This window comes from Tildeniella sp. (assembly GCF_059505325.1).
In genome coordinates this window covers 1-57,671 of the sequence record NZ_JCACKI010000050.1, presented here as the reverse complement: position 1 = coordinate 57,671, position 57,671 = coordinate 1, and the positions used below count along the sequence as shown (strand labels likewise).

General features: G+C 52.0%; 43 protein-coding genes and 1 riboswitch (1 of these 44 running past the window's edge). Of the genes, 15 read left to right on the top strand and 28 right to left on the bottom strand.

What is annotated here, in order from left to right; all coding sequences use genetic code 11:
• On the bottom strand, nucleotides 1-1,114 hold the 5' portion of the coding sequence (locus AC5JO6_RS16695) for a hypothetical protein (RefSeq protein ID WP_496082194.1). 773 nt of this gene lie to the left of the window's left edge; only the first 1,114 of its 1,887 coding nucleotides appear in the window; it begins with the start codon at nucleotides 1,112-1,114; the stop codon falls past the left edge of the window.
• An 864-nt stretch (nucleotides 1,115-1,978) separates the two neighbouring features.
• Between AC5JO6_RS16695 and folP the strand changes: the two genes are divergently transcribed.
• Both folP and obgE read left to right on the top strand, forming a co-directional pair.
• Complete coding sequence (folP, locus tag AC5JO6_RS16690; RefSeq protein WP_496082193.1) at nucleotides 1,979-2,836, top strand: dihydropteroate synthase; 858 nt, start codon at nucleotides 1,979-1,981, stop codon at nucleotides 2,834-2,836.
• Between the two features lie 204 nt (nucleotides 2,837-3,040).
• Complete coding sequence (gene obgE, locus AC5JO6_RS16685; protein WP_496082192.1) at nucleotides 3,041-4,144, top strand: GTPase ObgE; 1,104 nt, start codon at nucleotides 3,041-3,043, stop codon at nucleotides 4,142-4,144.
• A 311-nt stretch (nucleotides 4,145-4,455) separates the two neighbouring features.
• On the opposite strand, the gene AC5JO6_RS16680 is transcribed toward obgE, so the two are convergent.
• The 3 genes from AC5JO6_RS16680 to AC5JO6_RS16670 all read right to left on the bottom strand — a co-directional run bounded on the left by AC5JO6_RS16680 (nucleotide 4,456) and on the right by AC5JO6_RS16670 (nucleotide 7,767).
• A complete protein-coding gene (locus tag AC5JO6_RS16680; RefSeq protein WP_496082191.1) occupies nucleotides 4,456-6,369 on the bottom strand; it encodes a serine hydrolase in 1,914 nt (637 codons plus the stop codon).
• A 216-nt stretch (nucleotides 6,370-6,585) separates the two neighbouring features.
• Nucleotides 6,586-7,479, bottom strand: coding sequence for an RNA methyltransferase (locus AC5JO6_RS16675; RefSeq protein ID WP_496082190.1), 894 nt, complete (start codon nucleotides 7,477-7,479; stop codon nucleotides 6,586-6,588).
• Between the two features lie 75 nt (nucleotides 7,480-7,554).
• Nucleotides 7,555-7,767: a hypothetical protein gene (locus AC5JO6_RS16670; protein ID WP_496082189.1), complete on the bottom strand. Its 213-nt coding sequence runs from the start codon at nucleotides 7,765-7,767 to the stop codon at nucleotides 7,555-7,557.
• Between the two features lie 19 nt (nucleotides 7,768-7,786).
• On the opposite strand from AC5JO6_RS16670, the gene AC5JO6_RS16665 reads away from it, so the two are divergent.
• Both AC5JO6_RS16665 and AC5JO6_RS16660 read left to right on the top strand, forming a co-directional pair.
• Complete coding sequence (locus AC5JO6_RS16665) at nucleotides 7,787-7,939, top strand: DUF2256 domain-containing protein (protein ID WP_496082188.1); 153 nt, start codon at nucleotides 7,787-7,789, stop codon at nucleotides 7,937-7,939.
• Nucleotides 7,940-8,206: 267 nt separating this feature from the next.
• Nucleotides 8,207-9,160: an isoaspartyl peptidase/L-asparaginase gene (locus AC5JO6_RS16660; RefSeq protein ID WP_496082187.1), complete on the top strand. Its 954-nt coding sequence runs from the start codon at nucleotides 8,207-8,209 to the stop codon at nucleotides 9,158-9,160.
• On the opposite strand, the gene AC5JO6_RS16655 is transcribed toward AC5JO6_RS16660, so the two are convergent.
• The 6 genes from AC5JO6_RS16655 to AC5JO6_RS16630 all read right to left on the bottom strand — a co-directional run bounded on the left by AC5JO6_RS16655 (nucleotide 9,157) and on the right by AC5JO6_RS16630 (nucleotide 14,612).
• Complete coding sequence (locus AC5JO6_RS16655; protein ID WP_496082186.1) at nucleotides 9,157-10,077, bottom strand: NAD(+) kinase; 921 nt, start codon at nucleotides 10,075-10,077, stop codon at nucleotides 9,157-9,159. The two genes, AC5JO6_RS16660 and AC5JO6_RS16655, sit on opposite strands and share 4 nt — an antisense overlap.
• A gap of 67 nt (nucleotides 10,078-10,144) precedes the next feature.
• Nucleotides 10,145-10,450 carry an NADH-quinone oxidoreductase subunit NuoK gene (gene nuoK / locus AC5JO6_RS16650; RefSeq protein WP_106258930.1) on the bottom strand — a complete coding sequence of 102 codons (306 nt, stop codon included), beginning with the start codon at nucleotides 10,448-10,450 and terminating at the stop codon, nucleotides 10,145-10,147.
• Between the two features lie 15 nt (nucleotides 10,451-10,465).
• Entirely contained in the window at nucleotides 10,466-11,110 is a 645-nt protein-coding gene (locus AC5JO6_RS16645) for an NADH-quinone oxidoreductase subunit J (protein WP_496082185.1), read from the bottom strand.
• Between the two features lie 85 nt (nucleotides 11,111-11,195).
• Nucleotides 11,196-11,774: an NAD(P)H-quinone oxidoreductase subunit I gene (gene ndhI / locus AC5JO6_RS16640; protein WP_496082439.1), complete on the bottom strand. Its 579-nt coding sequence runs from the start codon at nucleotides 11,772-11,774 to the stop codon at nucleotides 11,196-11,198.
• 85 nt (nucleotides 11,775-11,859) lie between these two features.
• Entirely contained in the window at nucleotides 11,860-12,978 is a 1,119-nt protein-coding gene (gene nuoH, locus AC5JO6_RS16635) for an NADH-quinone oxidoreductase subunit NuoH (protein ID WP_496082184.1), read from the bottom strand.
• A 497-nt stretch (nucleotides 12,979-13,475) separates the two neighbouring features.
• Nucleotides 13,476-14,612: a citrate synthase gene (locus AC5JO6_RS16630; RefSeq protein WP_496082183.1), complete on the bottom strand. Its 1,137-nt coding sequence runs from the start codon at nucleotides 14,610-14,612 to the stop codon at nucleotides 13,476-13,478.
• A 445-nt stretch (nucleotides 14,613-15,057) separates the two neighbouring features.
• Here AC5JO6_RS16630 and AC5JO6_RS16625 point away from each other — a divergent pair, with 445 nt between their 5' ends.
• The 4 genes from AC5JO6_RS16625 to AC5JO6_RS16610 all read left to right on the top strand — a co-directional run bounded on the left by AC5JO6_RS16625 (nucleotide 15,058) and on the right by AC5JO6_RS16610 (nucleotide 20,345).
• Nucleotides 15,058-15,474, top strand: a complete 417-nt coding sequence (locus AC5JO6_RS16625) for a hypothetical protein (RefSeq protein WP_496082182.1) — start codon at nucleotides 15,058-15,060, stop codon at nucleotides 15,472-15,474.
• A gap of 171 nt (nucleotides 15,475-15,645) precedes the next feature.
• A complete protein-coding gene (locus tag AC5JO6_RS16620; protein ID WP_496082181.1) occupies nucleotides 15,646-18,210 on the top strand; it encodes a tetratricopeptide repeat protein in 2,565 nt (854 codons plus the stop codon).
• Between the two features lie 460 nt (nucleotides 18,211-18,670).
• On the top strand, nucleotides 18,671-19,261 hold the full coding sequence (locus AC5JO6_RS16615; RefSeq protein WP_496082180.1) for an NUDIX domain-containing protein: 591 nt from the start codon (nucleotides 18,671-18,673) through the stop codon (nucleotides 19,259-19,261).
• Nucleotides 19,248-20,345 (top strand): macro domain-containing protein, encoded by a 1,098-nt coding sequence (locus AC5JO6_RS16610; protein ID WP_496082179.1) that lies wholly within the window; start codon nucleotides 19,248-19,250, stop codon nucleotides 20,343-20,345. Before AC5JO6_RS16615 ends, AC5JO6_RS16610 begins: the two co-directional genes overlap by 14 nt.
• Before the next feature lie 136 nt (nucleotides 20,346-20,481).
• Here the strand turns inward: AC5JO6_RS16610 and AC5JO6_RS16605 are convergent, their stop codons facing one another.
• From AC5JO6_RS16605 to AC5JO6_RS16575, 7 genes are all read right to left on the bottom strand, one after another.
• Entirely contained in the window at nucleotides 20,482-22,074 is a 1,593-nt protein-coding gene (locus AC5JO6_RS16605; RefSeq protein ID WP_496082178.1) for an NAD(P)H-hydrate dehydratase, read from the bottom strand.
• A gap of 253 nt (nucleotides 22,075-22,327) precedes the next feature.
• On the bottom strand, nucleotides 22,328-23,122 hold the full coding sequence (locus tag AC5JO6_RS16600) for a hypothetical protein (protein WP_496082177.1): 795 nt from the start codon (nucleotides 23,120-23,122) through the stop codon (nucleotides 22,328-22,330).
• A 244-nt stretch (nucleotides 23,123-23,366) separates the two neighbouring features.
• A complete protein-coding gene (gene pirA / locus AC5JO6_RS16595) occupies nucleotides 23,367-23,792 on the bottom strand; it encodes an arginine synthesis PII-interacting regulator PirA (RefSeq protein WP_496082176.1) in 426 nt (141 codons plus the stop codon).
• 43 nt (nucleotides 23,793-23,835) lie between these two features.
• A riboswitch (Glutamine riboswitch) is annotated at nucleotides 23,836-23,902 on the bottom strand.
• A 151-nt stretch (nucleotides 23,903-24,053) separates the two neighbouring features.
• Nucleotides 24,054-25,028: a cysteine synthase A gene (locus tag AC5JO6_RS16590; protein ID WP_496082175.1), complete on the bottom strand. Its 975-nt coding sequence runs from the start codon at nucleotides 25,026-25,028 to the stop codon at nucleotides 24,054-24,056.
• Between the two features lie 246 nt (nucleotides 25,029-25,274).
• Nucleotides 25,275-33,488: a cadherin-like domain-containing protein gene (locus tag AC5JO6_RS16585; RefSeq protein WP_496082174.1), complete on the bottom strand. Its 8,214-nt coding sequence runs from the start codon at nucleotides 33,486-33,488 to the stop codon at nucleotides 25,275-25,277.
• Nucleotides 33,489-33,689: 201 nt separating this feature from the next.
• Nucleotides 33,690-36,296: a type I secretion system permease/ATPase gene (locus AC5JO6_RS16580; protein WP_496082173.1), complete on the bottom strand. Its 2,607-nt coding sequence runs from the start codon at nucleotides 36,294-36,296 to the stop codon at nucleotides 33,690-33,692.
• Nucleotides 36,293-37,069, bottom strand: coding sequence for a peptidylprolyl isomerase (locus AC5JO6_RS16575; RefSeq protein ID WP_496082172.1), 777 nt, complete (start codon nucleotides 37,067-37,069; stop codon nucleotides 36,293-36,295). The genes AC5JO6_RS16580 and AC5JO6_RS16575 overlap by 4 nt, the downstream gene beginning before the upstream one ends.
• A gap of 395 nt (nucleotides 37,070-37,464) precedes the next feature.
• On the opposite strand from AC5JO6_RS16575, the gene AC5JO6_RS16570 reads away from it, so the two are divergent.
• Entirely contained in the window at nucleotides 37,465-38,100 is a 636-nt protein-coding gene (locus tag AC5JO6_RS16570; RefSeq protein ID WP_496082171.1) for a peroxiredoxin, read from the top strand.
• 128 nt (nucleotides 38,101-38,228) lie between these two features.
• Here the strand turns inward: AC5JO6_RS16570 and AC5JO6_RS16565 are convergent, their stop codons facing one another.
• Complete coding sequence (locus AC5JO6_RS16565) at nucleotides 38,229-38,639, bottom strand: hypothetical protein (protein ID WP_496082170.1); 411 nt, start codon at nucleotides 38,637-38,639, stop codon at nucleotides 38,229-38,231.
• A gap of 303 nt (nucleotides 38,640-38,942) precedes the next feature.
• On the opposite strand from AC5JO6_RS16565, the gene AC5JO6_RS16560 reads away from it, so the two are divergent.
• Nucleotides 38,943-39,479: a CAP domain-containing protein gene (locus AC5JO6_RS16560; protein WP_496082169.1), complete on the top strand. Its 537-nt coding sequence runs from the start codon at nucleotides 38,943-38,945 to the stop codon at nucleotides 39,477-39,479.
• A 36-nt stretch (nucleotides 39,480-39,515) separates the two neighbouring features.
• On the opposite strand, the gene gyrB is transcribed toward AC5JO6_RS16560, so the two are convergent.
• Entirely contained in the window at nucleotides 39,516-41,453 is a 1,938-nt protein-coding gene (gyrB, locus tag AC5JO6_RS16555) for a DNA topoisomerase (ATP-hydrolyzing) subunit B (protein WP_496082168.1), read from the bottom strand.
• 127 nt (nucleotides 41,454-41,580) lie between these two features.
• Here gyrB and miaA point away from each other — a divergent pair, with 127 nt between their 5' ends.
• From miaA to glcD, 3 genes are all read left to right on the top strand, one after another.
• Nucleotides 41,581-42,750: a tRNA (adenosine(37)-N6)-dimethylallyltransferase MiaA gene (miaA, locus tag AC5JO6_RS16550; protein ID WP_496082167.1), complete on the top strand. Its 1,170-nt coding sequence runs from the start codon at nucleotides 41,581-41,583 to the stop codon at nucleotides 42,748-42,750.
• A gap of 59 nt (nucleotides 42,751-42,809) precedes the next feature.
• Nucleotides 42,810-43,505 carry a Uma2 family endonuclease gene (locus AC5JO6_RS16545; protein WP_496082166.1) on the top strand — a complete coding sequence of 232 codons (696 nt, stop codon included), beginning with the start codon at nucleotides 42,810-42,812 and terminating at the stop codon, nucleotides 43,503-43,505.
• 135 nt (nucleotides 43,506-43,640) lie between these two features.
• A complete protein-coding gene (glcD, locus tag AC5JO6_RS16540; protein WP_496082165.1) occupies nucleotides 43,641-45,122 on the top strand; it encodes a glycolate oxidase subunit GlcD in 1,482 nt (493 codons plus the stop codon).
• Between the two features lie 10 nt (nucleotides 45,123-45,132).
• Here the strand turns inward: glcD and AC5JO6_RS16535 are convergent, their stop codons facing one another.
• From AC5JO6_RS16535 to AC5JO6_RS16500, 8 genes are all read right to left on the bottom strand, one after another.
• Nucleotides 45,133-45,348, bottom strand: a complete 216-nt coding sequence (locus AC5JO6_RS16535) for a DUF6887 family protein (RefSeq protein ID WP_496082164.1) — start codon at nucleotides 45,346-45,348, stop codon at nucleotides 45,133-45,135.
• A gap of 6 nt (nucleotides 45,349-45,354) precedes the next feature.
• Complete coding sequence (moaA, locus tag AC5JO6_RS16530; RefSeq protein WP_496082163.1) at nucleotides 45,355-46,341, bottom strand: GTP 3',8-cyclase MoaA; 987 nt, start codon at nucleotides 46,339-46,341, stop codon at nucleotides 45,355-45,357.
• A gap of 62 nt (nucleotides 46,342-46,403) precedes the next feature.
• On the bottom strand, nucleotides 46,404-48,035 hold the full coding sequence (locus tag AC5JO6_RS16525; protein WP_496082162.1) for an MFS transporter: 1,632 nt from the start codon (nucleotides 48,033-48,035) through the stop codon (nucleotides 46,404-46,406).
• A 115-nt stretch (nucleotides 48,036-48,150) separates the two neighbouring features.
• Nucleotides 48,151-48,888 (bottom strand): PP2C family protein-serine/threonine phosphatase, encoded by a 738-nt coding sequence (locus AC5JO6_RS16520; protein WP_496082161.1) that lies wholly within the window; start codon nucleotides 48,886-48,888, stop codon nucleotides 48,151-48,153.
• A gap of 47 nt (nucleotides 48,889-48,935) precedes the next feature.
• Nucleotides 48,936-50,648 (bottom strand): ABC1 kinase family protein, encoded by a 1,713-nt coding sequence (locus AC5JO6_RS16515; RefSeq protein WP_496082438.1) that lies wholly within the window; start codon nucleotides 50,646-50,648, stop codon nucleotides 48,936-48,938.
• Nucleotides 50,649-51,088: 440 nt separating this feature from the next.
• The gene (locus tag AC5JO6_RS16510; RefSeq protein WP_496082160.1) at nucleotides 51,089-51,415 is read right to left on the bottom strand and encodes a DUF6825 family protein; all 327 of its coding nucleotides are present in this window, start codon (nucleotides 51,413-51,415) and stop codon (nucleotides 51,089-51,091) included.
• 196 nt (nucleotides 51,416-51,611) lie between these two features.
• On the bottom strand, nucleotides 51,612-53,081 hold the full coding sequence (locus AC5JO6_RS16505) for a serine/threonine protein kinase (RefSeq protein WP_496082159.1): 1,470 nt from the start codon (nucleotides 53,079-53,081) through the stop codon (nucleotides 51,612-51,614).
• Between the two features lie 140 nt (nucleotides 53,082-53,221).
• Nucleotides 53,222-56,188, bottom strand: a complete 2,967-nt coding sequence (locus AC5JO6_RS16500; protein ID WP_496082158.1) for a CBS domain-containing protein — start codon at nucleotides 56,186-56,188, stop codon at nucleotides 53,222-53,224.
• A gap of 316 nt (nucleotides 56,189-56,504) precedes the next feature.
• On the opposite strand from AC5JO6_RS16500, the gene psbZ reads away from it, so the two are divergent.
• Nucleotides 56,505-56,693 carry a photosystem II reaction center protein PsbZ gene (psbZ, locus tag AC5JO6_RS16495; RefSeq protein ID WP_496082157.1) on the top strand — a complete coding sequence of 63 codons (189 nt, stop codon included), beginning with the start codon at nucleotides 56,505-56,507 and terminating at the stop codon, nucleotides 56,691-56,693.
• Nucleotides 56,694-56,821: 128 nt separating this feature from the next.
• On the top strand, nucleotides 56,822-57,397 hold the full coding sequence (gene ribH, locus AC5JO6_RS16490; RefSeq protein WP_496082156.1) for a 6,7-dimethyl-8-ribityllumazine synthase: 576 nt from the start codon (nucleotides 56,822-56,824) through the stop codon (nucleotides 57,395-57,397).
• 65 nt (nucleotides 57,398-57,462) lie between these two features.
• Here ribH and AC5JO6_RS16485 read toward each other — a convergent pair.
• Nucleotides 57,463-57,671 (bottom strand): hypothetical protein (locus tag AC5JO6_RS16485; protein ID WP_496082155.1); only part of this gene is annotated, 209 nt, incomplete at its 5' end.

Here is a 57,671-nt window from a genome sequence, read left to right as displayed (position 1 = left end):
GGCACTGCTTGATTAAGGGAAACCGACGAGGAAACAACCACAAGAACGGCAACAGCAACCCCACACTCACAATCACCGGGTTTAACGATATGCCGAGTCCGCTGTGAATGCCATCAAACCAAAAGCCCAGCGGATCGCGATCGTCGAAAAAAGAAATCCGTCCATTCGGCGCGAGAAATTCGGGCATGGCTCTTGCCTGTGCGAGGCTCACCAGCGGACCAAATGCAGCCTGACTCAGCAAGCCATAAGGGATCAGCACAACCCCAGCGACTACCACTCCAGCCGCCAGCAACCGATAATCGCGCCGCTGTTGCGACAGCCGCAGATGCCCTTTCGACCATCCCACCAGCCGCACCGCTAACACTCCCACCGCCACAAACATCATCGTCGGGTAAAACAACCCAATCAGCCCGATCGCCACGATCGCCAACACATCATCAAGCCACGGGTTTGTAACCTTGGTAATGGCTTGCTGTCCCTTCTCCCCAGCCCTTCTCCCCAGGGAGAAGGGAGCCAGACTCAAAGTCCCTCTCCTTGGGGAGAGGGATTTAGGGTGAGGGCTGAGAGACTTAGCTGCAAAAGTTAGATGCTCTATCCCTACATTTGCGCCGCGATTCAAATAATAGAGAAACGCAAAAAAGAACGGATAGACGAACGATCGTGGCGTTGCCGAATTCACGTCATCCGTCAGCCACAAATGCTGGTTAAACAGCAGCGTCGAAACAAACGCCACCGCTGGTAACGGCAACAGTTGCAGACAAAAGCCAAAACAGTAAACCGTTGTCGCTAGAGTCAACGCCACAGGCAACAGCTTGTTGAACAACAGCGGCGACACACCCAAGCTGGCGATGCTTTTAAAGAGAGCCGTGTAGCCAACGGGCGAGATCGACTCGTGATACGCCACATTTAAATCATTGGGCAGCAACGTTGGATCAACAAACCGCTGCATCCAAAACACATACATGCTGGCATCCGTTTGCACAATATAGTTGCCAGCAAAAGCGACCTTTAGCCAGATTACGCTGTAGCCAAAAGCAAAAACCAGGCTAAGTGCAAGCCAAAAGCGTGAGGAGATGCATTTCATGCCAGTCGTTTTAACCCCGTCCTGTTTCAACTCCCGTCCCTTCAATGCCCCTACTGCATGAATCGGGCTGGCTTCTTACCGCTCAACGCTTTAGGCTCAACGCCCAATAGACATCTTCGTTAAGATACACCATCAACCAGGGCGACCGCATGAGCGCACACTTAAAACTCCCAATGCGATCGTCCGCATTCTGCCATCAACACGTCACCCAAAAACTCCAAATTTGCAACTTGGCTGGTGGAGAAAGCTTTCATCGATCGGCTTGCTCCACGTGCGACTAAAGCGTAGGTTTACCCGGTCTAGCTTCTACTGAGTCAGCTTGATTACGGCTCAACCGACTTTTCAAGCAGCCTCTAAAGGTCATATCAGAAAGCGCTACCAAACCTCTTCAAGATCAAACCGCTTGCTATAGGTTTTTCTGATCAGTAAATGGATAGACAAAGCACCCACAGTCAGCTATATTCTATTTGTGTGAGGAGCGAACCAGCAAGAGCACCGAGACGAAACACGGTCAGTCGTCGGTGCTCTTTCTGATTTTAAAGGGTATGACTCTGCCACTGTCCTTTGATAGAGCGATCGATTCAGTTGCAGCGATCAGCTTAAACCGTCTGCCTGAAGCGTTCTCAGTCAGTGGTGCCATGAGATGACGCAGTTGTCCAATGGTCTTCTAATGGCTCAAGCTTAGTCTTTATAAAAACGCAAAAACGCATTGAAGCGCTCTGGTTTGGGCACATTGCACAGGGTAGAAACACTTCCAGGATCGAGGCTCTTAGTGTTTTGCAAAAGCACTGTTGACCAACGTGGGATGCTGAGTCGCTGTGGCAAGATTGGCAGAACGCAATGGTAGGCTTAGGATTGCTTCTTTAAGCCGCTTCACCTTTGCTTATACGACCGATGTCAACGATCGCACCGCTTCCAGCCTGGACGATTAGAAACCATCACTTTAACTGGGGTGAGCGCACTTATCTGATGGGCGTGCTCAACGTAACACCCGATAGCTTCAGTGATGGAGGACTGTTCAGCAACGTGAAAGCAGCGATCGCTCACGCTCGTTCTCTCATCGCTGCTGGCGCAGATATCCTGGACATTGGTGGACAATCTACCCGCCCTCATGCCGTCGAGGTCTCGCTGGAAGAGGAGCTTAATCGCGTTTTACCAATCATCCAGGCAGTCCGGCAGGAAACTGACACGCCTATTTCGATCGATACGACACGAGCTGCTGTCGCCCATGCCGCGATCGCTGCGGGGGCAGATATCGTCAATGACATTTCTAGTGCCACCTACGATCCAGAAATGTTACCAACCATCGCAGCACTGAGAGTACCACTGGTCTTGATGCACATCCGTGGTACGCCCCAAACGATGCAGCAGCTTACGGATTACGACGATCTGATCGGCGACATTTACACCTTTTTACAAGCACGTCTTGATGCCGCGATCGCCAGTGGCGTTGAACGCGATCGCCTTGTGATCGATCCCGGCATTGGGTTTGCCAAAACGTATGCCCAAAATGTAGAGATTCTTCGCCGTTTGCCTGAGCTGCGTGCGATCGGTTGTCCCCTTTTAGTGGGAGCATCTCGCAAAAGCTTTATTGGACACCTGCTCAATCAACCTGACCCCAAAAAGCGGGTGTGGGGAACGGCTGGTGCTTGCTGTGCGGCGATCGTCGGTGGTGCCGATCTACTCCGAATCCACGATGTCCGCGAACTAAAAGACGTTTGCCGCGTTGCTGATGCTGTTTTCAGGCTCTAAACGTTGGACTCGAGACGCTGCAACAATTCACGCTTGGGTGTGCACATCTTGAGTCATTTAAGCGCTGTGTGAGCCTCACGATCGCGGTGAGAGTAGAGCGTAGGCTGTAGAAGACGGTGCTGAGCGAGAACGTTGGTTTGAGCATAACTGCTAGCACTTTCCACAATTGCCTATGATGAAGAGTGAATGCTTTAGTTTTGTGCCATGCAATTTATCGATCAGGCGGACGTTCAGGTACAGGCGGGTAATGGAGGCGATGGGCTGGTCGCCTTTCGGCGCGAGAAGTACGTGCCTGCTGGGGGTCCGTCAGGCGGCAACGGTGGGCGGGGTGGTTCAGTCATTTTCCGCTCGGTGGAACATCTACAAACGCTGCTGGATTTTCGCTATAACCATTTATTCAAGGCAGATGATGGGCAGCGGGGAGGACCAAACAATCGTACAGGTGCATCAGGGCACGATCGCGTCATTGACATTCCCTGCGGCACGATGATCTACGAGGCTGAAACCGGGGAATTATTATGCGATCTGGTCGAACCAAATCAAACCTTCTGCCTTGCGAAAGGTGGTAAAGGTGGGTTGGGCAATCAGCACTTTCTCAGTAACCGCAACCGCGCCCCTGAACACGCCTTGCCAGGGTTGCCTGGAGAAGCGCGCTCCCTAAGGATGGAACTGAAGCTATTGGCGGAAGTAGGCATTATCGGTCTACCCAACGCAGGTAAATCAACATTGATTGCAGCACTGTCGTCTGCGAGACCCAAAATTGCCGATTATCCGTTCACAACACTGGTGCCCAATCTGGGTGTTGTTCGTAAGCCGACTGGAGATGGCACTGTGTTTGCTGATATTCCAGGGCTGATTGAGGGCGCACATCTGGGAACAGGTCTCGGACATGACTTTCTGCGCCACGTCGAGCGGACTCGTCTGCTCTTGCATCTCATTGATGTCACCAGTCCTGATCCGATCGCTGACTATCACACGATTCAACAAGAACTCCATGCGTATGGACGCGGACTAACCGATCGTCCTCAGTTCTTGGCACTCAGTAAGCTTGATGCTATGAGCCAAGATGTTGAGACAGTCAACGAGCTTGCTGCTCAACTGCATGAAGTGAGTCAGGTGCCCGTCTTTCAAATTTCTGCGGTCGCACGGACGGGATTAGAGCCACTGCTGAATCAAGTTTGGCAATCGCTGGAAACGTTACAGACAGAGACATTAAAAGCCGACGCACCGCTACAGACTGGGGCAGTCAGCGTCAGCCTACCAGTCATCGACATCGACTTATTAAATCCTCTCCCTCTCAACACTTAGGAATGAGAATTAAATAAGATCACGCGATGTGCAACTAATTCGCCCTCATCCCCACCCTTCTCCCCAGGGAGAAGGGCTTCCAGACCGTTCCGGTTCCCTCTCCCGATGGGAGAGGGCTAGGGTGAGGGCAGTTTTGGCAGGTATTTTAGGAAAGTCGCACATCGCGTTAAGATCGGCTTTTGTAGGATGTGTTAAGCAATAGCTGTAACGCATCACAATCCCCGGAGGTGCTGCGTTACGCTGCGTTCTGGTATAACGGCACGGCTTTACACACCCTACGCAAGAATCTGGTTTTATTCAATCCACAATCCTTAGCGCGTCGCTGTATCGATCGTTGGAGACTGCGTGATGGCGGTTTCTGTTGACATACTTGGGGTGCCAGAATACGCTGGAGCCGCATTGCCAGCTTGAGGTGGTGACTGATCACCAGGTAGCAAAGGGCTTGATGTCGGGCGGCGTGGGGCGGCTTGGGCACGATTGAGGTATCGGTAAACCGTGCGCGAAGCCTTCTCAACCAGGTCGTAAGCTCGATCGTCGTTGTGCGATCGCTTGACCAGTACAGTCAGCGCATAGCGTTTGCCATTGGGCATATCGATTAATCCAACATCACCAATTAAGCCGCCGATGTCGCCTGTTTTATGAGCGATCGTGGCACCTTTGCCCAATCCTTGCGGTAGCTGGCTGCGGTTCACCGTGCGCCGCATGATATCTAGTAGGCGATCGCGCGATCGCATCGAAACAAGTTCTCCCTGACTAATGCGCGTCATTAAGAGCGACAGATCTCTGGGACTCGTCGTGTTCGTGCCGCTTAAGTCAGGCAGCAGACTGTTGACGGCTGTTGAGACGAGACCCCAAGAGCGAAACCGTTGGTCTAAGGCTGCCATGCCGCCCAGCCGAGCGATCACCATATTGGTCGCGGTGTTATCACTGATGGTAATCATTTTGGTAACCGTTTCCAACGCCGTGAACTGCGTCCCCACTGGCAACCCCTGCATTTCGCCCGATCCGCCTCCTACTAGCTCTTTCCGTATAGTTAGCGGTTCATCCAGGCGAATTTTGCCCGCATCCACGTCCTGAAAAAAGGCAATCAAAATGGGCACTTTAATCGTGCTGGCAGCGGCAAAGGAAGCACCACCGTTGAGATCCAGATAGGCACTGGAATCCAGGTCAAACAAAAAGATTCCAGGTGTGAGTTGAGGCATTTGCAAAGCAAGCGTTTGCAAGTCTGCTTTAAGGGTGGTCAATTCTTGCCCCATCTGGGGTAGTTGCACGGCTGAAGCGTCTACTAGTGGTGCGCTTTGTGCGGTTACGGTGGCTGGACTGACCTGTGCGGCTTCTACGGCATCCGTTTTTTTGGTCGCTTGTTGCGATGCGCCTGCCGATAAGCGAGATGCGGGATCTAACATGGACAGCATTGTGCCAGCCAAAACGCCAACACCAACGCTCAAAATCAGCATCCGAGCGGCATATAGCCCTGCCGAGAAGCTGCGCGATCGCGGACGGGAGTGATTGTCTCGCTGGCGAGTTTGTGCATTTGAGTCCTTCAAGTCCGTCGCTGACATTCTCTCAACACTGAGACCGTGACTGCGGTTGCTGTCGCCCTGACGTGTGCGCCTCCGCGCTTCGCGCTTAAGGGTTAGAGCATTTGCTTGATCGCGCTTGGCTACCTGTGAGAGAGACTGAAACGCTGGAATGGCATCTGAGCCAGAATCCCTGAAAGAAGATGGCGTACTTCCAGCTCGATGAAAAGACTCTTGTCTGAGGAACACTTTCTCCTTTCGTCTACCAGGGCTGGCGTTGGCGGTAGGCGATCCACCCGTCAACTGGCGCGATCGCCCTAGAACTGCCTGTCTTACCTGATCTTCAGCCAGCTTTGAAGCAATTTGCTCACTCGTCGCCGATCGCTGAGAACGTTGCTGCAATTGCTGCAAAAGGTTGCGCGATGGGTCAATGCTGGCATTAACATTCTTTCGTTTCGCTTGCTGTAGCGCCGATCGTCGAGACGTATTTCTCTTGCTCTGTCCAAACAGTACTTGCCAGAGAGTGAGGCGCTGCCGCTTTGACAGCCTGCGAGACGACTGGACATCGACTCCCTGTTGATCTCGTGGTGGTTGCTGATGGGAACTGGAGTCGCCACGCAGCAACCGCCCTGAACCGGAGATTCGAGTGGGTACTGACGAATCATGACTGCGTGACCTGCGCGGCAGACCGCTCGAATCTGGCATAGCACACTCCGACAAATGCTGAGAATAAAAGACTAAGACTGACAGGGTTAAGCTGCACACGCCTCGATCGTAGAGGCAGCAAGCTAACCAGTAATCATCCACGACGAACTGCTTGCGTTAGCCTTAAAGCTATCAGAATTGTAGACTACTCGTTCACAAAAAACCGAGGTTTTTTAGCCGCTAGTCTAAACCGCCAAACGCTTTCTCAGTTGTCTTTCAGCTCTTATCTGCTGCATTGTGATCATGGTCAGCCTCAATTTTTCTCTGGTTAGCCTTTTGAGTCGCCCACTCTACCTGGCTTAGAATGCCTCGTAGCATCGTCACTTCATCACTAGATGGCAACGCTCGGTTCAACAACCGCCGAAATTTTTGCATACGGCTAGCGGCTGTGTGGGGGTGCAAGTAGCCGATCGCAAGCAGCATTGCTTCCAGATGCTGATAGTAACCTTCTAAGGCATCGAGAGAGACAGGTGGGGAGTAGGGAGTAGGGAGTGGGGAGTGGGGAGTGGGCGAGAGAGGTGGATGGTTTAAGGGTTGAATGTTAGCTTCTGCACTAGCAAGTGCTTGGTTTTCCGTGGCTGCTGACGGCTGACGGCTGACGGCTGACGGCTGATCCCTTTCCCACTGATACAGTTCATAGCAGCAAATCGCCACCGCTTGCGCCAGGTTAAGGGCTGCATAGGCAGGGTGTGAAGGAATAGCGACAAAGCGCTGGGCATAGTTCAGCTCTTCGTTACTCAACCCTCGATCTTCAGGACCAAAGATGAGCGCTCCACGCTCTTGAGGGGCTGCTTCGAGTAGCCAGGGCAATGCCGCGCGGGGAGACTCCAGCACTGTTGCAACTCTAGGTCGGGCAGTGGTTGCGATCGCCCTCTGACAGCCACGTAACGCGTCTGGCAGCGTCGAGACCACTGTTGCCCCTTCCAGGACATCGGCAGCATGAACCGCCATGAGCCGTGCTTCTTCCCCTAATCGATCGCAGCGGGGCTTGACCAGCACCAGATGATGCAAGCCCATGTTTTTCATCACGCGGGCGATCGCGCCCACATTCAGCGCCCCAGCAGGTTCCACTAAAACAATACGGAGCGCCGCCAATACTGACTCAGTCATGTGTTAGAAGGTAAGAAGTAGGAAAGGAAGGAGCAAGCAGAGCCATATTGCCCTTTCACCCATTGCCCTCCTACGCTAAACCTGAATTCTACCTTCTACCTTCTGCCTCTTCGCGGAAGTGAGGTGTGAGGTGTGAGGTGTATTAGCTTCTGCCTTCTGCCTTTTTTCCTCCTGCCTTCTGCCTTCTGCCTCCTGCCTTCTGCCTCCTGCCTCCTGCCTTCTGCCTCCTGCCTTCTGCCTCCTGCCTTCTGCCTTCTGCCTACTGCCTTCTGCCTTCTCACTCTTCACTCCTTACACCTCACCAACAATGCCACGCGCCCGCGCCAAAGCCGACCGACCAACTAAAATCTGCCCCGTTTGCGATCGTCCCTTTACCTGGCGCAAGAAGTGGGAAGATTGCTGGGATGACGTGAAATACTGTTCAGAACGCTGCCGTCGTCGTCGATCCCAGAGTGATTAGCGGTTGTTAGTCGTTAGTTGTTAGTCATTAGCAGTTTATCGTTCGCTCCTGTTGCTTAATGGTAGTGAAGGGATCGGTTCGAGAGCTTTTTAGTCAGGCTGCGAAGTCCGTCGCTCCTACGGTTATGGAGTGCTATCGCCGTTATAGGATGTGAGTCTGCTGCTTTCAAACATTACTGGAAGCAAAGAGGCAAACGGCTGCGTTGTTCAGTTCGCTCTCAACCAACAACTAACAATCAATAACGCTTACAGTACAGAGGTTTCAATCATGTCCGCAGAACGGGTGCAACCCAAACTGATTATTCACGGTGGAGCTGGCAGCTCCTTGAAAGGAAAGGGCGGCGTTGAGTCTGTACGCAAATCGCTTTACCGCGTCATTGATGAGGTTTACGCCTTGCTGCTATCAGGGGCTACGGCTCAAGCAGCGGTGATTCATGGCTGTCAGATGCTTGAGGATGATCCTCGTTTTAATGCTGGCACTGGCTCTGTCTTGCAGTCGGACGGGCAGATCCGCATGAGTGCTGCTTTGATGGATGGGTCGAGTCAACGTTTTAGCGGTGTCATCAATGTTTCACGGGTACAAAATCCAATTAACCTGGCGAAGGCACTGCAAACCTCCCACGATCGCGTCCTGTCTGATCAGGGAGCCGCAGAACTGCTGCGTGAACTGGAACTACCCGCCTACGATCCCCTGACGGAGATTCGCTTACAGGAATGGATCCAAGAGCGGCAGGGCAACTTTTCCAGAGAGATGGCAGGAGTAGTCGCTGAGCGAGAACTGGTGGAAGATACGGCTGGGCGTGGCACGATCGGTGTCGTTGTTCTAGACGCTCAAGGGTGCATTGCGGTTGGCACTTCTACAGGTGGGAAAGGCTTTGAGCGCATCGGGCGCGTCAGCGACTCTGCGATGCCAGCCGGAAACTACGCGACAGCCCATGCTGCCGTGAGCTGTACTGGCATTGGCGAAGACATTATTGATGAATGTCTGGCAGCCCGTATCGTCGTGCGAGTAGATGATGGACAACCCCTCGTTGCTGCCTTTGAGCGCTCCTTCAGAGAGGCACATCAGCATCAGCGAGATTTAGGTGCGATCGGGCTGGATGCCACTGGTGCGATCGCCTGGGGCAAAACCAGCGAAGTCCTTCTCGCCGCCTACCACGATGGCGAAAAAGTTGGTGATACGTTGGAGTGGGAAGATGAAATGCTGGTGGGAAGCGTTTAATTGCGGTGGTTATTGCTGTAGTGAACCCTCGCCCCTGCCCATTGCAGCTTCTCTCGTAGGGTCTGATAGTACGAGTAGTCTTCTCTTAGAATAATAAACTTCGCCTGACAATCTGCGGCGCGAATGTCAACCCGCTGACCGGGCCAGATCGAAGTTGCCAGTACTCCGTCCATCCAAAGTTTAGTATTCAGCTCGTGGTCAGCCAGGGGCCAGATGCTGACCACAGAACCGGGAGGAAGGACGATCGCACGGCTTGACAAACTCAGGGGGCAGATGGGTGTGACCGCGATCGCAGCCATGCCCGGATGAATAATGGGTCCGTTTGCGGCGACTGTATAACACGTTGATCCCGTTGGCGTTGCCACAATCAAACCGTCGCCCTGATACTGATCGACCACTTCTCCATCGATCTCCATTTCCAGAATCGACGTGATCATGCGATCGGCAGACGCTGGTTTGATGCACATTTCGTTGAGTGCCAGGTAGCGATCGCTCACCAACTCCAGATTGGCGCGATTGCCCTCAAACACGCCCGCTTGCAACATCATGCGCTGCTGTACTGCAAATCGATCGCCCAGCAGCCGATCCCAGATTTGCTCAGTCTGTTCAAAATCGTCCAGAGACTCTGTGAGAAAGCCCAGATGCCCACCCACATTCACAGCCAAAATCGGAATGTGATCGGCTGCCAGATTACGGGCGGCGGTTAGCGCTGTTCCATCGCCGCCCAGCACGATCGCTAGATCGATCGGGTGCGCCACAGAAGCGAGAAAGACAGGATACGGGTTATCTTTCGGACCACTGGGTCCCATTAAAACACGGCACTGACGACTCTCTAACTGCTTGGCGCACTTTTCTGCCCAGCGCTGGCTCAGGCGATCGCCCGCTTTATGAGCAATGATGACCTGCTTCAGTTGCACATTAAATCGTTGTTAGTTTTTAGTTGTTGGTTGTTAGTCGATTAGCAACCAACAACGCTCACCAAAGCTACCACTTCAGCAGGTTGAACTGCTCCATATCCACCGTGTCGCGGTTGCGATAGATAGCAAGCACAATCGCCAAACCAACAGCCGCTTCCGCAGCCGCGATCGCGATCACGAAGGTCGTAAAGACCTGACCCTTAATATCCTGAGCGTCTAAATAGTTAGAGAATGCCATGAGATTAAGGTTGACGGCATTTAGCATGAGTTCGATCGACATCAACACGCGCACCGCATTGCGACTGGTGATCAAACCAAAAATGCCGATACAGAACAGAGCGGCTGCCAGAACGAGAAAGTATTGAAGCTGCATCGATAGTCACCTCACCTAATTATTCTGGTCAGACGGAGCACTCGCGATCGTCCGTTCTGGCGTGCCGGGTCCAACAGCAATCAATTCACGCGGACGCTCTGGCAATGTTAGTGCAGGCTGCTGGAGTGGTGACAGGGCATCGTCTGGCAGTAGCTCACGTCGTGCCAGGATGATCGCCCCGATGAGCGCCATCAGCAGCAAGACCGATGCCAATTCAAACGGCAGCAGAAAATCCGTAAAGAAATGCTTGCCGATCGTCACGATCGAGCTGTTGCCTGCTGCTACCCCTCCAGAAAGCGACCAGGGCGTAGAGACGACCATCACACTCAAGAGTGCAAATAGCCCTGAGCAGACCAACGCCGTTGCACCCCGTCGAATCCAGGCTCTCGGCACTACCACAAAGTCTTGCCGCTTATTCACCAGCATGATGGCAAACAAAATCAGCACATTGACCGCCCCTACATAAATCAATACTTGCGCCGTTGCCACAAAATCAGCATTCAGCAACAAATACAGCCCTGCAATGCTGATAAACACGCCACCCAGCAGAAACGCGGAGTACACAATATTAGAAAGCAAAACAACGCCTAGTGCTGCTCCGATCGCCATCAGAGACAATAAACCAAACGAAACAATCTGTACGCCTTCGGCTAAATTCACAGTAATGAGTCTCCTTACTTAGGAGCAATCAGCGTTCAGCGTTCAGCCAGGAGCGTTCCAGAGCTGACGGCTGGACCGCTGACCGCTATTTCTCCGTCTCCACAATTTCTTCAGGGCGCAAACCTGCCCGACGCGAACCTGCGGGCAAACCATGCGGTTCAATCACGCCTTTTGGTAAGTAAGCAAATTCTCGCAACGGGGTCACCATTGGGTCTTCAGTGACTTTATAGGGTAAGCGACCGAGCGCAACGCTGTCGTAGTTCAGCTCATGGCGATCGTAGGTCGAAAGCTCGTATTCTTCAGTCATTGATAGACAGTTTGTTGGGCAATATTCCACGCAATTGCCACAGAAAATACACACGCCAAAATCAATACTGTAGTGATTGAGCTTCTTCTTTTTCGTCTCAGGGTTAAATTCCCAATCCACCACAGGTAAATTAATGGGGCAAACCCGAACGCAGACTTCGCACGCGATACACTTATCGAACTCAAAGTGAATGCGCCCCCGAAACCGTTCCGACGGAATCAGCTTTTCGTAAGGATACTGTACCGTCACTGGACGGCGCTGCATGTGATCAAACGTCACTGCCAGCCCTTGACCGATATACTTTGCCGCTTGCACTGTTTCTTTGGTGTAATCACTGACCTGCTTGAGAAACTTCAGCATAAGACTCTTCTTTGAAGGATAAAGAATGAACGATAAAGGATAAGAACGGATGACTCATGCTTGAGCCTTTATCCTTTTAAACTCAGCCACCAAAAGCAAACGGGAATGCAAGTTTGAGGGCGGCAGTCAACAAGAGGTTGACCAGTGAAATAGGCAAAAGAAACTTCCAGCCTAAGTCTAACAATTGGTCAATCCGCACACGTGGCACTGTCCACCGTAGCAGAATCGCCAGAAACACAAGAAAGTAAGCTTTGAGCACCGTCATCGTAATGCCAAGCGAGGCTGTAACAATTTGGAAAATCGGGTTGAACTCATCAATCCCTAACAGATCAGCTACCAGCGTCAACGGTACCGGAAAATCCCAGCCGCCGAGATAGAGTACCGCTACTAGCAGCGCCGACAGCACCAGGTTAACGTAAGAGCCGAGGTAGAAAAGGGCAAACTTCATCCCGGAATATTCAGTCTGATAGCCTGCTACCAGCTCTTCTTCAGCCTCTGGGAGGTCAAACGGCATCCGTTCGCATTCTGCCAAAGCCGCAATCCAAAAAATGACGAACCCTACAGGTTGCCGCCAAATGTTCCAACCCAAAATGCCATAGCCAGACTGCTGCTGCACAATGTCGATCGTGCTAAGTGAGTTCGACATCATCGCGATCGCCAGCACTGACAGCGCCAGCGGAATCTCGTAGCTGATGGACTGTGCAGCGGCTCGTAAACCACCCAGCAAAGAGTACTTATTGTTTGAGGCATAGCCCGACATCAGTAAGCCGATCGGTGCCACACTCGACAGGGCAATCCACAGAAAGACACCCATTCCCACATCCGTCACCACCAGATTCTGCCCAAACGGCACAATGAGGTAAGACAGAAAGACCGGGATGACCACAATTACAGGACCAAGCGTAAACAGCAACGCATCCGAATTTGCTGGCACCACATCTTCTTTGAAAACCAGCTTTAAGCCATCCGCTACAGGTGCCAGTACACCTAACGGACCAATATATTCAGGACCAATCCGCTGCTGCGCTGCCGCCGAAATCTTTCGCTCCAGCCACACGACTACCAGCACACCCACGGTTGCGCCAACCAGCATGAGCAGCATCGGTAGCGGCATCCAGATTGCTTTTGCAGCACCCGCAGGTAGCCCCAAATCGGTGAGGGATTGAATGAAAACGCCCTGTAAATCTATGCCTGAGTTCATCGCTTACCTGCTTTGAGTCATCACTCAGTAAATCGTTGTTAACAATCAACCAAACAGTGCAGGCGGCTCCCCATGAAGCGACAGCGCTCCTGCCATCAAAAGCCCGAAGATCTTACCTTCGACCTTTCTCAGTAACAGGACTGTTACATAGCTCTGCGTCCATAGTATATCGCTGGATCACTGCCGCACGATCGCAAATCGCTATAGATAAATGCGGCACTGGGTCATAGCAATGAGCCAGGGGCACCAAGATCAATGACTCAGCGCACACTTCTGTAACGCGACTTCTCAGTCAGCACCTTACCCTTGCAACCATTGCCCACTCAAAAGTGCCCAATAAAAAGCCCTCAGAACCAATCGTTCGAGGGCTGGAGTTCCTGAAAATCGTCACTGGCAACATAGTGACAAGAGCATCGCTATAAGGCAAGGGGGGTGCCGCCCATCACTCGATCGCACAAAAAATATGCTACTCGGAAAGGAATAGACTCGATCGCCCTCTAACGCTGTTCGATCGGCATATATGCTGCCTCATGTAGCCCTGTATAAATCTGGGTCGGGCGAAAAATCCGATTCTCATTCAGTTGCTCTTTCCAATGCGCCAGCCAACCAGCCGTACGAGAAATTGCAAAAACAGGCGTAAATAAGTCAGACGGAATGCCTAACTTGCGATAAACCAGACCCGAGTAAAAGTCCACATTGGGATAAATACCTTTGTGACCCAGGTTTTCTTCCACTGCTTTTTCAAGCTCAACCGCTACATCGTAGTATTCATCACGACCGTATTTCTCAAATAGCTGTTCTGCGAGATGTTGCAAAATCGTAGCGCGTGGATCTTTTACTTTGTAAACGCGATGACCGAAACCCATAATCTTGCCTTTCTGGGCAAGTTGCTTTTCAAGCCAGGGGCGCACATTCTCAACTGTACCAATCTCCTCCAGCATAAGAATGACTTCCTCATTCGCGCCACCATGCAGCGGTCCAGCCAGTGTGCCCACAGCCGAAGCAACCACCGCATACGGATCAGTCAAGGTTGAAGCTGTAACCAATGCTGAAAACGTAGACGCATTAATCGTGTGCTCAGCATGAAGCATCAAACACACGTCAAAAATGCGTGCTGGAAAGGGATCTGGCTCCTGTTCGTTCAACATATAGAGAAAATTGGCTGCATAGCCTAAATCGTCGCGGGGTTGAACTGGATCGTTGCCCTTTCGCATCAACTGAAACGCTGCCACCATCGTGGGTATTTTAGCCAGCAGTCTGACGACAGCAGCACGGATGTAGGTCGGGTCATCTAAAGCACGACGAGAATAAAACAACCCTAGTGCTGCTGCACATGCCTGCAATGCATCCATGGGATGACCGCTCTCAGGAAAGCACTTCATCATGTCGCGAATACGGTATTTGAGTCGTCGATGATACGTAATCTCATACTCAAATAACTCTAATTCTTCCTCTGTTGGCAATTCGCCCCAAATAAGGAGGTAGGCGGTTTCCAGGAAATGACCCTTATCAGCTAACTCTTCAATGGCAATGCCGCGATACTCTAAAATTCCTCGCTGTCCATCAACAAAACTAATGCTGGACTGAGTGGCGGGAATGCCTTCTAGACCTGCCCTATATTCGCAGACAGTCATAGTGCTACCGTTTACTTACAAAAATGGGCTTACTCAAGCTAACTTATCAGAAACTAGAAAACTGTATCGTCCTAAGCCGACTTATCGCTGAATTGGCTGAGGAAACAGCGCCAGTTTTTCGACCTTGCAGACACTACGCTTCATAACAATTAATAAAGCGTTGGCGGTTCATGCTTCGTTGTGGAAGAGTTAACCATCACTCACCAGCACTGAAGTGATGGACAGCGGTTAGCGATCGCTCATTGTCGGCTTTACCACAAGCAGAGTTTTTTTGGTGCAGAAAATTGCCGCTTCTGTAAAAAGTAGCTACTATTTAGATAAGTAGATTGCCATAGTGCAAGTAACTTCGTTAATCTGCATCAGCCAGCTCCCCTTCCTCATACACTCTGCAACTTGATGGAAAGGGTTTGATTGGCTGCTTAAGCCCACTGAAAATAGGAGTTTTATGACCCAAAGACGACCTCGTCGCCAATCTGATGCTGACACTGAATCAAACCAGGAATACAGTGAGTCTACGGCACAACGCGAGATGACTAAAACGCTACGAGCGCGCGTTAGTCGAGAAGACACCGAAGTGAGAATGGCGAGTCAATCCCGTTCAACGCATCCAAGTTTAACGAGCCTTATTGAACGCGATGCCCCTCTTCAAGCGCATAGCATGCTGGTTTTGATGTACGGTCCGTTTCAAGCCGAGATGGTTCCTGAGGAGGGTCAAGGCGTTGCGTCCTGGCTAAAAGAATGCGTTCGCAAGCATGGCATCCCTAGTTTACTGCGGTTCGATTATCGTCGTCGGGCACAAGTGTTTCGTCGTGACCAGTTCCAGCCCTGGCTAGAGCCGCTGCTAACCCAGACTCCTGGCTAAAGGCTGCCATTAGGTAAATTTTCGTAGCTTGCAGAGCCGCTTTACTATAAATCTAAGAACAAGCTGGAACGGCTACTGATGATGACGTGTCTGGGAACTGTTAGTAATGATGAAGGATTTCCCTTGGGTCATCACTAGGCAGTTCTCGACACTCTGAAGCTTTCATAACCTATGTTGGGCAAAATCCTTGGGGGACGCTACCAGATTATCCGTCACTTAGGTGGTGGCGGGTTTGGGCAAACGTATTTGGCGAGTGATTTGCATCTTCCTGGCAAGCCCCATTGTGTTGTGAAGCAGCTCAAACCCAGAATGAGCGATCCAGACGCACTGCAAGCAGCAAGGCGCTTATTTGATACAGAGGCAGAGGCGCTCTATACGCTGGGTAGTCACGAGCAAATTCCCAGGCTATTCGCCCACTTTGAAGAGGCACAAGACTTCTATCTTGTGCAAGAGTTCATTGAAGGGCAGGTGTTGAGTCAGGCGCTCAAGCTGCAACCTCAGTTTACTGAACTGGAAGTGATTCATCTGCTGCAAGATTTGCTCACTGTCTTGGAGTTTGTACATCAGCAGCAGGTTGTCCACCGTGACATTAAGCCCTCTAACTTGATTCGACAGCAAAGCGATCGCCGCCTCTTCCTGATCGATTTTGGAGCGGTTAAACAAATTGGTGCCCAGATTATAGACGAGCGCGAAGTGAGCATTACGATCGCGGTTGGTTCCTCTGGCTATATGCCAAACGAACAGTTGGCAGGCAAACCGCGCTTTAGCAGCGACATCTATGCAGTGGGTATGATGGCGATTCAATGCTTGACAGGCATTTATCCTAAAAAGCTCAGGGAAGACCCTAAAACCAGCGAAATTATCTGGCGCGACCAGGTGCAGGTCAGCACTGAATTTGCCCAGGTGCTAGACATAATGGTGCGCTATGACTTTCGGCAGCGGTATGAATCTGCCAAAGAAGCGCTAGAGGCACTGCGATCGCTGACAAGGACTGCTCCCGTTGCATCTGTGTTAGCAGAGCCAACCGTAGTCAGTTTTGATGGACATCTCGCCTGGCTAGAACGTGGCGATGATTTATTTCAGCGCCAGCGGTATAAGGAAGCAGTTGTTGCCTATGACCGAGTGCTACAAGCAAAGCCCCATGACGATGTGGCGTGGTTTAAGCGGGGCATGGCGCTTGAAAACCTGAAGCGCTTCGACGACGCGGTCGCGTCCTACGATCGCGTGGTGCAGATTCACCCAGACGATTATCTGGCATGGTACAAGCAAGGCACCGTGTTCATACAGCTCCAGCGCTATCAAGAGGCTTTAGCGTCCTTTGAGCAAGTCGTGCAGCTTCAGCCTGAGAATTATTGGGCATGGCACGATCGCGGTAAAGCGCTCGAACAGCTACAGCAGCCTGATGAAGCGATCACGTCCTACGATCGTGCTGTACAGCTCAAACCCGATTTTCAACTCGCGGTCGAGAGTCGCAAACAGATATTGAGCCAATTGCGCCGGGTTGATACCCTCTATCATCTGCAACACTATGACGAAGCATTAGTTGCCTGCGATCGTGCGATCGCCCTGAATCCCGATGACGCTCTGGCATGGTTTATGCGCGGGATGGCGCTTGAAAATCTGCACCGTTATGAAGAAACGGTCATTGCTTACGATCGAGTTGTCGAGATGCAGCCTGACGATCACGTGGTGTGGTTCAAGCGCGGCAACGTGATGGAGCAACTGCTTCGCTATGAAGAAGCCGTTGCTTCCTACTACAAAGTGGTGCAGTTACAGCCAGAGAATTACTGGGCATGGTATGACCGAGGACGGTTGTTAGAGAGCCTCCAGCAACCGGAAGCGGCGATCGCCTCCTACGATCGTGCAATGCAGTTGAAGCCCGATTTTCAGGAAGCAGTGGACGGTCGCAGGCGCGTCTTGCAGCAGCTTAAAGCAGGCGACTCAGAGCTACCAGAGGAGGACGATGCCACCATTGCCTCTACGGATGACTCGCAAATGGATTCTGGCTACCCTCTGATCGCCCTGAACGGACACCAGTCTCATCGTCGTTCAGCACCAAAGCCTGCCCCATCAACGCTACCAAACGCAGAAGCAACCATCGTCAGTTGTCCTAAGCAAGGGAAAGACAAGGCTGCTGGGATGGCTGAAACACCAGGGGACACGATCGTCAGCGTTCCGAAAACAGAAAAACGTGATGAGGAAACGATCGTTACCATCCCGCTGGCTAATGTGAGTGAAACGGTCGCTATGGTCAGCACTGATTACGATCGCTTGCTGCAAGAGGCACACACATTGGAAAAGCAGAAGCGCCATGTAGAGGCGTTGAGCGCCTACGATCAGGCGTGTCTCCTGCGATCGAATGATGCCCAACTTTGGCGCTGGCGAGGCAATGTTTTATACGGCTTAGAGCGCTACGAAGAGGCAATTTCGTCCTATCAACAGGCATCGCAACTGAAGCCAGATGACGTAGATATCCATTGCTGCATGGGGGGCGCTTTTCTGCGTCTGAAGCAGCATCAAGAGGCGATTACTTGCTTTGAGCAGGCAATCCAGATCCAACCTGAAAGCTATACTGCATGGTACTGGCGAGGTCGTGCTCTCTGTGAATTAAGGCAATATCGTGATGCCATGCACTCGCTAGAGCAGGCATTAACAATTAAGCCCGATTTTCAACCAGCAAGGAGCGATCGCGATCGTATTCAGAATCAGCTTAGAGCATTAGAGCTGCAAACGTAAGCCGCTACTGTATAGCTTCGGTGGTCATTGGCTTAGAGATATCGACAGTAATCTGTAGTTGCAACGACCCAGAGTATTCAACAGGCAGATTCAATGGTTGGCGCAGTTGTTCTAAGCAAAATTTTCTGGCAACACGTGCAGCTTTGATCTTTGAAGCGGCTCGGTTAACTCAACCTCGTTGCCTAAATTGAAACAACCTTGAAAGCTATCTGAGCATTTTTTGCTCTTTCTGTGTGACAAAACCTCAGAGTTTTCCGCCTAAGTCCATTCGTGCTAGAGGGCATAGCTAAAAATGAATCATCACTGCTGTAAGCTCTGATACTGCGCTTGTGTAGCAGGAGGAGCTTATGGTACAAACTAGAAAGAGGTATGGCGTTAATGTTGGAGAACGGCTTACTTATAGTTTACGAATGACCTACCTTAGAAGGTAATTAAGACTAAATCTTACAGAGGCGAACCAGTGAAGAAGGTACAAATTGAGAGTCAAAGTCGGCTTTTGGATGACTTCTTCAAAGTAGACGAGGCAGTGGTTAGGTACGAGCAGTTCGATGGTCAAATGAGTGCTCCGACCCGGCTACTGAATCTTGATCGGGGGGATTCAGCAGCAGTTTTGCTCGTTAATCAACGTAGCCAGAAAGTTATCTTAGTGAATCAATTTAGATATCCAACTTATCAAGAAGGACTGGGATGGATATTGGAGCTAGTAGCTGGCAAAGTTGAAGTCGAGGAAAACCCCGAAAAAAGCGTACGCAGGGAGATTTTTGAAGAAATTGGCTATGAGGTTAAAAACTTACTTCACATTACGACTTTTTATCCGTCACCTGGCGGCTCCTCTGAAAGAATATTTTTATATTATGCAGAAGTCTTAGATGAGAACAAAATCGCTAAGGGGGGTGGATTAAGACAGGCTCATGAAGACACCCAAATTGTCGAGATTCCAATCCAGGAAGCCTTTGGCTTAATGGAGACTGGTGAAATATTAGATGCTAAAACTATCATTGCTTTCCTGTGGCTTAAACTTAATGTAAATAGAGAAAATGAAAATTCTTAAATCAAGTTTTTCAATACTAGCAGCGGATTTGAAACCTACAGAGCCAGGGCGCTATATACCTGCTTCAATCATATTGGCAACGGCAATTCTTAGCTTGCTAGTCGGTCTATTCATCTACTTTTGGACACTTAATCGCAAACATAGTAGGAATTTTGAGTCTGCCAATCAAGTTGCTTGGTTACTCATTGCTTTATTCCCAGCTCTTCTCATCTTCTTATTTTTTCCTGGCGGCAGTTCGGTTGATGGTAAGCTGTTTGGATTCTCGTTGGGAGGAGCTTTTGGAGCATTTGTGTTCACTTGGTGGTTTGGAACCAAGAATGCTTCTGAAGCATATGGAAATAGTGAGCTTAAAGAACAAAATAAGCAGCTAGAGGCTGAGCTTCAACAGCTTAAGCTTAGCAAACCGACACCCGTTCCAGAAGTTAAAACTCATTACTACCGATTTAGACAATTACCAAACAAACGTCTGGGTTTGGTTACAGGGGGAATTCAAAATGTTACCTCTGCCGATATTTGGGTCAATTCAGAGAATACTAATATGCAGATGGCTCGGTTCTACGATCGCTCCATCTCCGGGATCATTCGTTATCTTGGTGCCGAAAAAGACCCTATCACTGGTACTGCAAGTAATGATTTGATTGAAAAAGGATTGGCTCAATTGATGGGTAACAATCTTAATGTAGTGCCTTCAACAGTTTTGATGACTGATTCTGGAGCCTTGCAAAGAACTCACAATGTTAAGAAAATCTTTCATGTTGCTGCTGTCCAAGGTGAGGTCGGGCAAGGTTATTTGCCAATCCAAAATATTGGCGAATGCGTCACAAATTCTCTTAGGAAAGCAGATTCATTAGAGCTGAAGTCTGTAGCACCAAAAACAATTCTGTTTCCTCTTATGGGAGTTGGCACTGGTCAAGGAGATCTGAAGAAGCTTTCTGGTGAGCTTTTAAGAGCAGCAACTTCTTATGTCCAGATTAATAAGAACACCACTATAGACTCTATTCTTTTTCTTACGTGGAGCAATGCGGAGTTGGAAGTTTGTCAAGAGATTTTAGCTGGATTTGAAGAGCTCGTTCTAGAGGATTGACGCGACAGCATCCTGATCTATAAACGGCGGATCTCAACTGCATTTAATATATCCGACACGGACTTGACACCGAACGTTCTATCGCGTCTGCGGTGATCTGCTTCGAGTAGCGTTGACTTGAGTGTTAAGCAGAATTTTAATACTCATATGATCGCTCTACCCGCTGTAGCGTTTGTTGCAATGTTGGAATCAAATAGTGCGCCAGCGTAAAAGCATCAACGCCTAAAATTGTACGCTCCTGCATGGCAAGAATGCCTGCCTGAGCATGCCACCAAACGCCTGCTTGCACAGTAGCAATGACAGATGGTGACGAGGCTGGTGTTGCGATCGCTTGTGCCAGTAGTCCACCCAATAGCCCAGTCAGCACATCACCACTACCGCCACGGGCAAGTGCAGCCGTACTGCCAGGATTAATCCAGACGGTACCTTCCGGGTTGGCGATCGCCACTCGCGCTCCTTTCAACAGCACAATGGCACCAGATTGTGCAGCGGCAGTTTGAGCAGCAGTAATGCGACATGGCATTGGTTCAGCGAGATCAGGGAAGAGACGCTTAAATTCGCCGAGGTGAGGAGTAATGACGGTTGGCGCTTGCCGTCGTTGAAGTGTTGGCACTGTCCCCATTTGGGCAAGAATGTTTAGCCCATCAGCATCCAGGACGATCGCCTGCTCTTCCTGCAAGACTTTTTGCACGATGGCGTTTGCGTCCATCGTTAAGCCGGGACCGCAGGCGATCGCGTCATACGCATGCAAATCAATTTCATCAGGCAGTTGAGCGATCGCGCCTGTTTCTGTCTCTGCACAGCCCCATACCAGCGCTTCTGGCAACTGTGCTGTGAGCGTTGCCTTCAGCGTAGCAGGAGCGGCGATCGACAGCATCCCAACACCGCTAGCACGTGCGCCTAGTGCAGTGAGCAGTGCGCCCCCAGCATAGCGGCGAGAGCCGCAGATCAGCAGTACATGACCCATCTGGTATTTGTGCGTGGCAGCAGGGCGGGTTAAAGGGATATGGGCGATCGCTTGCTCTGGCGTTATGCATCTTACAGAGGGTTGGTCTCCCAGCACTGCCCAAACATCTGCAAGAGGTAGGTCAAAATCAATTAATGCAACGGTGCCTGCATAATCGAGTGCTTGATCTTGCAACAGTCCTTGCTTCCATAGTCCCAGGCAAAGGGTCTGGGTAGCACGCACTGCCGTTCCTAAAACCGCTCCAGTATCGGTGTGCAGCCCAGAAGGAAGGTCGATGCTGATCACAGGCTGAGACCACTGGTTGATTTGGTTAACTGTGGCGGCGATCGCATCACTGAGCGATCGCTCCAGTCCAAAGCCAAACATACCGTCTATTAAGACATCACAACCTTGCAGTGCCTCTACCTTCACAAAAGGGATGCCCAGACTTTGACAATAGCGGCTATGGCTGGCAGTCAGATCTTTGAGCGTGGAAAAGGGGCAGTGAATCGAAACAGCATAGCCTTTGAGGTGAAGCTCACGCGCGACGACCAGTGCATCGCCGCCGTTGTGCCCTGGTCCTACCAACACGCCGATTTGTTGTCGCGTGTCAGGGTAGAGTAACTCAACTCGACGCGTAATCAGCCCTGCGACCTTCTCCATCAGCGCTTCAACGGGCATACCTGCCGCAAAAACACGCGCTTCGATTTGGCGCATTTGTGCAGAAGTGACTACAATTTGCTGAATCGTTTGAGTTCTCGTCGGTGCTATCAAAACCGTCATTCTAAATGGCGCAACACTCTATGAGCTAGCGTGTGCAGCTCACAAGAACTGTATAGCTAAACCCTCGCGCAAAACCAATACACCAGAGGCAGAGGGACGATCGTATACTCTATGCCGCTAAGGTTGCTTCACTCTGCAAAAGTGCAGAACTGCTTTAGCGCTCATCCATAGCAGCAGGCATCACATGGACTGCCAATCAAATTGACCGCCGATTGAGCCTTTTACAGGTAACCGTTAACTCATCAGTATGGCTTTAGCGGTTGTAGTGAACTCGCGCATCAAGACCACCTCCATTGAGAAACTGACTGATCTTCTTGGCATCGTTATGCTGTACAAATGGACCAATTTCCAGATGCGGACCTAACGGTGCTCCTTTCTCTTGAATAGCTTCCTGACGAATACCCATGCGAATGGCTCGATCTGCCAGACTGGAAAGCTCATCTCGACCACCTGGGATGACCACAACATAACGGCTTGTCGTCGCTACATTCGATGGGGCTGCAATCGTGGCTGCATTAGTCGTCGCCACCTCAGCCATAATGCCCTGCGAGTTCAACGCTGCAACTTGCCGCCTGGCACCTGCCTCATTATCAAATGTCCCCACTTGAATAGCTGGTTGCCCTTGATACCGCTGCACTGACGCACTCGGCTCAATCGATCGCACTTGCTGTAACAGATAAGGGCTATCGCCGCTCACATAGACGGTATATTGTCCCGCTGCCCCTGAACGATTGATAGGCGCTAGAAAAACAGTTTCGCCGCCAGGTAACGGTGTTGAGTTGGTGGCAGAGGGAGTCGTCATCAGCCCCGGCACTGAAACCGTAGGAGGGGGTGGCAATGGCACTAGCTGCTGTGCTTGGCTTGGTGCTACGACTGTAAGAGACACGATCGCCCAACTACCGATCGCCCAACTACCGATCGCCCAGCTACCTGAAAGCCCTGATTGATTGATCGAATGGTATCGGTGCATGGTGAGCGATCGTAGACCGCTGCCACCAAAACGCTGCCGAGAACGTTCTGTTCTTCCACACTGTTTGCTACTTGTCATAGTGCAGTCCCCTTACGGCTGGTTTGATGTCAGCCATGTTATACGCAGACTGTACAGATGACACAAAAAAACGGTACAGATGTCCTGTACCGTTGTTGGGTAGTGAGAACCCTTATCAGGGAGTTAAAGATTCAAGCCATCATTCCAGCCAGTCGATCCGCAGATGTATTAGCAACTAAGCGCGGTAACGCCTTGAGTCCAACTGTCATTTACTGCCAACACAAACCAGATTTCGCAGGCAGTTCTACGCAAGTTGCTGTAGCTCACGCTCAAGCAGGTTAATGAGGTCTTGATCGCCTTGCTCACGTGCGACCTGAAGGCGACGCTGTACGTTGCCCTGGAGGTTGCTACGGTGAATGGCTGAGGACTCCGCGCTGCCAGACACTTTCTTATTGAAGCTATGGGTGCCTGAGCTAATCGCTGCACGTTGCGTTACAGCAGCGGGTTCTGTCCAACCGTTCAAGGCGTAGGTAGAGCCGCGATACACCAACGGTGCTGTTGGTTTAACCATTGGCAGGTGTAGTTCGACGTTGGGATCAACGGTATAAACAGAACCACGATAATGTAGATTGAAAGTGGGTCGGACAGCGCGGAAAACAGTTGCTTCGTGAACGGCTTCAGCGCTACGCGGATTGTAGTTGTATTGAGTGCCACGGTAAGTAAGTTGCATGGTCTTCGCCTCTTGATTAAATGTGTTGTTTGTGGTGGGTTGAGGCGCGTTCCTTCGGGACTTCTCCCTACTTCCGTCTGCCGGATTTAAGAAGCGGCTAGATGAACGATTTCTTTCATATCTGTATTATAAGCTACAGAAATAAGCGGCGACCATGCTTTAGCGAAACTTTACGCTCTATTTTTGCGATCTCTATCCATTGGCTGACTCTGGGCAGGACTGGCGATCGTTTAGCGCCACCAGCCGATTGCCGTCAACCAACTACGCTGGCAGTAAACCTTTCGTTGCTAGCCAGTCGCGATTGAACAGCTTCGATTGGTAACGACTGCCGCCATCGCATAACACAGTGACGATCGTGTGTCCTGCTCCAAGTCGTTTTGCCAGGGCGATCGCGGCTCCCACATTAATGCCTACAGAGCCACCCATAAACAGCCCGTCTTTTTCCAGCAGTTGATAGACCACACGCACGGCTTCAGTGTCGTCAATTTGAATGGCATCATCAGCGGGCGCACCTTGCATGTTGGCAGTCACGCGGCTGTTGCCAATGCCCTCGGTGATGGAATTCCCCTCTGATTTTGGTTCGCCTGTTTTGACATAGCTGTAGAGTCCACTTCCCATCGGGTCGGCAAGGACACATTGAATCTGTGGATTCTTTTCTTTGAGAAACAGCGAAACGCCTGCGTAGGTACCGCCTGTTCCCGTCGCAGCAACCCAGCCATCGATTTTTCCACCTGTTTGCGCCCAAATTTCGGGTCCCGTTGTGGCGTAATGGGCATGACGGTTTGCCAGGTTGTCGAACTGGTTTGCCCAAATCGCGTTTTCCATTTCTGAGGCGATTCTGCCAGAAAGCCTGACGTAATTATTGGGATCTTTGTAGGGCACGGCGGGAACGGTACGCACTTCGGCTCCTAGCGTCCGTAAGAGATCGATTTTTTCCTGCGATTGCGTTTCGGGAATGACGATCAGACATTTGTACCCTTTGGCATTGCAAATGTGCGCTAGTCCAATCCCTGTGTTGCCCGCGGTGCCTTCGACCACAGTCCCTCCAGGCTTGAGCAATCCTTTTGCTTCGGCATCTTGAATAATGTAGAGTGCTGCCCGATCTTTGACTGAGCCACCCGGATTGAGAAATTCCGCCTTGCCCAAAATTTCGCAGCCTGTTTCGTCGCTAAAGCTGTTGAGCCGAATCAGTGGTGTGTTGCCGATCGCGTCGATGAAGCCACTCTTGATATCCATGCTGAAAACTACCTACTAATTCCCTATAAAGATTTTGGCGTATGAGGAGTGGATTGGTGCTCTCTTTTTAGGCATAGCAGATTTGATTAGATGTAACAGATTTGAGCGACCACACCGAGTTCTACAATGTGTCCCATCGACACAGAAGCAACCATAAACAAAAAAACGGGTGCCACGCAACAGTTGTGTGACACCCGTTGAATTTTAAGCGAAACGTCGATCGTGACCAATGGCGCTTTCAGTTGGTTATGAGTAGCTGAAGTTGATGTAGAAGAACGCATTGGATAGCGTACCGCCAACACCACCATCCGATACTGTGAACTGGAAGGTTTCACTACTGCCGTTGCCGATGTAGTCGAAGCTGAGATTACCCGAGTCAATGTCTGCCTGGGTAAAGGCTTGCCCTGCGCTGACCTGGTTGCCATTGAGCCGCAGTACGCCAACGGTTGGATTGGGTACGGACGTGAGCGTGTAAGTCAGTTGGGCAGTCGTGTTATCCACATCTGTCACCTGGAGCAAGTCGCTGCCGATGACGGTCAGTGAAGGCACATCGCCAGCCAGGAGTAAGCCAGTATTGCTTACCAGCACGGGTGCATCGTTGACGGGATTGACGTTGATGTTGAAGATGCGGGTGTTTAATGTCGTGGTGCCATCTGAGACCTGGAAGAAGAAGGCATCGTTACCATTAGGCTCACCACCGTTGTGAACGTAGGTTAATGCGCCCTGGTCGATTTGCTGCTGCGTCACGGTTGCGCCGCCCACTAGTGCCGCCCCGTTTAGGAAGAGTGTGCCGGAGATGGGGACGGTTGGCAAGGTGTAGATGAGTTCGGACGTGAGGTTGTCGGGGTCGGACGTTCGCAGGAGGGTGTTGGTGAGGTTGAGCGTTGCGCCTTCATTCACAGTGGCAGGACCAGACGAGACGATCGTCGGTGCATCATTTGTATTCGTGATACTGATGTTGAACGTCCTGCTGCCTGTGTTTCCACCTGCGCCATCGCTCACCGCAAAGATGAAACTGTCGCTGGTGGTTTCGCTACCGTTATGGCGATAGGAGATGCGAGTGCTTTCGATATCTGCCTGGGTGAAGGTCTGTCCTATGGTGAGAGCACTACCGTTCAACCGCACGTTCCCGCTGTTGGGGGTGCTGCTCAGGGTGTACCTCAGTTGAGCCGTTGTGTTATCAGCATCACTGACACTCAGCAAGGTGGTGGAGATTGTACTCGTTCCCCCTTCGGTGAGGGTTAGCCTTGCGTTGTTGACGATCGCGGGCGCATCATTCACCGGGTTGATCACGATGTTGAAGGTGGCAGTGCCAGCGCCAGGAACGGTGATACTACCCGGTGTGTTATCAGCGACCGTGAAGGTAAAGCTATCGCTCGTCGTTTCGCTGCCGTTTTGGAGGTAGGAGAGATAGCCGCTATTGACATCTGCCTGAGTGAACGTGCCGCCAGCCGCCAGAGTCGCCGTAGTACCGCCGCCATTAGAAAGCCGTAAGCTGCCACTGGTGAGTGGATTGGGTGCGCTAAACAGCGTGTAGACGAGCAGATCAGGCGTATTGTCTACATCGGTGGTGCGAAGTTGAGAGTTGGTAATGACGCTAGAGGTGCCTTCGCTCAAGGTCAGCGATCGGTTCGTTAGCAAGACAGGTGCGTCGTTCACCGAGCTAACCGTGATGGCAACAGAGCCAGTAGCGATACCAGGTGAACCGGAACCCGTGTTGCCCTGGTCGTTGATGATGACACTCAGCGTGTCCGCACCGAAGTAATCCTGTCTACCGCGATAGGTCAGAGTGTTGAGTACTGGGGTCAGGGCTGCCAATGTGCCGCTGTAGGTGATAGCGCTTGTGCCGCTGCCTATGAGTGTGTTACCGCCGCCAACCGCACCGATCGTCAGGCTGCCGTTGCTGACCGCGAAGATGACCTGAACCGGGTTCGCTCCAGAGTCTACATCGGTCAGAGTGATCGCTCGACCCGCGTTGAAGACGAGATTGGTGTCTTCGTTGACGGTCTGTGCTCCAGGTACGGTCAAGGTTGGTGCATCATTGACCGCATTGACATTCACATTGATGGTCTTAATGTCGGTTAAGGGACCGCCAAAGCCAGCATTACCTTGATCATTTGCCCGGATGGTGATCGTGTCGGCTCCGTTGTAGTTGAGCCTGCCGCGATAGGTTAGATTGGCGATCGCGGTATTGATGTTATCTAGCGTGTCGGTGAGCGTGAGCGTTGTGCTGCCAGGCACGAGTGGATCGAGTGTCAGCGTTCCGTTGGTTGCGGTGAGCGTGACAGTGATGGGGTTGGGATTGGAGTCCGCATCGGTGATGTTGATTCCAGAGAGCAGCAGATTAGTATCTTCGTCTACCGTTTGGTTACCCGGTACGATGATCAGTGGTGCATCGTTGACGGCGCCGACGGTGATACCCAGCGTTCTGCTGTCGATGCCGATCGCGCCAGAGCCAGTATTGCCCTGATCGTTGGCGGTGAGCGTCAGCGTATCGGCACCATTAAAGTTCAGGTTACCACGGTAGCTGAGTCCAGACAGTGCCGCGTTGATGTCGGTGAGTGTGCCGCTGAAAGCAATGCTGCTGCTGTTATTGGAGCCAGCGGTGATGGTCAGTCCAGTAGTATTGCCCAGTTGGAGCGTCCCACTGTTGACAGCCAGGGTGACGACCAGCGCACTGCTGCCCGAATCGACATCGGTAAGGCTGATACCTGCGATCGCCAGCGTTGTATCTTCGCTGACTGTGGGCGGATTGGGCAGGGTGAAGACAGGCGCGTCGTTGACCGCAGTGACATTAATCGTGAAGGTCTGAAGCGTGGAACGATCAGCTCCGCCTAGAGCCGTGCCACCGTTGTCTCTAAGCTGCACAGTCACGATCGCTGTCCCATTAGCATTGGGAGCAGCTGTATAGATGAGGGTGCCTGTTGCAGGGTCGATCGTCGGTGCGACTGAGAACAGTGAGGGATTGTCTGTATTCACCAGGAAGTTGAGCGTCTGAGCCGCTTCATCGGCTGGTCCGGCTGAGATTGCGGTTGCCCAGCCAGCGATCGCTTGTGCGCCTGCATCTTCGCTGATGGTCTGATTCGCGCCCTTGATAAAGGACGGTGCATCGTTTACTGGGTTAGCGGTGATGGTAAAGGTGCTGGCGGGCGACGTATCGTTGCCACCGTTAGCAGTGCCGCCGTTATCGACCAGGTTGGTGGTCACCGTTGCCACGCCATTGGCATTGGGAGCAAGGGTGTAAGTTAAGTTGCCGCTGGGATCGATCGTCGGTGCGACGGTGAACAGGCTGGCATTGTTGTTGGACGTAATGAAGTTGAGCGTCTGACTCGACTCATTTGCCGGACCCGTCGAAATGCCCGTTGCCCAATTAACCGTTTGTGCTGCGGCATCTTCGTTGACAACTAGGTTAGGACCAGCCGTGAAGGACGGTGCATCGTTAACGGGAATGACATTCACCGCGATCGTTCTCTGAATGTTCAGCGCGCTGGAGGCACCGACTGCACCCTGATCGTCTACGTTGATGATGATGGCATCAGCACCAAAGTAGTTGGCATTGCCCTGGTAGCTAAGGGTTGCGAGTGCAGCCCGGATGCTGTCGATCGTCCCTGTAGCGGTGATTGTGCTGCTACCGTTTGTGGTGGTATTCACAAAAGTCAGCCCACCAGTTGTACCAAGCGTCAATGCGCCATTCGTAGCGGTCAGGTTGACTCTGACGGGGTTGGTACCCGAATCGGCATCAGTGGTATCAAGCAGACCTGCCAATGAGAGCGTTGCATCTTCTAAAACGGCTTGTGCCCCAGGAACGGTCAAAGTCGGTGCGTCATTAATGGGGTTAACAATCAAGTCGATCGTCCGTGTATCGGTCTGTGCTCCACCTGCCCCAGTGCTACCCTGATCCGTGACAGCAACGCTAATCGTATCGGGACCGTTGAAATTCAGGAGACCCTTATAAACCAGGCTACTCAGCGCATTGTTCACTGCCGTTAGCTGCCCGGTCAGCGTAACCAGGTTGGTGCCATTGTTGTTGACAGTCAAGCTGCCAGGATTGAGACTGAGCGTACCACCAGAGGCTGAGAGCGTTACAACTAGAGGATTACCACCGATATCTGCGTCACTAACACTAATCAGTTTTGACCCTGTGAATGCCAGCGGGAGATCCTCATCAACTGCCTGGAAGCCCGGAACGGTCAGCGCTGGAGCGTCATTGACAGGTGTCACGTTGATGCTGAAAGTGGTGAGAGCGATCGTGCCTGTCGAGTTATCCGACGCGGTAAAGCTAAAGCGATCGGTGGTCGTCTCCGTTCCATCATGGGTATACGAGAGGCTGTTGCTGGCGATGTCTGCCTGTGTAAAGGTTTGACCTGCCAATAGAGTGGCAGCGCCGAGTTTCAGGCTACCTCGGGTTGTGCCAGCGCTCAGTGTATAAGTCAACGGTCCGGGACCGTCATTGTCGGTGATGGCGAGAGCCGTGCTGGCGATCGTGCTCGTCGCTCCTTCTGCCAGCGTCAGCCCCAGATTGTTAGAAATGCCAGGGGCATCGTTCACAGGGGTAATCGCAATGTTGAAGACGCTCGGACCTACAGGCGTTGTCACCACACCATCCGTTACGTTGAAGGTAAAGCTATCCGACAGCGATTCAGTACCATTGTGCTGATAGACCAGTTGCCCGCTGTTCAAATTCGCTTGCGTAAAGCTAGTCACTGGACTACCAGCCAACAGCAACGTGCCGCTTGTGGGAGGGTTGGTCACGCTGTAAACCAGGCTTGTTGACGGCGGACTGTCACCATCGCTGACCTGTAGCACGCTACTGCTGATGGTAGTCAACGCACCTTCCAGTAACGTAATGCCGCCATTGGAAACCAAAACAGGCGCATCATTGACAGGGGTAACGGCAATGTTGAAGGTCGTGAGCGCAAGTGTGCCTGTAGAGCCATCAGAGGCTGTAAAGGTAAAGCTATCGGCTGTTGTTTCGGAACCGTCGTGGGTATACGAGAGACGGTTGCCTGTAATATCTGCCTGGGTGAAGGTCTGCCCTGCCGCAAGGGTGGCTGTGCCCAGTTTTAGCGCACCTCTGGTCGTGCCAGTGCCCACTGTGTAGGTTAAGGAACCCGGACCATCGTTATCGGTGATCAATAAAGCAGTATTGGCGATCGTGCTCGTTCCCGCTTCCGCCAGCGTCAAACCGACGTTATTAGCCAGTCCAGGCAGATCATTCACCGGGAGCACAGAGACGTTGAAGGTTCTCGCTGCAACGATCGCCGTACCATCGCTGAGTGTGAAGCTGAAACTATCCGAAATGGATTCACTACCGTCATGCACGTACTTGAGTTGCCCACCTGCCAGATCAGCCTGCGTGAAGCTAGTTACAGTCGTTGCCCCCAAAACCAGGCTGCCATGAGCAGGTGTCGAAGCGGTGTAGGTGATCTGTGGGTCTAAATTATCGACATCGGCGGCGCTCAACAGCGTGGTGGTAATACTGCCAGTCGCGCCCTCCGAAAGCGTCAGACCAACGTTGGATAAGAGTGTCGGGGCATCATTGACCGGAGTCACCGCAATACTAAAGGTTGTACTGGGAATCACCGCTCCAAATGGGTCAGATGCCGTAAAGCTAAAGCTATCGCTGGTGGTTTCACTGCCGTTGTGCTGATACGTCAGGCGATCGAGCGTGTTGATATCCTGCTGCGTAAAGGTTTGCCCTGCTGTCAAAGCGGTGCCATTCAGCTTCAAGTCGCCATTCAGCGGCTTCTGACCCAGGGTATATTTCACTTGAGGCGGTGGACTGTCTGGGTCAGTGACTTGCAGCAGCGCGCTACCAATACTGGCGGTTGTGCCTTCGCCGATCGTCAAGCCTGCATTCAGACTGAGCACAGGTGGCGAGTTGACGGGTGAAACAATGATGTTGAAGGTTGAGTCAGTGGTAACAGTGGTGCCATCAGAGACACGGAAGACGAAACTGTCGCTGTTGGTCTTACTACCGTTGTGGTTATAGAGGATGCGATTGTTGTTAACATCTGCCTGCGTGAACGTACCGTTAGCGGTCAGTGCGTTGGTGCCCACAAAGAGTGTACCGTTGATGGGTGCTGTGCCCAACGTGTAGATAATTTGGTCTGGAAGCTGCGGCGAGATGGCGGTTCCTGTAAATTCAGCATCGCTGGTTTGCAGCAGCGCCGACGTGATGATGGGAGCCGCACCTTCAGTAACGGTCAACCCTCGATTTGAAATTAAGATGGGAGCGTCGTTAACGGGCGTAACAGAGAGGCTGAAGGTCTGCGGTGAAAGTACGACAGTGCCACCTGCTCCGTCGGTAGCGGTAAATCTAAAGCTATCGTTGGTCGTTTCAGACCCATTATGGCTGTAGCTTAGCTTCGTGCCGCTAGTGATATCTGCCTGCGTGAAGGTGCTTCCTGCGGCGATCGCCGTATTATTCAGCAGTAAGCTACCATTGCTCGGCGCACTGTTGAGGCTATAAATCAACTGCGCTGCCGATTGCTCGACATCAGCTACAAGCAGATTCAAGCTCGAAAGGCTGGCGGCTGCACCTTCACTGAGCGTCAATGCCGTGTTAATTGATAGCGTGGGTGGATCGTTAACAGGAATTGTATTGATGGTGAAAGTTGTGTTAGCAACAGTCCCACCAACGCCATCGGACACGCTGAAGACAAAGCTATCAGTGAGCGTTTCACTGCCATTCTGGTTATAGCTGAGCTTGCCAGCATCAATGTCAGCCTGCGTAAAGATGCTGTTTTGAGCGATCGCGGCTCCATTCAAGCTCAAAGCGCCCTTGGTGCTATCAGGCGGTACGACTAGCGTGTACGCCAGTTGAGCGGGCGTATTGTTCTCATCTGTTACCTGCAACAAAGTATTGCTAATGGTCAACGCAGAGCCTTCGCTGAGCGTCAACGCGTTATTGCTAAGGAGTACAGGTAAATTATTGGCGCTAATATTCAGGTCATAGGCACTACTGCCAGCCGTGGCAGCAACCTGAATATAGTAGGTTCCCGCGACCAGACCATTGACTGTAAATGATTCTGCGGCATTGCCACCGTTAGCAGAACTGGCGACGACTCCGCCAAAGGCATTGTATAGCTGTAGATCTAAGTTGCCATTCAGGGCACCACCACCTAAGCCAGTCAGCGCCAAACTGAGTTGCGTAGTGCTACCAAGAGAGAACTGATAGTAATCATTCACATCGGTGGTGCTGACCGTATCACGGTAGGTGCCGTTGCCGTTGACAGGACCGATCGAAAAGGCAGTTGTCGTGGTGTTACCAGCCGCATCCGCACGGACAACAGGGAGCGATCGGCTGAAGGGGGGTGTCGCGCGCCAGTTTGTATCAATCGTGATGGGCAGATCTGCCGCTGAGAGAAAGGTTGTGCCCTTAAGAAACCAAACAACATTTTGACCCGTTGCGAAATTGCGCCAGAGCAGGTCTGAATTGCCATCATCGTTTAAGTCAACAGCCCCCTGTATCTGCCAGTTAAGGTCTCCTACAGCGGGCAGCACATCCGCCACGCCAACTCTCGTTGTGCCATTCATCAACCAAACGAAGTTGTTAACATTTGACGGTGTGTAGTCACGCCACAAGATATCAGGATTGCCGTCATTGTTAAAGTCAGCGACTGCCTGAATGCGATAGCTGGGACCTAATGGCTCTATGAATACACTTGAGGCGAGCGTTAGTCCTCTGATAAACCACACAGAATTTTGCCCAGTCGCAGAGTTCCGCCAAAGAAGATCGCTAGTACCATCACTGTTGAAGTCGCCCGATCCCTGGATCTTCCAATTTGGGTCTCCAACCGCTTGGATATTGACGCTGGAGACTCGCGTTGTCCCATCCATGACCCAGATTACATCTTCTCCAGTCGCATAATTGCGCCAAGCAATGTCAGTGTTTCCGTCGGCATTGAAGTCTCCGGTTGCTTGAATTGCCCAGTTCAGATCTCCTACCCCTTGAATATTCAAACTGGAGACGCGCGTAATCCCATCCATTACCCAGACGGTGTTCTCGCCGGATTTGTAGTTACGCCAGACAATGTCTGTCTTGGTATTGCTATTGGCTGCGACGTTAAGACTGTAGTTAGTGCTGGGTGTTGTGGTGAGCGGGTTGAGCGGATCGGTGGCGGGTCCTGGAAGCACACGAATATAGTAAGTACCCGGGTCAAGAATATTATTAATCGACTCCGCTAACGTACCCGTGTTGCTCGAACTCAGCAGGGAGCCATCTGTACCTGTAGCGATCGCCCCAGTGCTGGTCAGAATCTCAACATCCGCATTTGCACTTAAGCCCGCCAGCGATAGCGTGAAGCTGCTAGTGCGAGAAAGTTTGAAGCTGTAGTAGTCATTAGCATCGAGAATACCAGCGTCAACACCGATGAATTCGGTTGACGTTTGTGTACTGACGATCGGAAAAATCTGCTTAGCGGTCGCTAAAGTGTTACCAACGGAATCTGCGGGCATCGCTTATCACACCTACAATGGCTTCGCTATAGTGCCCGACTCCTCATCGTTAGCTAACAAAGTAACGATTATTTTCGTATATCTTTACAAAAAACTTGTTTTGTGTACGCAAAAGCCAGGGTTTCTACGTAGAAACCCTGACCAGCAATACCGAGCATGGCGGCAGTAGCAAATATAACGTTGACATCCGTAGGTCGTCTTCTAGACTGATGCCTGCTGCCGCTGATAGAGAGACCAGTACAAGCCTTTGCTCCGCAGCAACTCGTCATGAGTTCCCTTTTCCACCAGCACCCCTTTCTCTAGCACCACGATCAAATCAGCCCGTTTCAGTGGTGCAAAGCGGTGAGCAATCAAGAAAACGGTACGGTTTTGTGACACTTTTTGAATATTCTGCAAAACCTGCTGCTCCGTTTCGGCATCCAGAGCGCTCGTTGCCTCATCCAGCACCAAAAGCGGCGCGTTAGAGAGGAAGAGCCGTGCCAGAGCTATCCGCTGACGCTGTCCGCCGGAGAGTGCCGTGCCCCGTTCGCCAACGCTGGTTTCGTAGCCGTGCTGCAATTCACTAATAAAGTCGTGAGCAACTGCCAGCCGAGCCGCTTCGATCACCTGTTCGGCACCAATGTCTGGATGTCCGAGACTGATATTTTCTAGCACCGTTCCATTAAAGAGAAAATCTTCTTGCAACACCACAGCAACCTGTTGGCGTAGTGAGGATAAGTCGGCGCTCTTAATGTCGAACCCGTCAATTAAAATGCGACCGGATTCGATGGCATATAGGCGTTGAATCAGCTTGGAGAGCGTACTTTTGCCAGAGCCACTGCGCCCAACGACTCCCACTAGCATCCCTGGCTGCACGCTGAAGGAAATGCCGCGCAGCACTGGCTCTTGCGTTGGGTAGTAGCGGAAAAAGACTTGATCGAATGTCATTTGCCCCTGCAAGGGCGGCAGCACTAAGCCAGAACCCGCTTCAGCTTCAGGAGCAGTATTGAGAATATCACCGATACGATCGACCGACAGGAGCACTTGCTGGAGATTTTGCCAAAGCTGCACCAGCCGCAGCAGCGGTCCCGTCATTCTGCCGGACAGCATTTGGAAGGCAACCAGTTGACCGATCGTGAGCTTCTGTTCAATCACCAGCTTGGCACCAAACCAAAGAATCACCAGGTAGGAAAAATTGGTTAGAAAATCGGCAATATTGTTGCTGATGTTAGAAGTAGTAGACGCTTTAAAGCCTGTGCGGATGAACCGAGCAAACAGCCCTTCCCAGCGATCGCGCGCCACGCGTTCGGCAGTATGCGCTTTCACTGCCTGAATCCCAGTAATCGTTTCGACCAAGAAGGATTGGCTATCGGCACTGCGGTTGAAGGTTTCATTCAGCCACTTTCGTAAAATTGGGGTTACGGTCAACGTCAGTAGCGCAAAGAACGGCACCATAGCCAGTGAGACAAAGGTGAGCGGAATGCTGTAAGCAAACATAATCACCAGATAGACCACGGCGAAGACGGCATCCAGAATGACCGTTAGCGCTGTCCCAGTCAGGAATTGGCGAATGTTTTCGAGTTCTTGCACACGGGCAACCGTGTCGCCCACACGTCGCGCCTCAAAGTAAGACAGCGGCAGGCGCATTAAATGCCGAAACAGTTGGGCAGAGAGGCTCAGGTCAAGCCGTCGTGCGGTGTGCGTAAAAATGAAGAGACGCAAAATGCCCAAGCCCGCTTCAAAAAATGCTACACCGAAAAGGGCAAACGCCATGACATCCAGTGTGGAAAGGCTGCCCTGCACCATGACACGATCGATCACAACCTGTGTGATCACGGGTGTTGCCAGCCCCAACAGTTGCAGCGTGAAGGATGCCAGCAGCACCTCACCCAGCAGTGTACGATAGTTCCAAATGGCAGGTAAGAACCAGGCAAGGCTGAAGTTTTCTTGCTTCTGAATCGGGTCGATCTGCCAGAGTTGCCCATCCCAAACGCGTTCGACCAGCGATCGCGGGATGCTTTCACACGTCCGACTGGGGTTGAGCGGGTCGGCGACAATGAGCCGATCGCCCTTGACCGCGTACGCCACCACCCAGTGAGTGTTCGACTCGCTTGCAGCCCGCACAGAACGAGGCAAAATTAAGTTCGAGCCATTCGCAGCACCCCCGTTTGCACCACCAGACTGATCGTGCCACTGCATGAGGGCTGGCAGTCCAAGCTGACGTAGATTAGTCCAGGCAGTGTCAATGCGCCGCAGTTGTAGCCCGACTTTTTCGGCGGCTTCCACAACTTCAGCCGATCGCTGTCCCCGTACTTGGCGTTGCACCCACTCCAACTGAGCCGGAATTTGGAAATGGCTGGCTGCCATCGTTAAACAGGCGGCTGCGGTATTAATTCCCGCGACAAAGGGAAAGCCAGAGACAGGTTGCGGGGTTTCTGTCGTTTGGGGCAAATGGCGATTGCGTTGGAGTGCCCAAAAGCGCTCTAGCTCGGCTGAGAAAACCTGATCCCACAGCTCAACGCTCCACTGTGCGATGACCACATCTTTGTCTGCCGCGCGAGCCTTCCAAAAACCGGGGAGATCCAGGCGATCGCCCAACCAATCACCTTTTTTGAGCATGGTTGACTTCCCTTCTTCGGGCACCAGTCGCACCTTGCCACTCACCACCAGCAGTTGGAGACCCGGCTCATCGGTCGACCAGAGCATATCCCCCAGGCTAAACTGACGAATCGTTGCAGCTTGCTTAAACTGCACCTGCTGATCGGGGTTTAGAAACGAGAGTGGCGGTACATCCCAGGGTAGATTGGTCGCTAATTCGTTGGCAATCATTCGTTCACCTGCAGCTTAACGGTCATGGTCTGGATTTTTTCTGACAGCCATTTCTCAAACAATTCGTTCTGCATTGCTTGCCGCAGTTGACTATCTTCTAACGTTGCGGGTAAAAATTGCTCGACTCGAAAGATCGCCCAAAATTTTTCAAGTTCGATTGGTCCAACCATTTCGCCCGGACTAGACGCATCGATCGCGGCTCTCAGCGCATCAGGCAGCGTCCCCCGGCTTACCGGACCCATCATGCCATTGGCAACCCGCTCATCAGCCGTTGAGTACTCCCGCGCTAGCTGCTCAAAATTTGCCCCTTCTGCAATCTGACTGTGCAGTTCTTCTGCCAGTTCTTTGCTGGCAACGACAATGCGAGACAGCACCACACGATCGAAAAAGACTTTGCGCTCGATAAAATGTTCTGGCAAGCGATCGTTCGTCACCTGTGCCTTCAGTTTTTCAAGCTTGAAACTACCGACAATCTGGCTATGAAACTGCTCATAGTTCAAGCCGTTGCGGGTCAGCCACTCCTGAAAGACCTTGCTATCCGTCAACTGCTGCTGTAACCGAAAATCGATCACCGACTGTTCAACGATCGCAGGGCTAATCTCAATATCTTGTCTGGTTTCCAGCGCCTGCTCCAGAACGTACTGCCGTAGAATATCGCCGACGAAGGCTTGCAACTTGCCTGCTGCTTGCAGATAGCGCAAACATTGCCGTAGAGGAAGGGGCTGGTCATCAACGACTAACAAGGCTTTCGATTCCGCTGCTTGTGATTCCATGGAGTAACTAAGTCGGTAAGGTCTAGTAGTCTGTTGTTATCTTGCCCGAATTTACAGTGGCAATACCGAAAATGCAGGTAAGTTTTTACGAAGATCTCATAGTAATGCTGCTGTTGTTACAGCAAATTCCCTGAGTGTGGCAAGTCTTGGCAGTAGAGTCCAACCGCATTTTTACTGAGGCAGTCCGCTTCTATGGGTGGGGAGCCAGCATGAGACGTTAAATATGTCTTAAGACTCAAATCGTCTTTGACTTTCGTGACTTTGTTAACACGCTCTTTAAGCTTTTAGGCTACGATCGCATATAGACCCAGACTCCGACTGGGAAACCGGGCTTTTATGGCATAATGGTAAACTGTTGAACTGTAGCTGATGTAACTTACACAGGAAAAACGCTTATGACTCTTCAACTAGGCGATACCGTCCCAGACTTTACTCAAGAGTCCAGCGAAGGATCGATCGCCTTCTACACCTGGGCAGGCGATAGCTGGGTCGTCCTCTTTTCGCATCCGGCTGACTATACGCCTGTTTGTACTACTGAGTTAGGCGAAGTCGCAAAACTCAAGCCTGAATTTGACAAGCGCAACGTGAAAATTTTGGCGCTTAGTGTCGATCCAACCGATTCTCATGAGGGATGGATCGCTGATATCAACGAAACACAAAAGACGACCGTGAACTATCCGCTGCTGGCAGATGCCGATCGCAAAGTCTCTGACTTGTACGGCATGGTTCACCCTAACGCCAACGCCAAAGTGACTGTTCGCACCGTGTTCGTCATCGATCCTCAGAAAAAACTGCGGTTGACGCTGACCTATCCGCCCAGCACCGGACGCAACTTTGTTGAAATCCTGCGGGTGATTGACTCCTTGCAGTTGACTGATAACTACGGCGTGGCAACACCTGTGAACTGGAAAGATGGCGATGATGTCGTGGTGGTGCCATCCATTTCCACTGAAGATGCTAAGAAGAAGTTTCCGAAAGGACTGACCGAAGTGAAGCCCTACCTACGGATGACACCTCAACCAGACAAGTAAGAAGTTACAGTCACGCATCTTACTTGTAGGGTGGGCAATGCCCACCCTTTTTTGTGCTTAATCGTTGAGTGTGAGGGCGTTGCAACGGCTGGAAGGTGCCAACAAGCCGTGTCTCGCTCGTGACGGTATTACACAAGCTGGAAGCGAGCGTTACTTTTTAATTCGCTAGACTCAAAGGTTTGTACCCACCCAATGAACGCGGCATCAATCACGGCATGTGGCTGAACGAGCAACGCAACGTAGTGAGCTTTTTGCTTGACGACCACCGCTGAATGGGTGGTACCAAGGATAGTGGCGTGATGGAAGCCTTCTAATTGGAGGGAAGACATGAGCAGCGATCGTAGACCGAGCGCTTGAAAAATTGTCTGCACCCAACTCACATTGTCGTCTTCGGGAGTCGTAAAGTACTCTTTGGGGAGACCGTTCAGGTCAAAAATAGCGGCACCCACAACGTCATCAGAATAAGTCATAGGTAAATTAGGAGCCAATGAAGGATGCTGTAGTGGTCGTTCGGCAAGGCTGTACATAAGCGTACTCATAATGTAATTTCTATTGCCCGCATGGCTATTAGCTGTAGCAGATTGAGACATCTATTTGCATGGCAACATTGAAGGTACAGATTCAATGCTGTGCGTGTGATCTGATACTTGCAATCTTGTGATCTCAGTTTAGAGAACAGGAGCCAACATTGCGACCGTGAAATCCTCATGTGAAGTAGCGCTTGTGTGGCTCGATCGCTCACAAGGATGAATGTCAACCTGAACGGCTCATACGTTGGCTGTGGAACTCTTAGACGTTCAGCGGGTCTATTACCTTGAGAGCTTTGATTCAAGGTTTTGCCGATGATTTCGACAGCATTTAAGGTTGGGGCAGTGAGCGCACTCGCGATCGCAAGCAGTCTAACGTTTTCCGTAGCGTCCCAAGAGATTGGTTTAGCGTCAACATTGCCAGTGCCATCGCAAAAGCGACTCGCCCAGGCTCCAGCATCCTTACAGACGCTAGAGCAAGCAGTTTTGACACAAATTAACCAGTACAGATCTAGCCGTAAACTACCGCCGCTTGCGTTAGACACACGCATCAGTGACCAAGCGCGGGGGCACAGTCAGGCAATGGCAAACGGTCGTGTGACCTTTAGTCACGATGGCTTCCAGCAACGAGTCGCAGCGATCGCGCGTACCATTCCATACAACCGTGCCGCAGAAAATGTTGCTTACAACCAGGGCTACAGCGATCCGGTGCGTCAAGCAGTGCAGGGCTGGCTAAAAAGCACTGGTCATCGCCAAAACATCGAAGGCTCGTTCAATTTGACGGGCATTGGCATTGCCCAAAATGCAAAGGGAGAATACTACTTCACCCAGGTCTTTATCCGCCGTCGTTAATCCGATCGTGATCAGTCTCTAAGCGTGTAGACACGCTTAGATATCGAGGTCAGTCAAGTTAAGCTTCGGTGCGTTTGCTTCAATGAATTCACGACGAGGAGCGACCCGATCGCCCATCAGTACCGTAAAGATGCGATCGGCTTCGGCAGCATCTTCAATCTCAATACGCTTAAAAGTACGGCTTTCTGGATTCATCGTGGTGTCCCAAAGCTGCTGCGGCATCATTTCACCCAACCCTTTGAAGCGCTGGATGTCGTACTTAGCGTTTTCGGGAAAACCAGCGATAATCTGGTCTCGTTCACGCTCGCTGTAGCAGTAGTTGTGGTTACGCCCCCGCTCAATCTTATAGAGTGGCGGGCAGGCAATGTAGATATAGCCTTGATCCACCATCGATCGCTGGTAGCGGTAGAAAAAGGTGAGCAATAGCGTCCGGATGTGGGCACCATCCACGTCTGCGTCGGTCATGATCACGATGCGGTGATAGCGGAGGTTGGACGCATCGAAGTCTTCACCCTTAATGCCCAACCCCAGGGCGGTAATGAGCGCCTGAATCTCTGTATTCTTGTAGATCTTGGAGTCGTCCGTTTTCTCGATGTTGAGAATTTTGCCCCGCAACGGCAGAATTGCCTGAAAGCGTCGATCGCGCCCTTGTTTCGCACTACCGCCCGCAGAATCGCCTTCGACAATAAAGATTTCCGATTCGGAGGGATCTCTAGAGCTACAGTCTGCCAGTTTGCCGGGTAGCGTAGATGACTCCAGCACCGACTTCCGTCGCACCAATTCGCGCGCTCGTCGTGCCGCTTCGGCAGCATTGAACGCCTGAATCGCTTTCTCTAGAATGGCATCGGCAACAGCGGGACGAAACTCCAGGTATTCCGTCAGCACTTCACCTACCAGAGAATCCACAATACCCCGGACTTCCGTGTTACCCAGCTTTGTCTTCGTTTGCCCTTCAAACTCAGGGTTGGGTACTTTGACCGAAATCACGCCTGTCAAGCCTTCGCGGACGTTTTCCCCTGCCAGGTTAGAGTCACCTTCTTTGAGCTTGTTGCGCTTACGAGCGATCGAGTTCATCGTTCGCGTCAATACTGCTTTCAAGCCTTCTAGATGGGTGCCGCCGTCGATCGTGCGAATGTTGTTCGCAAAGCCCAACAGGTTGTCGCTGTAGGCATCGACGCACCATTGCAGCGCCACTTCGACCTGCACGTTGTTACGCTCACCCTGCACAAAAACGACCTCGTCATGCAGCGCTTGCTTATCGCGGTTCATGTAGGCGATGTACTCGCGGATGCCGCCCTCGTAAAAATAGGTTTCAACATGCGGCTCATCGCTTTTAATGACATCCAGACGATAATCGGTAAACGTGATTCGCACACCGCCGTTGAGGTATGCCAACTCGCGCAAGCGTCCCGACAAAGTGGCATAGTCGAACTCAATAGTCGTCGTAAAAATCTCGGCATCTGGCTTAAAGGAAACGGTTGTGCCTCGCCGCACTTCCGTACTGGGATGCTCGACCAGTTCGGTCACGGCTGCACCCCGTTCAAAGCGCTGCACGTGTACCTTATCCTCGCGCCAAACGCTGACCTCAACCCACTCAGAGAGGGCATTGACCACCGAAATACCAACCCCATGAAGCCCGCCTGAAACTTTATAGCCACCATCGCCGAACTTGCCGCCTGCGTGAAGGATGGTCAGAACCGTTTCAACGCCAGATTTTCCCGTGCGAGGGATAATGCCTGTGGGAATACCACGACCGTCATCTTCAACCGTGACTGAACCATCGGCATTGAGTGCCACCTGAATGGCGGTACAGTAACCTGCCAGCGCTTCATCGACGGAATTATCAACGACTTCATAGACTAGATGGTGAAGCCCCCGTGGTCCGGTCGTGCCAATATACATACCGGGACGCATCCGTACAGCTTCAAGACCTTCTAAGACTCGAATCTGCTCGGTATCGTAATTGTTCGTCATGGATGAGGCGCTCCAATAGTTAGCCTGAGGCTGTCGCAGACTTCATAATAGCAAAATCTATCAAAATTATAACACAAAAGGGTTTTAAGCGCTTTTAGAGCAATTTCAAGCGTCATTTGTGATAGGGATGGATCAACCTCTTTTGCCGCTGCCGTTGACCGCTACTTCTAGTTTAGTCAACCATAGTACAGATGAACCACATCTGGTGGTCGTTTGCGGTGCGACGGCGACGGGGAAATCGGGTCTAGCGATCGCCCTCTCACAGCGCCTCCGTGAAACAAAACTCATTGATTCTGTCATTCTCAGCGCCGATTCGCGCCAAGTGTATCGAGACTTTAACATCGGCACCGCTAAGCCTTCGATCGCCGAACAGCAGCAGGTGCCACACTATTTGATCGACCTCTGTGATCCGACGGAGACGTTGACGGTGGCGGAGTATCAGCAGCAGGCGCAGGGGTTGATTGAGGGAGTCGGGAGTCGGGAGTCGGGAGTCGGGAGTAGAAGGCAAGCGGAGGGAGCAGGGGAAGCGGAGGAAGCAGAGGAGCGGGGAAGTAGGCATCAGAAGTCAAAACTCGAAACTCGAAACTCTTTAGCGAAGCGGCACGAACTGCTACTCAAAACTCTTCCCTTATTCCCCATTCCCCACTCCCCACTCCCCACTCCCCTTCTTCTCGTCGGCGGCACCGGACTCTACATCCGCTCGATCGTTCGTGGGTTGAAGATTCCACGAGTCGCGCCGCAGCCAGAGTTGCGATCGCAGCTTCAGTCACTCGGTCAGCCACAACTGTATGCATTCTTGCAGCAGGTTGATCCGGACGCGGCAAGCAAGATTCATCCCAATGATCAGGTGCGGACACTGCGATCGCTGGAAGTTTTCTATGTGACGGGACAGCCCATGTCAGTGCAACAGGGTGAGCAACCGCCGACCTATCCCATTCTGCAAATTGGGTTGGATTGTCAAAGCGTGGAGGAGAGCGATCGGCGGATTGCCCAGCGAACCGAACAAATGGTAGACGCTGGTTTCGTTAATGAAGTGCAATCCCTCTGTCAAAAATATGGCGCTGACTTACCGCTACTCAACACGCTGGGGTATGGGGAATTTAGGCAGTATCTAGCGGGTGATTGCTCACTGGCGGAGGCAAAAGCACTAACAATCTTACATACACGCCAGTTTGCCAAGCGTCAGCGCACCTGGTTTCGGGCTGATCCCGCGATCGAGTGGTTTGATGCTGATCGTCCCGATTTACTCGAACAGGTTTGGCAGCGCGTACAAGAGTTTCTGGCAAATCGTCAATAATAGGAAGACGGCAGTAAAAACACAATCGATCGCACCGTTGCACGTCTGAGGTTGAAGCTATGTCGCAGCTATATCCCACTCAAGCAGAAACCATCTACCCCGACAGCGATGGCAATCCGATGGCAGACAACACAGAGCAGTTTCAGTGGATTGTGGTCATTAAAGAAAACCTGGAACTGCTGTTTGCCAATCTGCCCGATATCTTTGTAGCGGGCGATTTGCTGTGGTATCCCGTCGAAGGCAATCCCAAAATTCGTACAGCTCCCGATGCGATGGTGGTCTTTGGCAGACCCAAAGGACGGCGCGGCTCGTATCAGCAGTGGAAGGAAGAGGGCGTTGCGCCGCAAGTCGTGTTTGAAGTGCTGTCACCGGGCAATCGCAGGGTCGAAATGGAACGCAAGCTTTTGTTCTACGATCGCTACGGCGTGGCAGAATATTATACCTATGATCCCGACACAAACGCTTTAGAGGGTTGGCTGCGATCGGATGGCTATTTAGATGTGTTGACTGTCACAAACGGCTGGGTTAGCCCACGGCTCGGCATTCGCTTTGTACCATCAGAAGAGACGCTCCAAATCATCCGTCCAGATGGTAAACCCTTTTTGACCTTTGTGGAGCTAGGTCAACGACTGGAGCAGGAACAGCAACGGGCAGAAGACGAACGCCAACGAGCCAACGAAGAACAGCAACGAGCCGAGGCATTAGAGGATCTGTTGCAGCGCTATCGCGATCGCTTTGGCGAATTGCCAGAGTAAAGGCAGGAGGCAGAAGGCAGAAGGCAGAAGGCTAAAAACTAAAGGCTAAAACTCAAAACTCTCCCCTGCTTCCCCTGCTTCCCTTGCTCCCCCTGCCTCCTAATCCCCACTCCCCACTCCCCACTCCCCACTCCCATGCTCACCCAAGAACCTAAGCAGGATACAAAACGCGATTGGCAGCCGATCGTCCGCGAGTTTGAGGCAATCTTGGGCAAAAACGGTGTGGTTCGCAAACGTGAGGAGCTGCTGGTCTATGAATGTGATGGGCTGACGAGCTATCGCAATCGTCCGTCTGTCGTCGTGTTGCCTCGCACTACCGAAGATGTAGCCGCTGTGGTGAAGGTATGCGATCGACACTCCATCCCCTTCGTTGCTCGTGGTTCTGGCACAGGACTTTCCGGTGGTGCGCTGCCAACCGATGATTGCGTCCTCATTGTCACAGCGCTGATGAAGCGCATTCTTGATATTGACCTGGAAAATCAGCGAGTTGTCGTCCAGCCTGGAGTGATCAATAACTGGGTGACGCAAGCTGTGAGCGGCGCTGGTTTTTATTATGCGCCTGACCCGTCCAGCCAAATCATCTGTTCCATTGGTGGCAATGTCGCCGAAAATTCTGGTGGCGTTCACTGCCTCAAATATGGTGTGACCACGAATCATGTGTTGGGGCTGAAGTTGGTTTTGCCGGATGGTGCGATCGTGGATGTAGGTAGCACCATCCCCGAAATGCCGGGATATGATCTCACCGGACTATTTGTGGGATCAGAAGGCACCCTCGGCATCGCCACCGAGATCACCCTCAAGATTCTCAAAGCGCCTGAATCTGTGCGCGTCCTGCTGGCAGACTTCACCAGTATCGAAGCCGCAGGTGCAACTGTCTCAGACATCATCAGCGCTGGCATCATTCCCGGCGGCATGGAAATGATGGACAACTTCAGCATCAACGCGGTGGAAGATGTCGTGTGTACGAACTGCTATCCCCGCGATGCCGAAGCAATTCTGCTCATTGAGGTTGACGGGCTGGAAGTGGAAGCAGCAACCAACAGCCAGCGAATTGAAGCCATCTGTCGTCAAAATGGCGCTCGTAGCGTGCGAATTGCCACCGATGCTGATGAGCGGTTGACGCTGTGGAAGGGGCGCAAAGCCGCCTTTGCCGCTATGGGCAAAATCAGCCCCGATTACTACGTGCAGGACGGCGTAATTCCCCGTACCAAGCTGGAATATGTGCTGAAAGAAATCGCCACCTTAGGCGAAATGCACGGCTACAACGTGGCAAATGTGTTTCACGCAGGCGACGGCAACTTGCATCCCTTAATTCTCTACGACAATGCTGTGCCGGGTGCTTTAGAACAGGTGGAAGCATTGGGTGGCGCGATTCTCAAGCTCTGTGTGCAGGTCGGCGGCAGCATCTCAGGCGAACACGGCATTGGCGCTGATAAGCGTTGCTACATGCCCGAAATGTTCACTGCTGCTGATTTGGAAACGATGCAATGGGTACGCCAGACGTTTAACCCAAAAGAACTTGCTAACCCTGGCAAAATCTTTCCCACACCGCGTACCTGTGGTGAAGGGGCAGGTGCAGGCGTGGCAAAACAATTTGAGGGCGTGGAACAGTTTTAGCCGATCGCCCTCACTCTTCCTGCTGGCGCTTTTTGCGAATGTCGTCCAAAATCTTTCCCAGTTCTTCGGTTTCATCTAACGAAGTTGGTGGCGGCATCGTTACTAAAGCAGGTTCTGCCTTAAGCCTGTCCATAAGCGCATAGAATGCTGTTTGATCATCCCGATACTCAAAGAAATAGGATAGCAATTCCTTGCGATTCATCTCTTGAAAGTTGGGTTGACTCATGGAGTTTCATCCACCGATTTGGGACATGGTGCGGCTGTAGGTGCCTGTGGTGCCAGAATCGCGTTCTTTGTAGTTAATTTCGGGTTTGAGTTCGAGCAAATCGCGCACCTGTTGGCGGAGTTCATGGAGCGGCACGCCCGATCGCAGTCCAGCCTTCAAATCAAGCTGCCCCGTTTCGTTAAGCAGGCAGGGACGCAGCCAACCATCGGCAGAAAGGCGCATTCGGTTGCAGCGATCGCAGAAGCATTCAGACATTTGGCTAATAAAGCCGAGCGTGCCTTTTGCGCCAGGAATTTGAAACACATCGGCGGGACCGTTGCCACGCACCTGCCCATCGGTTAGTCCCCAGCGATCGCGAATGCGTTGCCGGAGTGCTTCAGAGCTAACCCAACCGCGATCGCTAAACAGGTAATTGTTGCCGATCGGCATGAACTCAATGAAGCGGATATGCCATGCGCGATCGATACTCAAGGCTGCCAAGTCCAACACTTCCTGATCATTCACGCCAGGAATGACCACTACATTAAGCTTGAGTGGATTGAAGCCAACTCGATACGCTTCCTGAATACCGTCCCACACTTGCTGCCAGCGTGAGCGTCCGTGATGACCGATAATTTGATCAAACACTTCTGGTTGCAGCGAGTCCAGGCTAATGTTGATGCGTCGTAAGCCTGCGTCGTAAAGAGCTTGTGCCATCCCAGCCAGCAAGAAGGCATTCGTAGTCATGGACAGATCTTGAGTTTCGGGAAACTGGGCGATCGCCCGTACAATGTCCACCACGCCTGGACGAATCAACGGTTCACCGCCTGTCAGCCGAAAGCGGGTAAAGCCTGTAGGAATGAACACTTCATGCAACAAAAGCAGTAGTTCATCCTGGGTGAGCAAATTTTGCTGCAACGCATAGGTCAGGTCTGCACCTTCGGGCATACAGTACTGACAGCGGAAGTTGCAGCGATCGACAAGGCTAATGCGGAGATAGTCAACCTGGTTCATGCTTCCATTGTGGCGGATCGTGCTGCTGTTCGGTGTGTCACATCATTCAATTGGGCGGGGATTCAATTGGATGGGGGAACATCAGCAGTTACTGGCTCCAACATTGGCTCTAAGGCTGACTCCAGAACTGGCTCTGCTTTGGAGGGAAACAGTAAGCGGGTCATTTGCTGTAGCGATTGTCCCCGTTGCTCGTGTACCAGGATGAGCGGCAGGAGTGCGATTAACCGTACGATCGCTGACAGCGCAAACAGTCCCGGAATACCCCCATAGTCTCTAAATTCTGCCAGAAAGCCCCCGACTGTGGTACCCAGAGCACCACTGATCCCCGCAACAGCCGCCGCGATCGCAAAGTACGTCGCCTGCTGCTGAGCTGGCGCTACGCCGAGCTGGAGATTGTTACTGCACAGATCGATCGCAGCCCATGTTGCGCCTGCCAGGATATGCAATAACGGCAGCCATAGCCAGAGAGAAAGTGAGTTCGCGCCTGTTCCCAGCCAGAAAAGCGGCGAGATCGCAACCAAAATTCCGACTGCAAGCAACAGCGGACGATTGCCCACGCGATCGGCAAGTCTGCCCCAAACGACCAGCATCACCATCGTTGCGCCTGCTTGCAAGCTGTTGTAGACCGTGACCCAACTGACATCGATCGCCAGATTATCCAACATATACAAGTTAAAAAATGGCGCACTTAAGTTCACCGCAAACATCCACGCGCTGAAGTAGAGGAGAAAAAAGAGGAAATTTTTGTCTTTCAAAAAGGACGGGAGTAGGAAGTGGGGAGTAGGGAGTGGGGAGTGAGTACTTTCAACGTCTGAGCGTTGAGTATCGAATTCCAGGGTTTGATTGGTGCCCTCTACTTCTTCACCTTTACCCGCTTCGCATCCTTGTACCTCTATGTCTTCCCCATTCCCAACTCCCGACTCCCGACTCCCTTCTTGCTGCCGCTGCGGGTTCACATCCACCATCAGAAACTGAAAGCCCAGGCTGATCATGCCTGCAACAACAGCGAGTACTAGCATTGCGCCAAAGCCTCGCACGGAACCACCAGGAAAGGTTGAGACTGCAAAACCAAGCAGCGGTACGCACAATAGATTTGTCAGGCTGGCAGCACTATTACGAAGCCCAAAATAACGTCCCCGTAAACGGCGTGGTACGAGAGCTGCCATCCAGCTCAGCCACGAAGCGCTGCCCAGTGCGCCAATAAAGTGAGTGAGGCAGACGATCGCCAAAGTCCACCAGACTAAAAGCTGTGTATCCACACCTCGCCAGCTAGCAAAGCCAATACCAGCCACAAGCACTAGCCAGAGGAGTCGTGACGGACCGTAGACCCAGAGGCAATAGTGATGACAACTAGTGGTGCGATCGCCCAGAAATGCGCCCAATGGCTGGATCAGATTCGCCAGCATCGGCATCGACGACAGCAACCCAACTTCTGTAGGGCTGGCGTGCAGTTCCACCAAGAAGTTACTCAGCAACACGCCGCTAGTAACATTTGAGAAAATGGTGGCAAACACTCCGTCTAGAGTCGAGGCAGTCAGACTAGTGCGAATCGCCCGTTTAGCTGCGATCGGTGATGGTGGCTGCACAATAGGCAATGCAGCAACCGATATCAACTCGTGAGTCTGTTGCTCTAGGGACGATTCAGGTGCGATCAGTTCTAGCCTCACTGCTTTCAACAGAACGTTTTCTTTCAACGAACCTTCTCATGTCTCAATAAAATCGCTACGAGGTTCAGGTAATCTTTTGCACCATAAAGAGTGCAGCAATGAATAACACCGTCCGGTAGGCATAAATCTGCGGCACTATTAGCTATCGCGTTGATGGACTGTCGATCGCGACAATAACCACCGTGATATTATCGCGCCCACCATGATTTTTGGCAGCGTCAATCAAGGCGATCGCGGCTCGTTCGCAAGCACGAATAGACTTTAAGTGTGATGCAATCAGTTGGTCAGAAAGTTCTTCGGTGAGACCATCGCTACATAGCAACAGGCGATCGCCGCCCTGCACCGACAGCGCTTGCACATCAACCTGATCTAGATCTTCACGCCCCAAACATTGTGACAGAACATGTCGCCAGGGATGGCTGCGCGCCTGATCGGGCGTAATCTCACCAATTTTCGTTGCTCGTGCGACCCAGGTGTGATCCTCAGTAATTTGTTCCAGCTTCGCGCCACGCAGCCGATAAAGCCGTGAATCCCCAACGTGAGCACACCAAGGCTGTTCGCCTCGAAACATAATGGCAACTGCCGTAGTGCCCATATCCGATCGTTCTGGGTAGCAGCGCTGATCCGCCAAAATCGCCTGATTAGCTTTGAAGAATGCTGCTTCAAGCAGCGATTGTGAGCTTTCAGCGGACTCCCAACAGTCAAGTAAGTGCGTTTGGATTGCCTGAGTCGCTAGACGACTAGCCTCCTGTCCGCCTGCATGTCCGCCCATGCCATCCGCCACGATGAAAAAGCGCCCCTCCACATCAAGATAGTAAGCATCCTGGTTCACAGAACGCAGAAGCCCTACATCCGTAAGACCTGTGAAAAAGCGTTTCATAGATGGACTGTGCTTTTGTCAGTGACCATTACAGGCTAAGAGCATCATTATGGCATCCGTTCCGAACGATCCAGACGCATCATCAAGCGTACGAAGGCGATCGCAGCCACCATTGCCGCAACCGCAGGCAGCAGTGCCCACCAAACATGACCAGTAGAGACCAAAACCGTTGCCGAAAGGGTAAACGCACATACCAGCAGCGTGTAGTTAGTCCCCATATTAACGCCACTGAGCCGTCGGAGAATTCGATCCGTTTCAAGCGATCGTACGCGAACCCGGATATCGCCTCGCTCCAGTTTGTCTAGAGTGTCCTCAATGCGACGCGGTAGCCCCAGCGCCGTACTGCTCACTTGAGCCGCCTGCCGACTGAACTCGCTCAAGATGCTGTTTGCATCCGAGGAAGGATTACCGTTTGCCATAATTTGCATTGCAAAAGGTTTTGCAACCTCCATAAAGTTAAAGTCTGGGTCTAGTCCTTTACCCACGCCTTCGAGGGTAGAAAACGCACGCATCACAAATGTAAAGGTCGCTGGGAACCGAAAGGGTTGCCCATATGCAATTTCGTACAAATCATCGCTAATGGCGCTGACCGATTGGTTCTCAAACGGCTTGTCCATGAAGTTGTCGAGCATGAACTGCACCGATCGCCGCACGGGACCCATATCATCAGTTGGCGCGAGCGCACCCAGTTCGACCAGCGATGCAACGACGCGATCGCCATCTTTTTGTGCCACACCAAAAAAGACTTCCAGCAGTTTCTCACGCGTCAGGATCGACACCTGTCCCATCATGCCGAAATCGTAGAAGATCAGCGAACCATCAGGACTCACAGCAATATTGCCAGGATGGGGATCAGCATGGAAGAACCCATCGTTTAGTAGCTGGTGCAGATATGCCTTTGCACCCATCTGGGCAAGAGATTTGCGATCGAGTCCAGCCGCTTCAAGCGCCTCATAGTGACTGATTTTGATGCCTGGAAGGTATTCCAGCGTCAGCACTCTTGGCGATGCATAGCGCCAGTAAACGCGAGGCACATAGACCCAACCCTCCTGCCGAAAGTTGCGCCGAAACGTATCGGCATTGCGCCCTTCGTTGAGGTAATCCACTTCCTCATAGAGAATCTTGCAACATTCGTCGTAAATGCCCAGCCAATCTCGACCTTTGCCCCATTCAGGGTGGCTTTGAAAGTAGCGAGTAATGCCTTTCAGAATTGCCAAATCGATCTTAAACAGCTTGAGCAGTCCAGGACGCTGCACCTTGACCACAACTTCTTCGCCAGAGTAAAGCTGTGCTCGATGCACCTGCCCTAAACTCGCCGCTGCTAGCGGGATCGGGTCAAAACTCTGGTAAAGAGCCTGAATAGGCTTCCCAAAATCTTGTTCGATCATGGCTTTCGCCTGCTCGTAGCTAAACGCTGGCACCCTATCCTGCAGCTTAGACAGTTCTTCAACGTACTCAGTGGGAAAGAGGTCAGCACGAGTAGAGAAAAGTTGACCAATTTTGATGAACGTTGGTCCCAAGTCGAGCAAGGTGTCTCGAATCCAAATAGCCTGATTGCGGCGACGCAACTTCCGCTTTTCCTCGGTCATGCCACCGGGATAGCTCCAAGGCTTTTTGTAGAGCCATTGTGAGAAAAGCAGTAGCCAGACAAACGATTGGATGTCGTAAGTGCGACCCAAACGAGAGTAGTTTTCACGACTCCAACGGTACGATTTGTCGCCGTAAGGTTTTGGTTTGGCGTGACGATCGCTCCGCCCCATTGAAGCCTCAGCAGTCACCCGCCCGATTCCGGTAGATGGTTCTCTGGCGGGTGACTCATAAGCCTGCGCTACGGCTTCTTCAGCCAGTACAGGTTTGCGTGGCTCTACGTGGTCTGATGCTGTAGTGTTTTCAGAAAATGTAGAGTCTCTCAACGTTGACACAACCACTGGTGGAGCAGAACGATCGCCCAGGTCGATCGGCGCAACGCTACCGTTGCTGTTGCCAACCGGATCAAGAGCATAACCTGGTACCCGATGACCAGTGGAAGCATCTACACCCTTTCGGTGCAAGTTTGCACCAGCTATAGGCTCCGCAGATTGCTTTGAGGGGTCGGAGTCGTGGGAAGAAACAGACACTCGAATTCCTAAATCGTTGTTTCTAATGTAACTGAATGTAACTGATTTATCAAAACGATGTCTGCCAACAACAGCACAGGTGATTATGCTGGGCTACTACTGCGGTAGCGCTTTAGCTCCGATCGCAGTTGGGCAACTTCTGCCCGAAGCTCGTCGATTGTGGCTTGTAAATCGGTTGGCTGGGTACCCAGCGGCACGATCGCGGTCGTTGTGCGTCCCTGCTTTGCAGCGGCGGCTTCCCGCTCAGCTCGTGCCAGCACACCTTCTGTAAACTCGCGCAGCCGCTCTCGCTGCTCTGCGTCAAATTTACCCAGTTCGCTTAAGGTGTCTGTCAGAACTCGCTCTGTTTGCTCATAAACAGCTTCAGCTAGCGCTCTACCAATAAAGAAAGCATCAAAGGGGCTACTCATAGAAACTCTCTGCTAAAGTGCTGCGTTTACTCGGCATTATAGCTTGCCTGCCCAATAGACGGCTAATTTGAACAGCAGAGAAGTGAATCACCATTCAGGTTGCGATAGACCAGGTAAGACCGACCTCAACGCTTGCATTTTAGCCATCGCTTGAAGAGGGCAACCATCCCTTCTGTGGCTGCACCTATTTGAACCGTTAAAGGGGTGGGCTGGCTGGAGTTTGGACAGATGGCACTGGGCGCGGCATCGGTTCGTTGGGCAGGACAGGGCTAGTAGGAAGAGGCGATGGTGGTGCAACCGGGGTGAATGGACTAAGAGCAGGTGCTGGTGTTGGCTCGATCGTCTCCGTCGGTGAGGGTACTGGTTTCGGTATTGGTGATGGTGCAGCCTTGACTCTCAGAGGTCGCTCCGGAGCAAAATCGCGTATGGGATCTGGTTCGGGCGGTTCTGGAGCTGTAGAAAAATCAGCGGGGGTCGCTTGTAAGGGCCAATTTTGCACGGGCGGGAAGTCTTGGTTGGTTTGAAACAGCGTAGGACCAATGCCATGAGCCGCACTAAAGCGTAGTGCCAGTCCCAAACCTGAACCAGCGGCGATCGCGATCGCCGCTGTCATCATCAAGGCTTTCGGTAACCGACTCTTAGACACCCTAGCCGAGTGAGGCATAGACTGCTGTGCTAAAGAGGCAACGCTGTGGGTAGGCTGGGCTGCATGTGCTTGAACCGGAGAGATTTGAGCCAGAGGTGCTTGAGTCGGAGGAGACGTGGGGCGACTAGAGCCATTAGACGCTGCCGCTGCACTGGGCAAAGCGATCGCGGCACGAGGCGGCACAGAACCGCTCGTCAATGCTTGTCCCGTAGGCGCTGGCTGCTGTTCGGGCAAGAGTGCTAACCAGGCAGCGATCGTCTGTGGACGCTCCTGCGGGTTAAGCGCCATACCACTGAGAATGGCATGTTCGATCGCGGCACTGAGTTGCGGTTGCAGTTGGCGCGGCAGGGTCAGCGGTAGTTGCTGGCGACGGGAGGCTGCGATCGGTTCCTGCCCCGTCACTAAAAAGTATAGAGTTGCGGCAAGGGCATAAATGTCGGTAGCAGCCGTAAGGTTCACCTGCCGTTGATGCAGTTCGATCGCCGCATAGGGTGACAGAGACTCTGAGCTGTCTGGTACACCCAGCACTGCATAGTGTGACAGATCAAAACCCGTCAGCACGACGAACGAAGCGCCTTTCGGACGCACCAGGTTTTCTGGCTTGACATCCCGATGCAGTAGCTCCTGGTGGTGCATAACGCTAAGCGCCGAAGCCACTTGCCGAATATACTGCACTGCTTGCAATTCTGGCAGTGGTGCTCGCGATCGTACCCGTTCCGCCAGCGTTTGACCCGCAACATTATCCATGACTACAAAGGGTAGCCCAGATTCCTCAAACACATCTAAGACCCTGGCTAAACCAGGATGCTGGCATTGTGCAAACCGCTGCGCCTCTTCAACAAACCGACGCTTCAAATGAGCAACATCAGTTTGCGGCTGTGTCCGCAATGTTTGCAGCACAACCAACTGGTGCAATGGCGCTTGCATCGCCCTAAATGTGATCCCCAAAGCACTCTGATCTAAGGGGTCTTGGAGGGCATACTTACCGTTTTGCAACGTCGTACCAGCAGTCAAATTCATGGGCATTCACTCCCAGAGGTCGTGATTATGCTAACGCTTCATGGCAACCTGAGGCTAGAGCGAGAGAGAGGAGTCGGGAGTGGGGAAGTAGGGGGAGCCACTCAGAACCTGGAACCCAAAACTCAAAACTTTCTAATGCCTCACTCCTCACCCCTCATCTGCCCAAACTGTTTCGCTACAAACGCTTCTGCTTCAGAACGGGTATGAATCACACCGTCTACAGTAGCAGCCGTCAGTGCCTCCAAAATCGCTTTGAACTGCGGTCCCGGTTTGTGACCAAGTGCCTTTAGATCGTTACCGTCTAAGGGTGGTTTAAGAGTAGCCCACTCGGTGAGGTAGAGCCAAATTTTGCCGCGCGGTGATTCTGCCCCGACGGTTTGCCGGGGTGAATTAGGGCGACTACGAATCGCAATGAACGCTAACAGCAGCGGATCATACGGCTTGAGCAGTTGTACTATCTGACTGGGATGCTGGCAGTCCGGTAGTGTCGCTGTCAACCTTGTTTGGATGAGGTCTAGCTGGTGCAGGCGATCGATACTATCAGTCGGTAGCTGAAGATTGGTAGCAACGGTGCCACGATACTCTGGCGCGAGGTGTGCCAGCAGGACTTCGAGCCGTACCAGCCAGAGAGGGGGCAGAGAGAAAAGGGTAAAAGCTAAGGAATGTAGCTGGTTTCCACTTCGCGGTGAGCTGAGATTTTGAGTCGAATCCGGCTGCTGACTGCTGACTGCTGACCGCTGACCGCTGTCGCCTGACGCTCGACTTCTTAAGCACTTCAGCCCCCGATCGACCAATCGCAACTGCCGCCACAGTGCATCATCCATCTCTAAGGTAGGGTGAATACACTGTAATGCGCCTAGAGAAGATAGCTCTTGTAACGCAGGTTCCCAGTAGGACGATTGGAGAATGTATTTGAGTTCTGCTTTGAGGCGAGTTTGCAAAGCAGGGGCAGTAATGGGATCGTCCACAGTCCGATCTCGAACGTGACCGATAGCGCCACTGGCGATCGCATAGCGAATGTACCCTTCTGTTTGAGCGTCAAGCTGGAAGCCTAAACGCACGGCAAACCTGACAGCCCGGTAAATCCGCGTGGGATCTTCGATGAAGCTGTTGGCGTGGAGCACGCGGATCTGTTTTGCTTGCAGGTCGAGCACACCGCCGAAGAAGTCGAGCAGTTCGCCTGCATGTGGCTCTGTCAACCGGAGTGCCATCGCGTTAATGGTGAAGTCACGACGATACAGATCCTGACGGATAGAACTGGCTTCCACCTCTGGATTGGCTGCTGGATAGGGATAAAACTCAGTGCGCGCAGTCGCCAGATCGACCCAGAGGGATTTAAGCTGTGGGTCATTGTGCCACAGTAACGCGGCAGTCTGAAATTTGCCGTGAACCTCCAAACGGGCATTAGGGTAGAGCGCTTGGAGCGATCGCGCCATCGCTACACCTGCACCAACAGTTGCTGCCTGATGAAACCCATCTACAACCAAATCCACGTCTTCTAGCAGGAGTGTGCCCGTCGTTGCTTGCCCCACAGCGATCGCCAACAGCAAATCCCGTACGGCACCGCCAACAAGGTAAAGATGCCATCCTCGTTGCTCAGCTTCCGCAGTCGCCACAGTTAGCAGTCGCCACAGTTCAGGGTTAAGGCATTGACGTAGGGTTTGGAGGAGAGAGGGGTGAGGAGTGAGGAGTGAGGGGTGCAGGTTGCTCTCACGTTGTAGGGGCATGGATGAGACAGTTTCTCTTGTCACCTCTCCCCTCTCCTGCTCACTCCTTACCTGCTTGTACAACTGCCGCAAAACATCTGTGCGAGTCACAATACCGACCAACTCGCCTTGATTCAGCACAGGTAAGCGACCGATATCGTAAGTCATCATCAGCGCTTCGATCGCGGGCAGGGCTGTTTCAGGTGTAATCGTTTTGAGGTTGGTGGACATGTAACCCTTCACAGGAGCCTGCCCAAAGCCATGATGTAGGGCAATGTCCAGATCACGACGCGAAATAATGCCAGTCAGCCGTCCAGCAGTATCCACAACCGATAAACCTGAGTGCCCGTAGCGCAACAAAAGGCGCTGAGCTTCTTCGATCGTGGTGTCAGGGCGGATGGTGCGGACAGGCGATGACATGAGATCTCGTGCAGCAGGCGGTTGAGCTATTTGCGCTTTGAGTTGAGCAACCAGTTGAGCCAACGTTGCCTGGGGATCAACCCCGTGCAGATTGACTGACGCAGCGCGAGGATGTCCACCGCCTCCGATCGCGCTGAAGAGTTCATTTAGATTTGTCCCATCAAGGCGCGATCGCCCAATTACAGTTAAAGCGCTAGCGTGACGCTCATTAGGGTTTGTATGACAGTCAGCGTGCTTGCAGTAGTGAGCCGCCAGCAACAAGGCATCAATGTCGGTCAGGCTCATCAGGTGGGATGACAGACTGGATAATCCCGGTACAAAGCCGTCCAGTTCCAGCATGACCCAGCCGATCGCGCGACCGTATACCGTCTCCGTTTGTAGAGACCCCAGAGCGGTTGTGAGCAACGGCTGTAATACAGGAGCCAAACCAGGATTGGCATAGTGAGCGATCGTTCGTAAACTGGCTCCCTGCTCCATCAACCATGACAGTGCCTTGGCATCGCGTGCAGTCGTCTGGTCAAACGTCAGCGAACCTGTATCAACATGAATGCCTAGCGCCATTACCGTTGCTTCGGCAACCGTTGGTGTGAGTTGCTGCGCCTGAAGCGCTTCCACGATCAACGTAGTGGTTGCCCCAACCGCTTCCACGTGACGTTGCGCTGCTGGAAGATCTGACTCAGCGCCAGGATGATGGTCATAGACCGAAAGAGCAACATCGGGTAAATCGAGCCATTCTGCTGTTTTTCCCAAGCGATCGCGAAACTGCGTATCGACAACAGCGATCGACTGAATCTCCGTTGGGTTCACCGATCGACGCTCTATAAGCGCATACTCATCACGATGTAGCGTCAAAAAATCTTGCACGGCTACATGCGCCCCACCCGCCAGCACAATGCGCGCCCCAGACTGTAACCGCGTCAACCCAACGGCAGCCCCCAGCGCGTCAAAATCAGCCGTGGTGTGGCACAAGATAAGCTTCATTGGGAGTGGGAGGCTGAGAAGGTAAGGGGTTGGAGGAATGCAAAAGCTGAGAAATGGAGATCCGACAGAAGGAAGCTGAGGGGGTGAGGAGACATTGGATAGTTTTGAGCTTTGAGTTTTAGGTTTTGCATGACTCACCCTGCTTCCAATGCTTACCCACTCACCGCTTCCACTTTCTCAAGCTGCCATCTTAGCCCTCAAATCCTCCTGTCAGATAGGTACAGTTTTCTGATAGTTTACTAGTTGGGGATGAGTGCGATCGTCAGCATTAATGCCCTCTTTGCCTAATCAATCGCTCTATCGGAGAAGCGGAAATATGACCATCGTCTTCCAGATTTCCCTGGCTGCTCTAGTTATCTTGTCCTTTTTGCTGGTTGTAGGTGTGCCTGTCGCTCTAGCAACGCCGCAAAACTGGGGTCAGTCCAGGCGGCTTATCTTTCTTGGTGCTGCCGCATGGACAGCTCTAGTGCTGCTGGTAGGAGGACTTAACTATTTAGTTGTCTAAACCTATCTCTTCGCAATTTGCACCACAATAAAAACACTGATTTAAGATCAGCATATCCCCCATCAGCCCAAAGCAAATGCTTTACGCGCTTTAGCCTGATGGGGAAACTCTTTAATAGATAAGCAAAAATGGCAGTTTTTGAAGGAACGTTCACTCGGATAGAACAGATGCGGTTTGCGATCGTGATCGGTCGCTTTAATGACCTGGTAACAAGCAAACTGTTGGAAGGTTGCCAAGATTGCCTCAAGCGTCATGGCGTTGATACCAATCCGAATGGTACACAGGTTGACTATGCCTGGGTTCCTGGAAGCTTTGAAGTGCCTCTCGTAGCTCGTCAGCTTGCCTTATCAAACCGATACGATGCCATCATTTGCCTCGGTGCAATCATCAAAGGGCAAACACCTCATTTCGATTATGTGGCAGCAGAGGTCTCTAAAGGAATTGCTGCCACAGGCTTCCAGACAGGAGTACCCGTAATTTTTGGTGTACTTACAACGGACACAATGCAGCAAGCCTTAGAAAGGGCAGGCATCAAAAGCAATCTAGGCTGGAATTATGCAATGAGCGCGCTAGAGATGGCAAGCTTGATGAAGCAGGTAAACAGCGCTATAACGGGCAGCCCTAACAATCACTTAAGTCCAGGCGCTAGTCCTACGCTTGATGCTACCGTCATGAGGGATGCTGCTGCCGAGCCAGCCACTTGAGAGGCGCCACCTATAGTGTTGTCGTGCTTGCTGTCTTTCTAATTATACGAACCAGAGACAGGCATTCACTGTTCGTCAAACCGCACTACTCTAGCAACAGCCAAACAATGCATCGTGATCCGTCTAACAGAACGCAAGAAGCACGATTTAAAGATTTTGCGAAACATAACAACCAGCCAATTACAGGCGTAGGGAGTGGTGAGGGGTTGGGTTGGTTTGTTTTGGTTGAGGAGTTCAGTGTGGGGTTCAACGTGGGAAAGGGAGCACTCTAATG

Bases quoted from the DNA above. Each gene is read 5' to 3' on its own strand.
- AC5JO6_RS16610 (WP_496082179.1), top strand. From the start codon at position 19,248: ATGAAAATTCTTAAATCAAGTTTTTCAATACTAGCAGCGGATTTGAAA.
- gyrB (WP_496082168.1), bottom strand. From the start codon at position 41,453: ATGACGAACAATTACGATACCGAGCAGATTCGAGTCTTAGAAGGTCTT.
- AC5JO6_RS16605 (WP_496082178.1), bottom strand. From the start codon at position 22,074: ATGACGGTTTTGATAGCACCGACGAGAACTCAAACGATTCAGCAAATT.
- AC5JO6_RS16505 (WP_496082159.1), bottom strand. From the start codon at position 53,081: ATGAATTTGACTGCTGGTACGACGTTGCAAAACGGTAAGTATGCCCTC.
- AC5JO6_RS16675 (WP_496082190.1), bottom strand. From the start codon at position 7,479: ATGACTGAGTCAGTATTGGCGGCGCTCCGTATTGTTTTAGTGGAACCT.
- AC5JO6_RS16510 (WP_496082160.1), bottom strand. From the start codon at position 51,415: ATGAGTAGCCCCTTTGATGCTTTCTTTATTGGTAGAGCGCTAGCTGAA.
- moaA (WP_496082163.1), bottom strand. From the start codon at position 46,341: ATGAACCAGGTTGACTATCTCCGCATTAGCCTTGTCGATCGCTGCAAC.
- folP (WP_496082193.1), top strand. From the start codon at position 1,979: ATGTCAACGATCGCACCGCTTCCAGCCTGGACGATTAGAAACCATCAC.
- AC5JO6_RS16500 (WP_496082158.1), bottom strand. From the start codon at position 56,188: ATGAAGCTTATCTTGTGCCACACCACGGCTGATTTTGACGCGCTGGGG.
- AC5JO6_RS16575 (WP_496082172.1), bottom strand. From the start codon at position 37,069: ATGGAATCACAAGCAGCGGAATCGAAAGCCTTGTTAGTCGTTGATGAC.
- AC5JO6_RS16600 (WP_496082177.1), bottom strand. From the start codon at position 23,122: ATGACAAGTAGCAAACAGTGTGGAAGAACAGAACGTTCTCGGCAGCGT.
- miaA (WP_496082167.1), top strand. From the start codon at position 41,581: ATGGATCAACCTCTTTTGCCGCTGCCGTTGACCGCTACTTCTAGTTTA.
- AC5JO6_RS16630 (WP_496082183.1), bottom strand. From the start codon at position 14,612: ATGACTGTCTGCGAATATAGGGCAGGTCTAGAAGGCATTCCCGCCACT.
- glcD (WP_496082165.1), top strand. From the start codon at position 43,641: ATGCTCACCCAAGAACCTAAGCAGGATACAAAACGCGATTGGCAGCCG.
- AC5JO6_RS16520 (WP_496082161.1), bottom strand. From the start codon at position 48,888: ATGAAACGCTTTTTCACAGGTCTTACGGATGTAGGGCTTCTGCGTTCT.
- AC5JO6_RS16680 (WP_496082191.1), bottom strand. From the start codon at position 6,369: ATGCCAGATTCGAGCGGTCTGCCGCGCAGGTCACGCAGTCATGATTCG.
- psbZ (WP_496082157.1), top strand. From the start codon at position 56,505: ATGACCATCGTCTTCCAGATTTCCCTGGCTGCTCTAGTTATCTTGTCC.
- ribH (WP_496082156.1), top strand. From the start codon at position 56,822: ATGGCAGTTTTTGAAGGAACGTTCACTCGGATAGAACAGATGCGGTTT.
- AC5JO6_RS16585 (WP_496082174.1), bottom strand. From the start codon at position 33,488: ATGCCCGCAGATTCCGTTGGTAACACTTTAGCGACCGCTAAGCAGATT.
- AC5JO6_RS16660 (WP_496082187.1), top strand. From the start codon at position 8,207: ATGTCCGCAGAACGGGTGCAACCCAAACTGATTATTCACGGTGGAGCT.
- AC5JO6_RS16515 (WP_496082438.1), bottom strand. From the start codon at position 50,648: ATGGGGCGGAGCGATCGTCACGCCAAACCAAAACCTTACGGCGACAAA.
- pirA (WP_496082176.1), bottom strand. From the start codon at position 23,792: ATGCAACTTACTTACCGTGGCACTCAATACAACTACAATCCGCGTAGC.
- nuoK (WP_106258930.1), bottom strand. From the start codon at position 10,450: ATGCAGCTTCAATACTTTCTCGTTCTGGCAGCCGCTCTGTTCTGTATC.
- AC5JO6_RS16560 (WP_496082169.1), top strand. From the start codon at position 38,943: ATGATTTCGACAGCATTTAAGGTTGGGGCAGTGAGCGCACTCGCGATC.
- AC5JO6_RS16590 (WP_496082175.1), bottom strand. From the start codon at position 25,028: ATGGATATCAAGAGTGGCTTCATCGACGCGATCGGCAACACACCACTG.
- AC5JO6_RS16535 (WP_496082164.1), bottom strand. From the start codon at position 45,348: ATGAGTCAACCCAACTTTCAAGAGATGAATCGCAAGGAATTGCTATCC.
- AC5JO6_RS16625 (WP_496082182.1), top strand. From the start codon at position 15,058: ATGACCCAAAGACGACCTCGTCGCCAATCTGATGCTGACACTGAATCA.
- AC5JO6_RS16570 (WP_496082171.1), top strand. From the start codon at position 37,465: ATGACTCTTCAACTAGGCGATACCGTCCCAGACTTTACTCAAGAGTCC.
- AC5JO6_RS16620 (WP_496082181.1), top strand. From the start codon at position 15,646: ATGTTGGGCAAAATCCTTGGGGGACGCTACCAGATTATCCGTCACTTA.
- nuoH (WP_496082184.1), bottom strand. From the start codon at position 12,978: ATGAACTCAGGCATAGATTTACAGGGCGTTTTCATTCAATCCCTCACC.
- AC5JO6_RS16565 (WP_496082170.1), bottom strand. From the start codon at position 38,639: ATGAGTACGCTTATGTACAGCCTTGCCGAACGACCACTACAGCATCCT.
- AC5JO6_RS16665 (WP_496082188.1), top strand. From the start codon at position 7,787: ATGCCACGCGCCCGCGCCAAAGCCGACCGACCAACTAAAATCTGCCCC.
- AC5JO6_RS16580 (WP_496082173.1), bottom strand. From the start codon at position 36,296: ATGATTGCCAACGAATTAGCGACCAATCTACCCTGGGATGTACCGCCA.
- AC5JO6_RS16545 (WP_496082166.1), top strand. From the start codon at position 42,810: ATGTCGCAGCTATATCCCACTCAAGCAGAAACCATCTACCCCGACAGC.
- obgE (WP_496082192.1), top strand. From the start codon at position 3,041: ATGCAATTTATCGATCAGGCGGACGTTCAGGTACAGGCGGGTAATGGA.